General features: G+C 42.3%; 49 protein-coding genes, 1 tRNA gene and 2 pseudogenes (1 of these 52 cut by a window edge). 25 read left to right on the top strand and 27 right to left on the bottom strand.

Annotated elements, in window-relative coordinates:
• Positions 1-275: 275 nt before the first annotated feature.
• Positions 276-1,961, top strand: coding sequence for a potassium-transporting ATPase subunit KdpA (gene kdpA, locus V7K40_RS21130; RefSeq protein ID WP_334963100.1), 1,686 nt, complete (start codon positions 276-278; stop codon positions 1,959-1,961).
• Positions 1,962-1,973: 12 nt separating this feature from the next.
• On the opposite strand, the gene V7K40_RS21125 is transcribed toward kdpA, so the two are convergent.
• Entirely contained in the window at positions 1,974-2,201 is a 228-nt protein-coding gene (locus V7K40_RS21125) for a hypothetical protein (protein WP_334963098.1), read from the bottom strand.
• Between the two features lie 156 nt (positions 2,202-2,357).
• Between V7K40_RS21125 and kdpB the strand changes: the two genes are divergently transcribed.
• The 3 genes from kdpB to V7K40_RS21110 all read left to right on the top strand — a co-directional run bounded on the left by kdpB (position 2,358) and on the right by V7K40_RS21110 (position 6,764).
• Complete coding sequence (kdpB, locus tag V7K40_RS21120; RefSeq protein WP_334963482.1) at positions 2,358-4,463, top strand: potassium-transporting ATPase subunit KdpB; 2,106 nt, start codon at positions 2,358-2,360, stop codon at positions 4,461-4,463.
• A 445-nt stretch (positions 4,464-4,908) separates the two neighbouring features.
• Positions 4,909-5,511 (top strand): K(+)-transporting ATPase subunit C, encoded by a 603-nt coding sequence (kdpC, locus tag V7K40_RS21115; RefSeq protein WP_298905331.1) that lies wholly within the window; start codon positions 4,909-4,911, stop codon positions 5,509-5,511.
• A gap of 71 nt (positions 5,512-5,582) precedes the next feature.
• Positions 5,583-6,764: a universal stress protein gene (locus V7K40_RS21110; protein WP_334963096.1), complete on the top strand. Its 1,182-nt coding sequence runs from the start codon at positions 5,583-5,585 to the stop codon at positions 6,762-6,764.
• Positions 6,765-6,767: 3 nt separating this feature from the next.
• On the opposite strand, the gene V7K40_RS21105 is transcribed toward V7K40_RS21110, so the two are convergent.
• The 3 genes from V7K40_RS21105 to V7K40_RS21095 all read right to left on the bottom strand — a co-directional run bounded on the left by V7K40_RS21105 (position 6,768) and on the right by V7K40_RS21095 (position 11,237).
• Positions 6,768-8,267: a carotenoid oxygenase family protein gene (locus V7K40_RS21105; RefSeq protein WP_334963094.1), complete on the bottom strand. Its 1,500-nt coding sequence runs from the start codon at positions 8,265-8,267 to the stop codon at positions 6,768-6,770.
• Positions 8,268-8,364: 97 nt separating this feature from the next.
• Positions 8,365-9,780: a folate/biopterin family MFS transporter gene (locus tag V7K40_RS21100; protein WP_334963092.1), complete on the bottom strand. Its 1,416-nt coding sequence runs from the start codon at positions 9,778-9,780 to the stop codon at positions 8,365-8,367.
• A gap of 653 nt (positions 9,781-10,433) precedes the next feature.
• Positions 10,434-11,237: a hypothetical protein gene (locus V7K40_RS21095; protein ID WP_334963090.1), complete on the bottom strand. Its 804-nt coding sequence runs from the start codon at positions 11,235-11,237 to the stop codon at positions 10,434-10,436.
• A 719-nt stretch (positions 11,238-11,956) separates the two neighbouring features.
• Here V7K40_RS21095 and V7K40_RS21090 point away from each other — a divergent pair.
• From V7K40_RS21090 to V7K40_RS21075, 4 genes and pseudogenes are all read left to right on the top strand, one after another.
• A complete protein-coding gene (locus V7K40_RS21090; protein WP_334963089.1) occupies positions 11,957-13,258 on the top strand; it encodes an anhydro-N-acetylmuramic acid kinase in 1,302 nt (433 codons plus the stop codon).
• A gap of 120 nt (positions 13,259-13,378) precedes the next feature.
• Positions 13,379-13,824 (top strand): annotated as a pseudogene (locus V7K40_RS21085) (hypothetical protein).
• A 190-nt stretch (positions 13,825-14,014) separates the two neighbouring features.
• Positions 14,015-15,028 (top strand): glycosyltransferase family 2 protein, encoded by a 1,014-nt coding sequence (locus V7K40_RS21080; RefSeq protein WP_334963087.1) that lies wholly within the window; start codon positions 14,015-14,017, stop codon positions 15,026-15,028.
• 1,099 nt (positions 15,029-16,127) lie between these two features.
• Positions 16,128-17,678 carry a serine/threonine-protein kinase gene (locus V7K40_RS21075; protein ID WP_334963085.1) on the top strand — a complete coding sequence of 517 codons (1,551 nt, stop codon included), beginning with the start codon at positions 16,128-16,130 and terminating at the stop codon, positions 17,676-17,678.
• 466 nt (positions 17,679-18,144) lie between these two features.
• Here V7K40_RS21075 and V7K40_RS21070 read toward each other — a convergent pair whose 3' ends face one another.
• The 5 genes from V7K40_RS21070 to V7K40_RS21050 all read right to left on the bottom strand — a co-directional run bounded on the left by V7K40_RS21070 (position 18,145) and on the right by V7K40_RS21050 (position 22,349).
• Positions 18,145-18,342: an NblA/ycf18 family protein gene (locus V7K40_RS21070; protein WP_094348015.1), complete on the bottom strand. Its 198-nt coding sequence runs from the start codon at positions 18,340-18,342 to the stop codon at positions 18,145-18,147.
• Between the two features lie 660 nt (positions 18,343-19,002).
• The gene (locus V7K40_RS21065; protein ID WP_334963083.1) at positions 19,003-19,401 is read right to left on the bottom strand and encodes a hypothetical protein; all 399 of its coding nucleotides are present in this window, start codon (positions 19,399-19,401) and stop codon (positions 19,003-19,005) included.
• 35 nt (positions 19,402-19,436) lie between these two features.
• On the bottom strand, positions 19,437-20,162 hold the full coding sequence (locus tag V7K40_RS21060; protein WP_334963081.1) for a Stp1/IreP family PP2C-type Ser/Thr phosphatase: 726 nt from the start codon (positions 20,160-20,162) through the stop codon (positions 19,437-19,439).
• A gap of 16 nt (positions 20,163-20,178) precedes the next feature.
• Positions 20,179-21,864 (bottom strand): AarF/ABC1/UbiB kinase family protein, encoded by a 1,686-nt coding sequence (locus V7K40_RS21055; RefSeq protein ID WP_334963480.1) that lies wholly within the window; start codon positions 21,862-21,864, stop codon positions 20,179-20,181.
• 158 nt (positions 21,865-22,022) lie between these two features.
• The gene (locus tag V7K40_RS21050) at positions 22,023-22,349 is read right to left on the bottom strand and encodes a DUF6825 family protein (protein WP_273762648.1); all 327 of its coding nucleotides are present in this window, start codon (positions 22,347-22,349) and stop codon (positions 22,023-22,025) included.
• A 408-nt stretch (positions 22,350-22,757) separates the two neighbouring features.
• Here V7K40_RS21050 and V7K40_RS21045 point away from each other — a divergent pair, with 408 nt between their 5' ends.
• Positions 22,758-23,234 (top strand): protein kinase family protein, encoded by a 477-nt coding sequence (locus V7K40_RS21045; protein WP_334963080.1) that lies wholly within the window; start codon positions 22,758-22,760, stop codon positions 23,232-23,234.
• Between the two features lie 46 nt (positions 23,235-23,280).
• On the opposite strand, the gene V7K40_RS21040 is transcribed toward V7K40_RS21045, so the two are convergent.
• Positions 23,281-23,535, bottom strand: a complete 255-nt coding sequence (locus V7K40_RS21040; RefSeq protein ID WP_334963079.1) for a hypothetical protein — start codon at positions 23,533-23,535, stop codon at positions 23,281-23,283.
• 424 nt (positions 23,536-23,959) lie between these two features.
• Here V7K40_RS21040 and V7K40_RS21035 point away from each other — a divergent pair.
• Positions 23,960-24,661, top strand: a pseudogene (locus tag V7K40_RS21035) (Uma2 family endonuclease).
• A gap of 45 nt (positions 24,662-24,706) precedes the next feature.
• On the opposite strand, the gene V7K40_RS21030 reads toward V7K40_RS21035, so the two are convergent.
• Together V7K40_RS21030 and V7K40_RS21025 are read right to left on the bottom strand one after the other, a co-directional pair.
• On the bottom strand, positions 24,707-27,403 hold the full coding sequence (locus V7K40_RS21030) for a CBS domain-containing protein (protein WP_334963077.1): 2,697 nt from the start codon (positions 27,401-27,403) through the stop codon (positions 24,707-24,709).
• A gap of 254 nt (positions 27,404-27,657) precedes the next feature.
• The gene (locus tag V7K40_RS21025; protein ID WP_334963075.1) at positions 27,658-27,879 is read right to left on the bottom strand and encodes a hypothetical protein; all 222 of its coding nucleotides are present in this window, start codon (positions 27,877-27,879) and stop codon (positions 27,658-27,660) included.
• Positions 27,880-28,195: 316 nt separating this feature from the next.
• On the opposite strand from V7K40_RS21025, the gene psbZ reads away from it, so the two are divergent.
• The 7 genes from psbZ (at position 28,196) to V7K40_RS20990 (ending at position 35,831) form a co-directional block, all read left to right on the top strand.
• Positions 28,196-28,384 carry a photosystem II reaction center protein PsbZ gene (gene psbZ, locus V7K40_RS21020; RefSeq protein ID WP_298905268.1) on the top strand — a complete coding sequence of 63 codons (189 nt, stop codon included), beginning with the start codon at positions 28,196-28,198 and terminating at the stop codon, positions 28,382-28,384.
• A 191-nt stretch (positions 28,385-28,575) separates the two neighbouring features.
• Positions 28,576-29,154 (top strand): 6,7-dimethyl-8-ribityllumazine synthase, encoded by a 579-nt coding sequence (gene ribH, locus V7K40_RS21015; RefSeq protein ID WP_334963073.1) that lies wholly within the window; start codon positions 28,576-28,578, stop codon positions 29,152-29,154.
• A 401-nt stretch (positions 29,155-29,555) separates the two neighbouring features.
• Positions 29,556-29,627: transfer RNA gene (locus tag V7K40_RS21010), tRNA-Gly, on the top strand.
• Positions 29,628-30,607: 980 nt separating this feature from the next.
• Positions 30,608-31,015: a hypothetical protein gene (locus tag V7K40_RS21005; protein WP_094348002.1), complete on the top strand. Its 408-nt coding sequence runs from the start codon at positions 30,608-30,610 to the stop codon at positions 31,013-31,015.
• Between the two features lie 4 nt (positions 31,016-31,019).
• Positions 31,020-32,285: a glutamate-5-semialdehyde dehydrogenase gene (locus tag V7K40_RS21000; protein ID WP_334963071.1), complete on the top strand. Its 1,266-nt coding sequence runs from the start codon at positions 31,020-31,022 to the stop codon at positions 32,283-32,285.
• A gap of 393 nt (positions 32,286-32,678) precedes the next feature.
• On the top strand, positions 32,679-34,250 hold the full coding sequence (locus V7K40_RS20995) for an alkaline phosphatase (protein WP_334963478.1): 1,572 nt from the start codon (positions 32,679-32,681) through the stop codon (positions 34,248-34,250).
• A gap of 729 nt (positions 34,251-34,979) precedes the next feature.
• Positions 34,980-35,831, top strand: coding sequence for a universal stress protein (locus V7K40_RS20990; protein WP_334963069.1), 852 nt, complete (start codon positions 34,980-34,982; stop codon positions 35,829-35,831).
• Between the two features lie 107 nt (positions 35,832-35,938).
• Here V7K40_RS20990 and psbM read toward each other — a convergent pair whose 3' ends face one another.
• The 5 genes from psbM to V7K40_RS20965 form a co-directional block, all read right to left on the bottom strand.
• A complete protein-coding gene (psbM, locus tag V7K40_RS20985; protein WP_273762658.1) occupies positions 35,939-36,055 on the bottom strand; it encodes a photosystem II reaction center protein PsbM in 117 nt (38 codons plus the stop codon).
• A 172-nt stretch (positions 36,056-36,227) separates the two neighbouring features.
• Entirely contained in the window at positions 36,228-36,524 is a 297-nt protein-coding gene (locus tag V7K40_RS20980; protein ID WP_334963067.1) for a 2Fe-2S iron-sulfur cluster-binding protein, read from the bottom strand.
• Positions 36,525-36,709: 185 nt separating this feature from the next.
• Positions 36,710-36,847: a photosystem II reaction center protein K gene (locus V7K40_RS20975; protein ID WP_006195022.1), complete on the bottom strand. Its 138-nt coding sequence runs from the start codon at positions 36,845-36,847 to the stop codon at positions 36,710-36,712.
• A 78-nt stretch (positions 36,848-36,925) separates the two neighbouring features.
• Complete coding sequence (gene tgt, locus V7K40_RS20970; protein WP_334963064.1) at positions 36,926-38,074, bottom strand: tRNA guanosine(34) transglycosylase Tgt; 1,149 nt, start codon at positions 38,072-38,074, stop codon at positions 36,926-36,928.
• Between the two features lie 129 nt (positions 38,075-38,203).
• Positions 38,204-38,656, bottom strand: a complete 453-nt coding sequence (locus tag V7K40_RS20965) for a hypothetical protein (RefSeq protein WP_334963062.1) — start codon at positions 38,654-38,656, stop codon at positions 38,204-38,206.
• 377 nt (positions 38,657-39,033) lie between these two features.
• Here V7K40_RS20965 and cobS point away from each other — a divergent pair, with 377 nt between their 5' ends.
• Positions 39,034-39,813: an adenosylcobinamide-GDP ribazoletransferase gene (gene cobS / locus V7K40_RS20960; protein ID WP_334963060.1), complete on the top strand. Its 780-nt coding sequence runs from the start codon at positions 39,034-39,036 to the stop codon at positions 39,811-39,813.
• Positions 39,814-40,015: 202 nt separating this feature from the next.
• Here cobS and V7K40_RS20955 read toward each other — a convergent pair whose 3' ends face one another.
• The 3 genes from V7K40_RS20955 to V7K40_RS20945 all read right to left on the bottom strand — a co-directional run bounded on the left by V7K40_RS20955 (position 40,016) and on the right by V7K40_RS20945 (position 41,756).
• Positions 40,016-40,471 (bottom strand): PPC domain-containing protein, encoded by a 456-nt coding sequence (locus tag V7K40_RS20955; protein ID WP_334963058.1) that lies wholly within the window; start codon positions 40,469-40,471, stop codon positions 40,016-40,018.
• 87 nt (positions 40,472-40,558) lie between these two features.
• Positions 40,559-41,236 carry a ComF family protein gene (locus V7K40_RS20950; RefSeq protein ID WP_334963056.1) on the bottom strand — a complete coding sequence of 226 codons (678 nt, stop codon included), beginning with the start codon at positions 41,234-41,236 and terminating at the stop codon, positions 40,559-40,561.
• A gap of 31 nt (positions 41,237-41,267) precedes the next feature.
• Positions 41,268-41,756 (bottom strand): GNAT family N-acetyltransferase, encoded by a 489-nt coding sequence (locus V7K40_RS20945; RefSeq protein WP_334963054.1) that lies wholly within the window; start codon positions 41,754-41,756, stop codon positions 41,268-41,270.
• Between the two features lie 358 nt (positions 41,757-42,114).
• Here V7K40_RS20945 and V7K40_RS20940 point away from each other — a divergent pair, with 358 nt between their 5' ends.
• The 3 genes from V7K40_RS20940 to V7K40_RS20930 all read left to right on the top strand — a co-directional run bounded on the left by V7K40_RS20940 (position 42,115) and on the right by V7K40_RS20930 (position 46,690).
• Positions 42,115-43,053, top strand: coding sequence for an AraC family transcriptional regulator (locus tag V7K40_RS20940; protein WP_334963052.1), 939 nt, complete (start codon positions 42,115-42,117; stop codon positions 43,051-43,053).
• 128 nt (positions 43,054-43,181) lie between these two features.
• Positions 43,182-45,872 (top strand): TonB-dependent siderophore receptor, encoded by a 2,691-nt coding sequence (locus V7K40_RS20935; RefSeq protein ID WP_334963050.1) that lies wholly within the window; start codon positions 43,182-43,184, stop codon positions 45,870-45,872.
• A gap of 464 nt (positions 45,873-46,336) precedes the next feature.
• Positions 46,337-46,690 carry a hypothetical protein gene (locus V7K40_RS20930; RefSeq protein WP_190911530.1) on the top strand — a complete coding sequence of 118 codons (354 nt, stop codon included), beginning with the start codon at positions 46,337-46,339 and terminating at the stop codon, positions 46,688-46,690.
• A gap of 528 nt (positions 46,691-47,218) precedes the next feature.
• On the opposite strand, the gene V7K40_RS20925 is transcribed toward V7K40_RS20930, so the two are convergent.
• From V7K40_RS20925 to V7K40_RS20915, 3 genes are all read right to left on the bottom strand, one after another.
• A complete protein-coding gene (locus V7K40_RS20925; protein WP_273762671.1) occupies positions 47,219-47,455 on the bottom strand; it encodes a DUF4327 family protein in 237 nt (78 codons plus the stop codon).
• 1,033 nt (positions 47,456-48,488) lie between these two features.
• Positions 48,489-48,908, bottom strand: coding sequence for a 30S ribosome-binding factor RbfA (gene rbfA, locus V7K40_RS20920; RefSeq protein WP_334963047.1), 420 nt, complete (start codon positions 48,906-48,908; stop codon positions 48,489-48,491).
• Positions 48,909-49,031: 123 nt separating this feature from the next.
• Positions 49,032-49,238: a DUF751 family protein gene (locus V7K40_RS20915; protein ID WP_273762674.1), complete on the bottom strand. Its 207-nt coding sequence runs from the start codon at positions 49,236-49,238 to the stop codon at positions 49,032-49,034.
• Between the two features lie 165 nt (positions 49,239-49,403).
• Here V7K40_RS20915 and V7K40_RS20910 point away from each other — a divergent pair, with 165 nt between their 5' ends.
• Complete coding sequence (locus V7K40_RS20910) at positions 49,404-50,261, top strand: DNA adenine methylase (protein WP_334963045.1); 858 nt, start codon at positions 49,404-49,406, stop codon at positions 50,259-50,261.
• On the opposite strand, the gene V7K40_RS20905 is transcribed toward V7K40_RS20910, so the two are convergent.
• From V7K40_RS20905 to V7K40_RS20895, 3 genes are all read right to left on the bottom strand, one after another.
• Positions 50,233-50,709, bottom strand: a complete 477-nt coding sequence (locus tag V7K40_RS20905) for a PD-(D/E)XK nuclease superfamily protein (protein ID WP_334963476.1) — start codon at positions 50,707-50,709, stop codon at positions 50,233-50,235. The genes V7K40_RS20910 and V7K40_RS20905 overlap by 29 nt on opposite strands.
• Before the next feature lie 314 nt (positions 50,710-51,023).
• Positions 51,024-52,244, bottom strand: coding sequence for a HetZ-related protein (locus tag V7K40_RS20900; RefSeq protein ID WP_334963043.1), 1,221 nt, complete (start codon positions 52,242-52,244; stop codon positions 51,024-51,026).
• A gap of 396 nt (positions 52,245-52,640) precedes the next feature.
• Positions 52,641-53,300 (bottom strand): L-threonylcarbamoyladenylate synthase, encoded by a 660-nt coding sequence (locus V7K40_RS20895; RefSeq protein ID WP_334963041.1) that lies wholly within the window; start codon positions 53,298-53,300, stop codon positions 52,641-52,643.
• A gap of 58 nt (positions 53,301-53,358) precedes the next feature.
• Between V7K40_RS20895 and larC the strand changes: the two genes are divergently transcribed.
• From larC to V7K40_RS20880, 3 genes are all read left to right on the top strand, one after another.
• On the top strand, positions 53,359-54,672 hold the full coding sequence (larC, locus tag V7K40_RS20890; RefSeq protein WP_334963039.1) for a nickel pincer cofactor biosynthesis protein LarC: 1,314 nt from the start codon (positions 53,359-53,361) through the stop codon (positions 54,670-54,672).
• Positions 54,673-55,314: 642 nt separating this feature from the next.
• Positions 55,315-55,911 (top strand): hypothetical protein, encoded by a 597-nt coding sequence (locus V7K40_RS20885; RefSeq protein ID WP_334963037.1) that lies wholly within the window; start codon positions 55,315-55,317, stop codon positions 55,909-55,911.
• A 220-nt stretch (positions 55,912-56,131) separates the two neighbouring features.
• On the top strand, positions 56,132-56,746 hold the full coding sequence (locus V7K40_RS20880) for a hypothetical protein (RefSeq protein WP_334963035.1): 615 nt from the start codon (positions 56,132-56,134) through the stop codon (positions 56,744-56,746).
• 486 nt (positions 56,747-57,232) lie between these two features.
• On the opposite strand, the gene V7K40_RS20875 is transcribed toward V7K40_RS20880, so the two are convergent.
• Positions 57,233-57,671, bottom strand: the 3' portion of a protein-coding gene (locus tag V7K40_RS20875; RefSeq protein ID WP_334963033.1) for an NAD(P)H-hydrate dehydratase. Its footprint extends 1,124 nt past the window's final position; 439 of the gene's 1,563 nt are visible here — the last part of the coding sequence; its start codon lies beyond the right edge, outside the window; it ends in the stop codon at positions 57,233-57,235.

Genomic DNA, 57,671 nt, shown 5'->3' with positions numbered 1-57,671 from the left:
CAATCCCTAATCCCATTAATAAAAGCCAAGATAATTTTATATTCTTTGAAAGTAGCAAACTTGGAAAATGTATTGTATAAACAAATAGTCCTAATTAGTGAGATAAATAAATTAACAGGAAAATTTAAATAATCTTAACAAAAAGTTTAACAAGTATCTGGAAAAGAGTAAGAACCGAAAATAGTAAATCCCTCAAAATGAAATACCCCAACAGTTAATCTTTTATTTCTAAGAATTGGCTTGCTAGCACTTAAATTTAATTTAACGCGAAATATATGGGACAAGGTTTTTTGCAAATTGGCTTAACGCTGTGTATCGTCATCGCGATCACTCCGCTATTCGGTAGATACATAGCGCGTGTCTTTTTGGGAGAAAGAACACTGCTTGATTTTTTAATGAACCCGATAGAGCGAAGTATGTTCGTACTAGCGGGTGTCCGCAGGAAAGATGACATGACGGGTTGGCAGTATATCCGCGCTGTACTGTGCAGCAACCTGATTATGGGTATTTCAGTGTATTTGCTGATATATTTTCAGAGACTCTTGCCGTGGAATCCTAACGGCTTCGGTGCGCCCAATTGGGATATATTATTGCACACAACCATTTCCTTTGTGACGAATACCGACCAGCAACATTATGCTGGTGAGACAACCTTAAGTTATTTTAGCCAGGTAGCGGCTTTAGGCTTTTTGATGTTCACCTCCGCAGCCACCGGTTTATCTGTGGGAATTGCCTTTATTCGCGGGTTGACGGGTAGAAGACTAGGAAACTTTTACGTCGACCTCGTCCGTGGAATTACGCGAATATTGCTGCCGATTTCAATTATTGGAGCGATCGCCTTGCTTATAGCAGGTGTACCACAAACATTAGCTAAGACTCTGGATTTGAGAACCTTAGAAGGCGGGACGCAATATCTTGCCAGAGGCCCGGTGGCATCCTTTGAAATGATCAAACTTTTAGGCGAGAACGGCGGTGGCTTTTTTGGCGTAAACTCAGCCCATCCCTTTGAAAATCCCAATGGCGCTTCTAACTTAATAGAAATGCTCGCCATGATTTCTATACCAGCAGCCTTAATTTACACTTATGGTATATTTGCTAACAACATCAAACAAGCTTGGCTACTTTTTTGGATGGTGTTTGTGATTTTTGTAGTTCTGGTGGGAGTGACAGCCGTCGGAGAACTACAAGGTAATCCCCTTGTTAATAATGCCTTTGGATTAGAACAGCCCAATTTAGAGGGGAAAGAAGTTCGGTTTGGCTGGGCACAAACGGCATTCTGGGCAGTTATGACTACAGCTACTATGTCTGGTGCTGTGAACGGGATGCACGATTCTTTAATGCCGCAAGGAATATTTTCGATTCTCTTCAACTTGTTTATTCAGGTTATCTGGGGTGGTCAGGGAACTGGAACGGCTTACCTATTCATTTACTTAATTCTCACAGTGTTCCTAACTGGACTAATGGCAGGACGCACCCCAGAGTTTTTAGGACGCAAAATTGAAAAGCCAGAAATCGTCCTCGCCAGCGTAGTGCTGTTGATTCACCCAATTGTAGTTTTGATTCCCAGTGCGATCGCATTGGCTTATCCCATCTCCCTGTCTGGAATTAGCAATACTGGGTATCACGGCATTTCTCAAGTAGTTTATGAATACGCCTCAGCAGCAGCAAATAATGGCTCCGGCTTAGAGGGATTGAAAGATAATACCCTGTGGTGGAATTTGAGTACTTTAGTTAGCTTAATAGGAGGACGCTATATTCCGATGATTGCCATCTTGCTGTTAGCTGACAGGATGTCTCGCAAACAACAAGTACAAGAAACCCCTGCTACCCTGAGAACTGATTCTCTGGTATTTACTGGTATCACTGCTGGAGTAACATTGGTTTTGGGAGTGTTGACTTTCTTTCCCGTTCTGGCTTTAGGCCCCATAGCTGAGGGTTTGAAACTAGCATCTGGCAATTAGAAAATTTATGAGTTATAAGTTTGGAATTAAGAGAATACCAAAAAATAAATAAATTATCCGATTTCGTAGGAGAGCCAGTGCGTTGCGGTGAGTCCAGCGCTGTAGGCGAGTGGCTTTCCCGTTGGGAGGTTCCCGACGCAAGGGTAGCACAGCGTTAGCGACTGTGCGTAGCGTCTGACTCGCTAATGCTGCGCTATCTGTTGTAGCAACTGGTGTTGTGTTAGCGATGGCGTAACGCACCTTACAGGTTGGATCTGTTTTTTATTGAAAATTCCTAATAACTGCTAACTCCTAACTCCTGTACAGACGCGATTAATCGCGTCTCTCCTAACTCTTAACTCCTGTACAGACGCGATTAATCGCGTCTCTCCTAACTCTTAACTTCTAACTTTATTTATAAATCAAGTGGCAACTAACTTCAAAGCTAGACGCCCAAATTCGCGTGCTGGCGATCACCGCCAAGCACGTAAAAAGGCGAAGACAAATACTAAGTGGCTGTACTTAAGGGCAATTAAAGATGCTTTTGTCAAGCTCAACCCTAAGTATGCAATCAAAAACCCAGTGATGTTTGTGGTTTGGGTGGGGACAATCATCACCCTATTGCTAACAATTGATCCCAACCTATTTGGCCCAGCCCTGCAAAAAAACCCGCAACTTTTCAACGGCTTGTTGTCGGGGATTTTATTCTTTACAGTTTGGTTTGCCAATTTTGCCGAAGCCGTAGCTCAAGGACGGGGTAAAGCCCAAGCCGATGCTTTGCGATCAACAAAATCAGAGACGATCGCTAAAAAACTTGCTCCCGATGGCACACTTAGTGAAGTTCCATCCACCAGCCTGAAACAGGGCGATACCATCTACGTCGTTGCTGGCGATATCATTCCCGCCGATGGCGAAGTAATCATGGGTGTCGCCTCTGTGGATGAATCGGCAATCACTGGGGAATCGGCACCAGTATTGAAAGAATCAGGCTCCGACGTTACTAGTTCCGTTACTGGTGGGACGCGGATTATCTCAGATGAACTAATTATCCGCATCACATCTGACCCAGGCAAAGGCTTTATTGACCGGATGATTGCCTTGGTGGAAGGGGCAGAACGCAGCAAAACACCCAATGAAATTGCCTTGACAGTATTGCTGGCAGTTCTGAGCTTAGTATTTTTGTTAGTCGTGGTAACCTTGCCCGCACTTGCTTACTATGTCAACAGTCCAGTCAGCGTGCCAATTTTGATTGCTTTGTTAGTAGCATTAATTCCGACAACGATTGGCGGCTTACTAAGTACCATCGGCATTGCTGGTATGGATCGAGTTGCCCAATTTAACGTCATTGCCACTTCCGGACGAGCAGTCGAAGCCTGTGGAGATGTCACCACTTTAGTGCTGGATAAGACAGGTACAATTACCCTCGGCAACCGTTTGGCGGAAGATTTTATCCCAATTAACGGTCATTCAATGTCGGAAATTGCTAATGTTGCGTGGGCGGCTAGTGTCTTTGACAATACACCAGAAGGAAAATCGATTGTTCGATTGGCAGAAAAGCTAGGGGCACGGTTTGATTTTGACTCCAGTCAAGCAGAAGCAGTTGATTTTTCCGCCGAAACCCGCATGAGTGGCACCAACTTGCCTGGAGGGCATGAGGTCAGGAAGGGAGCAGTAGAAGCCATTAAAGGATTTGTCCGTTTCTACAACGAACGCGATAGCGCAGAACTGGATGCTACCTACGAACGAGTTTCTCGCCTGGGAGGTACACCCCTAGCAGTCAGCCTAGATAACGAAATCTATGGGGTTATTTATCTCAAAGATATAGTTAAACCTGGTATCCGCGATCGCTTTGAGCAACTGCGACGGATGGGAGTGCGTACCATCATGCTAACTGGAGACAACCGAATTATAGCTTCTGTGATTGCCAAAGAAGCTGGAGTAGATGACTTCATCGCCGAAGCTACACCAGAAGACAAAATCAGCGTCATTAAAAAGGAACAAGCAGCAGGCAAACTGGTTGCCATGACGGGAGATGGAACTAACGATGCTCCAGCATTAGCCCAAGCTAACGTTGGTGTTGCGATGAATACAGGAACACAAGCTGCAAAAGAAGCCGCCAACATGGTCGATTTGGATTCCGATCCCACAAAGCTGCTCGATATCATTAGCATTGGTAAACAATTGCTGATTACTCGCGGGGCATTGACTACATTTTCTATCGCTAATGATATTGCTAAATACTTTGCGATTATCCCAATGATATTTGTCGCTGCTAACCTGCAAAGCCTGAATATTATGAATTTGACTAGCCCTAAGTCTGCTGTACTATCAGCGCTGATTTACAACGCTTTGATTATTCCAGCTTTGATTCCCTTGGCATTGCAGGGTGTGCGGTTTAGACCCCTAACAGCTAATCAGCTAGTACAACGTAATATCTTAATTTATGGCTTAGGTGGGGTGATTGCGCCGTTTATCGCCATTAAGTTGATAGATATACTGATTACAATTGTGGGCTTGGCTTAAGGACAACAAAAGTAGAGATGTTCTCAAACAAGCGCATCTTACTAAGGTAAGATAATAAACATTTGACCTTTTTTATTTTTACTTTTACCTATTGAGAAGGGGAACAAAAAGAATATGAATAAACAGGTCGATGTTTGGGAGAAATTTCTGCCCATGAATCTAATACAGGCGATGTCCTTTGTTTGGTGGCAATGGCATAAACAACACTTACCAAAGAAGACGCAAAGAGTGGAGGACGCACTGATGCGGTGCTATAGGCTGATTCACCATGTCTATTTCTCTGCGTGTCTTCTCAACACTCGCTATTTTTATCCTGCTGTGTTTGAATGTGGTAATTGCCCCAATTGTTTATGCTGTTGCTGACAGCACCTTGGAACGTCCTTCTGCTTGGGTAAAAGAATTAAAAATTAAAAATAAAATATTAGCAGCAATTGGAAAACTTTTTATGGCTATTATTCGAGAAACTATCAGAGCAATTTTCATCACTCTAATGCTTTGGTTGTTGACTGCAATCATCTATCCTTTGGTAATCCTTGTAGTGGGTCAAGTTTTTTTGCCATATCAAGCGAATGGCAGCATTATGCGGAATCTAAATAATCAACCAATTGGTTCAGCTTTGATTGGTCAAGTCTTCACATCTGAGCGATATTTCCATCCTCGTCCCAGTACTGTTAGATATAGCCAAGGCAAAAAAGCCAAGCCAACTGGCATATCTGGAGCCAGTAATCTCGCTGCAAGCAATCCAGAGCTACTCAACCGGATTCTAGAACAGGCAAATCAATTGCGAGACGAAAATCTTCAACCAATTGCTGATATAATTTATACGTCTGCTTCTGGTTTAGATCCGCATATTTCATTAAAAGCAGCCCGGCAGCAATTGACGCGGGTTGCTGGTGCGCGGGGAGTAAAAGAAGATGAGATCCTCCGTTTAATTAATAAGTATAGTGATGGCAGATTTTTATGGATTTTTGGCGAACCGGGAGTCAATGTTCTGCGATTAAATTATGCTCTTGACTTGCAAGATATTAATCGTCAGCAAAATCAATAAATGGGCATTGGGCATGGGTAAAGGGCCGTTTTCTGATGAAATAGGATTGCCATACAGATACCAAGAATGAAATGTCAGATAATAGTAATACTACTTCGGCTGGCACTACACCTTTAAATACTGCAAGTTACTCTCTTTATCCGGCACGACGGCGGGGTAAGCATAAAATCTTTATTGGCATGGCTCCTGGGGTAGGCAAAACCTACCGGATGTTGGAAGAGGGACACGCACTCAAACAGCAAGGAATTGATGTTGTCATTGGGCTTTTGGAAACCCACGGACGCAAGGAGACAGCCCAAAAGGCAGAGGGACTGGAAATTATAGCCCGCAAGCAATATCCTCGGGGTGAGTTGACACTAACGGACATGGATACAGATGCTATTTTAAAGCGATCGCCCCAATTAGTCTTAATCGATGAACTTGCCCATACCAATGTCCCTGATTCTCCACGCGAAAAACGCTACGAAGATGTAGAAGTAGTTTTGGCAGCAGGTATTGATGTCTACTCCACAATGAATGTGCAACATTTAGAAAGTCTCAATGACTTAGTAGCCCGAATTACTGGCGTGGTAGTCCGTGAGCGTGTTCCTGACAGAATTCTGGATGAAGCAGATGAAGTTGTGTTAGTAGATGTCACACCGGAAACCCTGCAAGAACGGTTATTAGAAGGGAAGATTTACGCACCGCAAAAAATCCAACAATCCCTGGATAACTTTTTCCAACGTCGTAACCTGATTGCTTTGCGGGAGTTGGCTTTGCGGGAAGTAGCAGACAACGTGGAAGAAAATGCGATTGCGCTTCGCGCATGCTTCGCGAACGCTACTACCCCCAACGGGCAATTTTGTAATATTCACGAGCGGGTTTTGGTATGTGTATCCACGTATCCCAACTCAGTGCAACTGTTACGCCGGGGTGCGAGGCTGGCTAACTATATGAACGCGCCGCTTTATACCTTGTTTGTGGCTGATTCTGAGCGTTTCCTTACTAAAGAGGAAAGCTTACATATCCACACTTGTGAGAAACTTTGTAAAGAATTTGAAGGTACTTTTCTTCGTGTTACCAACAATAATGTAGCTAATGCGATCGCCCAAGTCGCCGAGAAATATCGGATTACCCAAATTGTAATTGGAGAGAGTCACCGATCGCGCTGGCAAATGCTCCTCAAAGGATCTTTGACGCAAAAATTGGTGCGCTTGCTCAAAAATATAGATTTGCATATCATTGCCAGCGAAAAAATGGTTTCACCCAAATAGGGATCAAATTTTTACAAAAACCTTAGAAGTAAAGCTTCCATGCAAACCATAGGGGATATGATGCTTGAGATGTAGCCGAGCAATTACTCCTTTATGGAAATCACTGGCATCTAAAATCACCACATCTGAGCGGTTATGGGTAGCATCATAAACCAAAGCTAATACCCAACCATCATCTTCCTTTTCAGAATCTGGGCGCGGCACAAAAATCGGTTCACCTACAAAACCACGGGGTGCAGCACTCCAAAATTGTCTTTCTCCAGACTCTAAATCAATTTTCAGCAATGCTTGTAAGGGAGCATTACCAGTCTCTGCATGAGCCGCACCTATATATAGATATCGATAAGGGCGTCCCACATTCGCCGGATGTATGTTGGCAAATTCACAACAACGGCCATCAATCAATTCCCGCCGGACTGTCCCATTCTTTAGATTCAGATAAAATCGCCAAAGTTGCCCAGGTGAAAGTGCCTCAAAATCAACTTGTCGAAAATCGCTTTCGGGTTCTACTTCTGGGAAAGATTGGTAGCAAATGGAGTCAATCAAAACTTCGTCTCCTACCTCAAAAGCATTAATGTGGTGGAAGACGAAACCCGACTGAGTTTCCAGAATTTTTATCTTTTCTTGCCCTTTTTTCGGGAAGCGGGGAATAATTAGAATTTGAGTTGGCTGATTTGGCTGAAATTTGATACATTCTACCGCCGCACGTATTCCCAAAGCGAAAGGTATGGGATTGAAGCTGACAGGATTTTGAAAGAAGATGCAGTAATTAGGAGTAATGACAAAATCGTGGATGAAACAAAAACCTGGAACACTATGAGCGTGGTGTCTGACAATTTTACCTGCTGAGTTTAGCTCGAAAATAGTAATTGTGGTAGATAATCCCGGCTTAATCGAGAAATTTACCAGACAAGGTGCGCCCCCATCTTGTTCGCAATTATTTTTCAAGCGGGGATGTGCAGCGAAAGCTTCATCGGCTGACAAAACACCATTAAAATATTCATTGCCCAAGGTTTTAAGAGTATAAGGATCAAGGCGATATGCTTCACCCCCTTCCCACAGCGCTAGTAGTTTCCCACCCCAATAAATAACATTTGTATTAGCGATATTTTTGAGTTTGAAGTCAAAGATATTAGCTAGCCAACCGCCGGCTTTTTGAGTACCAAAAGCACCGCGATAGAGAATTTTTCCGGCTTTTTGCTCTGCCAAATAGCCAGTTGTGTGGACAAAGCGGTTACGGAAATGAGCGCGACCACTGGTAAAGGTAATTTTGCTAATCATCCCATCCCCATCAAATGGGTGATGAAGAGGTTGCCCATTCACATCCAGCAAACCAGGGCCATTTCTAAACAGCGTACCTTGTAACTCTCTGGGAATTTGTCCTTCTATATCATCAATCCAATAATCAAACTCTTGGGTGAGAGATTGATATCCTCCTTGCCAGTCTGCACGAGTGTAGGATTTTTCTGTAACTGGGCTTTCTTGACTTTTAAAACTTTGCATGGACTTTAATTTTTATTGTTACTTTGCACGAGAATATATAGCCACTAAAAAGAATTTATTTGCGACTTTACTACGCCAGTGCGTGAGATTTATTACACTATTCTACTATTTCCGACTCTGGTTCTCTCAGTATCAACTCAGACATCAAATCTGGCAAAAACGGTTTTTCCCCATCTTTGGGTGTCTCAGTTTGATCTTCAGCAGCAGGTAGCCAGTTGATAAATGGTAGGGGTAATAGCGTGCTGAGGTTAGTAATTAACACCAACAACCAAAGTGACTCAAAGTTCGTTGCGGTGATCCCCAGCCAATACGTGATTAATGCCCCAAATGCCCGAGAAACCGTTCCAGCAGAATTAAACACCGACATTAACAAGGCAAATAATGTCGCTTCCACACCAGAGGGACAAAGCCTTGCTGCTAGAACCATCACTTGCATAAAGGCAATTTGACCCATCACAGAAAGAACAACACTATCACCCAAACTAAACCAGTGGTCATCTATACCCAACAGCCTGTTTGTGTGAGTCACTAACAACAGCATCGTCATCCCTAAAATTGACGAAAGGACGGTACTCCATGCAAAAATCACGCGAAAAGGGATGCTTTTGAGGAAACGTTGAAAAATCCAAACACCAGCTAGAGAAGCGAAACTTGTTACCAAGTGTACCCGCCCCAAAAATTCTGGTTCAAAGTGTAATTCGTTGGTGGAAAAGTAGAAAAAGGCTGAGTCAGCACTTGGCGTAGCTTGCCAGACGAAGATAAACGCCGTTGGTAGCCAAATTGTTTTTTGGGTAATGGCTTGGCGTAGCTGCTTCAGTTGATGTTTGATTGGTAAAGAGTTGGTGTGATCATTATCTTGAGAATCTTTGCTAACGGGGGACTCAGCAATTAACCAAGCTACCCCTGAAACGATGAGAGGAAACAAGGCGGTAATTCCAAAGACAGTTCGGGTAGTAAAGTATTGCAGCAGCAGACCGCTAAAGTATGCTGTTATCAAACCTCCGATCGCAGAAGCACCCCAGCACACAGATTGTAGTGAACCAGCTTTCGCTTGCGATTCGCCTCTGACTCGTTCAACAACCAGTGAGTCAACTATGACATCACTCATGGCGACAGAGAGAGAACTAAGAGCGATCGCTAACGTAGCTGCCCAGGTAGTATGAACTATTGTGGCCAGACTTACCCAGGAAGCAGTTCCCAGTATCCCGGATAAAATCAAGTAAGGACGCCTACGATAGCCAAATATAGGCAAGCCATCAGAGATAAAACCAAACACTGGCTTGATCATCCAAGGTAGCAAGACAATTCCGAATAGCGCCGACACCTGGACTGGACTCAGCAGCAGTTCATCTTTGAGGAAAAAGCTAACGGCTAAACGCGATAGCCCTAAAATTCCTTGGACAAAGTAAACGGTGAGAATTGCAATTAACTCCGCATTGGGTTCATTACCCAAGAAGATTTTTTGTGTTAATGAGTCTTTAACTTTGGACAAGCCAGATGATTGAAGCACCATTCGATAAATATTTTTTAAATTTTATCTACTTTTCTATCATATCGGTATCTTAAGACCTGGGCTTTATGATCAGTTCTTAAGCCTCTAAACTGGGTAATGCCGACATCTCCAAGCTAAAGCAGGAACTAATCCAGGCATTGTCTAACTTTCTCCAAGTGTTGTAAAGCGGCTGATGATAAAATAAATGACAAAAAAATTAAGGCGAACTTACCTAAGTAAGCTCGCCCTAGCTTGTATTTAATGTTAACTTTTCACTGGAACTTTTGAAATCCTGCTTATGGCACACTACGCCAACATGAAGTCTGGAAGTAGAGTATAGAGAAAATCAGGCAAATCTTACTGAGCTAGAATTAGTATCTTTTAAGAAATTGCTTTCCACTTTGCAACTTCTCGTCATTACGCTTGCAGAGAAACTTGATGATCCAACGCCGGAACGTCCAAGACTTAGACCAGCACCGCATAAGTCCAGCATCTCTGTAACACTTTTCCCAAAAACGACTGCGGTTAGTACACTAATTGTAAAGACAAACGGCGTAAAGACTGGAACAAAAAAACGGTGCTATTAACGTTGCGAGTCACATTCCCTTAATTATTAAAAGTGCAGAAGACCCTTAATGTGAGCCAGAAATCGTCTTGTTTGCAAATTGCAACAGTTATGACAATTGCAAAACTGACTTTTTATTGACTCGACGAGTCAGAACTGAAGTAGCACCCACCAAACCAATTACAAGAACTCCTAATACAGAAGAAGACTCAGGAACTGCTGCTGTAACGACATTACCAGTGATACTCTTGTAGCTAGTGGCGACTGTGTGATTATCTGATTCAAAACCAGTTCCGCCAACATTGGTGAATTGAACCTGATCAAAAGTTCCGCCAACTTCGTAGAAGTTGATGAACGCAAAGGGTTCTCCAGAATCCTGATTTTGGAATGTCGAATTAGGATTACCGTAGTAGCTGGCTTTATTTGGTAGCTTTCCGATATAACTAACGACATCAGCGGTGGTCAGACTTTGTACAACCTTACCCTGTGAAAGAAATGTAAGTACGTTATTACTATCTCCCGCAGACCACCAAAGTCCAAAGTAACTTTGTGGGGTTGTCAAATTTAAGGTAGAAACCGTTTGACCATTACCTGATCTACTGGTATCTACATCAAAATATTTGCCTGTTCCACCAGCACCACCATATTGATCTGCATTCACGATCAGAGTCTTCTGATAACTACCAATATTTGTTGTTCCCTCATTCCATTGAAAGCCTGTTGCACTGTAACCTTGTGTTTGTGCATCAAAATTTTGTATATGAGCATTAACAAGATTTGATAATTGTGCATTTTGCACGCCTGGGTTTTCTATTGATACCGTAAAAGACGCAGCCATTACAGGACGAGTAACAGTAGCTAAGGACAAAACAACACCAGAAGCGATCGCGGACTTAATTAAAAGACTTTTCATTGTCCAATCCTTTTCGTTTTTTTAATCTTTCGTGTTCATAGCCTCATTGTGCGATGTGCCTCAAAATTCCAACATCAGAAGGATTACTACTTTTTCTATTTGATTATACTTAGATAAAAATGTAAGCTTTTAGATATTATTTAGAGGAAAATCACTGATGTTATGTTCTATGATGCCTATCACTTTATGTAAAAAGCGTGAAGTTATCAGTGCAAAATCGTAAAGAAGCTTTATTTATAAGACGTACTATTTTGTGATTTGCAGGCAGTTTATATTTTTATGGTTCTAGATCAAGAAGGTATGAGGCATTGGACTATACCAATCCTTTGAAAACCTGTGTTTATCCCTTGGCTGAATAGTTTTTCAATTTCATGATCAAGATTACTTGGTTATTCTTTAAGGTAATTAGATAATCTAGATAATGCTAGAGTGATTAACTTCCCAATCTCTTTGTGACAACTGATTGCATCAATTTTCACAATATATATTTAGATAGTTTTAATACCTTTAATAACTCTGGAATTGTTGTAATTGGAAACGTAATTATTTTTTCTGCTTCAAGGGAATCCCACGTTCTTTGACAGGTAGCCGTCGGCTGCCTCTAACTCCTTTTCTCACAATTCGTCTTTTTCCGTCAACTATGGCACCTTAGTTTTTTTTGACATGGGTAGTAACATGAATTAAACTATTTCTTGCAATTAATAAAAGAATCTTTATCAATGCATCCGACTGAAGAAGCTGCTGTCCCTACTCGCGTTATAGGTTTAATTAGTGGCACATCCGTAGATGGCATAGACACTGTGTTGGTAGAGATTTCCGGTACAGAATTAGATATCAAAATTGAGTTGCTAGCTGAAGCAACATATCCTTATCCCGCCGAACTCAGAGAAAGAATATTGGCAGTTGGTGCAGGCGTTGCCATCTCAATGGCAGAATTGGCAGAAATAGATGATGCGATCGCTCAAGTCTTTGCCCAAGCTGCCCAAAATATTCAAATTGGTCATCAGCCAGCCACTCTCATTGGCTCCCACGGTCAGACGGTTTTTCATCGACCACCTGGGGGAGCAGGGGAACATACTTTGACTACGCTCAGTAACCAGGGGAGCAGGGGAGCAAGGGAAGCAGGGGAGCAGGGGAGGAGAGAAATCTTAATTTCTGACTTAGCAGGGGCTAAACAACAGCTATCCGCTAACAGCACTCCCTTGGGTTACAGCCTGCAACTAGGGCGCGGTGCATTAATTGCCAATCTTACAGGCATTACAACTGTGAGCAACTTCCGTGTTGCTGATATCGCTATTGGTGGTCATGGTGCGCCTCTCGTGCCCAGAGTAGATGCCTATTTGCTCAGTCATCCTGAAGAAGGGCGTTGTATTCAAAACATTGGTGGTATTGGTAATGTTGCTTATATTCCGCCTCAGCATGGCGACTGGCTCTCAAAAATTCGCGCTTGGGATACTGGTCCAGGAAATAGTCTGTTGGATCTGGGGGTGGAGCATTTAAGCGCTGGTGCTAAAACTTACGATGAAGATGGCAATTGGGCAGCGAGTGGTACTCCTTGTCATCCGTTGGTAGAACAATGGCTCAACCAAGACTATTTTCATCTGCCGCCACCCAAATCTACTGGTCGAGAGTTATTTGGTGTGGCTTACCTACATCAGTGTTTAAAAGATGCCCAAGCATACCAACTCAATGCTGCCGACGTACTGGCAACTCTCACAGAACTTACAGCTGCTTCAATTGTTCAGAGTTACCGCACTTTTTTACCGGAAATGCCACAACGGGTACTATTATGTGGCGGTGGTAGTCGCAACCTCTATTTGAAACAAAGATTACAGTTATTGTTGACATCAATACCAGTCTGGACTACAGATGAAGTCGGTTTGAGTGCAGATTATAAAGAAGCGATTGCCTTTGCGGTTTTAGCCTACTGGCGAAATTTGGGTATTCCTGGCAACCTACCTACTGCCACTGGGGCACCTCAAGAAGTGCTTTTGGGAGAAATTTACAAAGGTCAGTCCTGAGTCCTGAGACAGGAACAATAAATAAGATAAAAAAATTTCTTCATTCATTCAGCACTCACAACTCAACACTGCTATAACTGTAGTCTTGGCGACACTCGATCAAGGCAGGGAATATAGAATGTGGCTCATACTTTTTTATTGGAACCAGGACGCTGGGCAATGCAAGGAAATTGGCTGGAACGTAATGGTATGCCAATCAGCGTCAAGGGTATGACCTTGGTAGCTTGGAATCGAGATAACTGGTTCACTATGGCTACAAAGCTGATATTCCCAGGTAGCGATCGCTCCGAAATCTCTCTGCAATACAAGGGACGGCTGCATGATGGAGAGCGTCAGTATACTTTTTTACTACAACATAATATTTTGGGGCAGGTTGAAGGTGAAGGCTGGATTGGTCTAGATACTATTTGCAGCGTTACTGGGTACTAGGCGATCGTCAGCGTCGTAGTGGCTTTGAAACCCTTCACCGGATTTCGGAAGATACATATTACCTCAGTAGTGGCATCTTGGCTGGTCATTTTTTGACTAACACAATGGAAGCTAGCCTAGAGCGTCAGTCAACTTAAGCGCTGTATGTTTAGGCTGGAAGCCGACTGCTCAAAGAACTCTGGCAACGTTCAATGTCTCATATCTGACCTTAAGGAGTCATCGTTTATTTTCATCAACCTACTGAGTTGTATACTAAAAAAGTAGTTATCAAATTATCGTCAGGATTTTAGCATTTTTACCGAACCGTGTAGTCTGGAGTTGAGTTTCGTGAATCCTAAAGTATCTGTCATTATCCCTGCTTATAATACTGAAGCTTATATTGCCAAGGCAATAGAGTCAGCCTTAGAGCAAACGCTCACTGATATTGAAGTTATCGTGGTCGATGATGGTTCAAGTGATAAAACTGTAGAAGTCCTTAAAAGTTTTACTGACCAACGTCTCAAAGTAATAGTTAATCAACAAAACCTTGGGGTTTCTGCTGCGCGTAATCGTGCCCTCAGAGCAGCCCAAGGAGAATGGATTGCTGTTCTTGATTCAGATGACTGGTATGCTCCCGAAAGATTAGAAAAGCTTGTCTTGCTGGCAGAGGAAACAAATGCAGACATGATTGCTGACGATCCTTATTTAATCAAAGATGGTGCTACATCTCCTTGGAGTACATTGATTCAAGAAAGTGGAGAACATATAGATAAAATTCTCCAAATTGATCTCATTTATTTTGTGGAAACTGATATCTATGGAAAAGCAGGATTGCGTCTTGGTTTAAGCAAGCCTATATTCAAACGAGAATTTCTGGTTAAGCACGGCATTGAGTACGATGAAACCGTCAGCATAGCTGAGGACTTTTGGCTTGATCTGAAATGCTTAATCAATGGTGCTCGCTTTTTTATTGTGCCAGAACCCTATTATTTCTACCGCTCACGCCCTATTTCTCTTGTACGTCAAAGCATATTGTTACGTCTAAATCAATACTTAAGTGCTACTAATTCTTTCATGCAACAAGAAGTTGTGAAAAAAAATCCAGCTTTAATGCGTGCTCTGTCTTATAATCTTGCAGTTTATCAGAAAAATCTAGCTTACTTTCAAGTTGTAGTGCCTATAAAGCAAGGAAAATGGTTAACAGCATTAAGAAAAATGGGAGAAAACCCGTACTTTTTTCCTGATTTTCTTTCCCGATTTAACACTATTATCGAACGTCGAATTCAATACTATGTAAGGGGTAATAAATCAGTTTATGACATGTCTTATAACGTAAATAAAAAACGAAAAGCTACCAATTAGTATTATTACAGTTTTATCAAGAAATAATACATCCTTAGAGGATGGTTTAAAAGGGTCTTTTCCTCTCCTAGTTAGGATAGCAAAGTATCTCAGTATATAGCTAAAACCTTGATTTATCGTCAAAGTTAACCCAAGTGAGAATAGCAAAATTATACCTATTGGGACTTTTAAAACATTCTCTTACATAGTCAGAATCAGCCTTAAGGTTAAAAACTTGGTCAGGCAATAAGTATTTGTGATTATCCCTACTTACAAAACAAAGGCAGATGACAGTCTTACTGAAGGTAGGAGGAAAGTACTAATCAAGCAAAACTTTAGTTGTGGATCATTGCTCACTAAAATAACAGTTATAAATCCTAATAGACCAAAGCATTGTTTACAAGACATCAGGGCTTGGATCTGATATAAATCTGCCCAGCAGGGCTTCATATCATCCCCTCAGGCTTTATTTATATTCAAAACTCCGCACTCATTACTCAGTTATCAGAACTCTCTGGTGAGTGTGGTGCTCCCTAATTAAGCTTTTTGGCAGATACTATAGTTATCAATTGAGTCAAAATTGGGCAAACTAAAATTACACTACAATGAAAGTGCAAAATGGTACAAAGCGTAATTATAAGTAGGTAGGCACGAGTCAACCTAACTATGTAACAAAATGTAAAACCGTCAAAATCCTTGTGATTGCAACTCTTGGAGACGCTATGCGTAGCTTGCTTCTCCGTAGGAGTACGTTGCACTCCGTTTAAGTAGCAATGACATACTTATAAATTTCCCCCCCACCTATTTAAATCTACCCTTTCTGCTTGTTTGATCTGGCATGTTGCACTAGTTGTAATAACCGTCTCGATTGCAAACTGCCAGTTCATGGTTTCAATGTTCTAAAAAAGGACTGAAAAAAGCTAGTACAGCACCGCGTAAATAGACCAACGATTGGAAATAGCCCAAAAGTCTAGCCTATAAGCTTTTTGACTTTTGACTTCCATTTCTGCTTTGTGGTACGAGCTTAGAAAGTCATTTCTGGGCGCAATAATTCAAATCTCAGTTTGAATGCACTTTTCCTCCCAAATACTTACAACCTGCTTTTGGATTCAAATTCTCTATGTCAGACCCCAACATTGGTCGCTTACTCAGCAAACGCTACCAACTCCAGGAGTTAATCGGTACTGGAGCAATGGGTCGAGTTTATCGTGCTAAAGATACTTTGTTGGGAGGTGTACCTGTTGCAGTTAAGTTTCTGGCGCTATCAATCCAAAATGAAAAGATGCGATTGCAAGACCGCTTTGAGCGAGAAGCAAAAACCTGTGCTTTACTAGGGCAAAAAAGCATCCACATTGTCAGAGTCATGGACTATGGCGTAGACGACAATAATACCCCGTTCTACGTCATGGAATACCTACAAGGACAAAGCCTGAACAGTATTATTCGCAAGCAACGACTGCCTTTACCAAGATTCTTGAGTATGGCGCGTCAACTCAGCCTGGGGTTGCAGTGCGCTCATGATGGCATCCCAGTTGAGGGTACTATTTGCCCAATTATCCATCGGGATGTCAAGCCAAGCAATATACTGGTGATTCAAGATGCCAGTTTCGGAGAATTGGTCAAAGTTCTAGATTTTGGGATTGCAAAGTTATTACAGTCAGATGGCGACCATACAAAATTCTATTTGGGGACATTGGCTTATTCTTCTCCCGAACAGATGGAGGGTAAAGAATTAGACAACCGTGCTGATATTTATAGTTTAGGAATTATGATGTTTGAGATGCTCACAGGCAAAATGCCACTGTTAGTCCCATCTCATTCTTTTGGAGCATGGTATAAAACACATCACTATCAAAAACCACGTTCTTTTGCTGAGGTTGCGCCTGGATTAGAACTACCAAAAGAAATCGAAAATTTGGTTATGAGCTGTCTAGCTAAAGTAGCACGCGATCGCCCCCAAAGTATCACTGAAATCCTAAAAGTTTTAGCGTTTCTAGAAAAGCCTGAGCATACACGCGAAATTAAGCAAGATCATCTGCTAGTTCCTACTACTATAGTCAGCACTGAGCTTGAACAAAAGACAAAAGCCGATTTGCAGGTATCCTGGTCAAACGATGAAATCGCTCGTGCCATTTCCTGGCCTCAAAATAAACCAATTGCCGATATTGTCTTTCCCCAGCCCATTCATACCAATGGAGAGATTTTACCAGCCCTGTGGGTGATGCTACCGCAAGAAGAAATTCAAAAGCGCTTAGTGTGTACCCGCTATAACCAATTTCTGTTCATCTCTATTCCCCATCCGATGCTGCTATGGATTACTGTCATCTACAACCACAAACATAGTGCTAAATGGTTCCCTTATTACCTTGATCTCAAAACCAGCCTTGGTCAAGAAATTGCTCGATTACTACAGCACACAGGTTATTACCGCCTGTTATTCTTTGCACGAGAAACACCAAATAGCTGTACCCATATCTTACTTTCTAGCGTCGCTTCTGCCCAGCGCCAACGACTGCAAGAGTGGGTCGCTATGAGCAATACAATGATGTCCTCTGCCGACCCGCAAATTAGTAAAAGCTTACTCAAAAGCGAGTACGAAAAGATTAAGCCTCAAATTCTGGCAAAACTGGAAAGTATTGATACAGATTCTGCATACGACTTTTCCAGCTAGGAATAATTTCTTAATGTTACATCTTTATAGATGGAACTAAGGGTGCTCACTCACCGAATGTAAACTTTTATAAAGAAAATATATATAAAGATGTAAGTTCTAGTTATATGTATAAGGAGTGAAAACACTAGTTGCCAAATCACGGCTTTCTAAATTCTCTGTCAATCTTCCTGTATACATCATTCTGGGGAATTGTAAATTTACGCAAGTTAATCAGCACACTAGACCAACTAAAAAGAAGTCTGGCTCAAGCAAACAGTAGATTTGTCCTAGAAAATAAAAGTAAGTCTAGACTCTAGCAGATGTGTCCTAGAAAAGTTTACTCATTGTTAATTTTTTGAATTGGATTTTTATCCAAGCTTTGCACAAATTAGTTATCGAAGTTGACGCCCCGACATCCCCAGCTCTTTTCCTCCTTGGAACCAAGCAAGAGAAGGAGGTCGCCCACTGCGACAGTAGAACGACTCTATGCCATAGTGGAACCGGAATCTAAGCCCCACTGGTGCTTAAGAAGTTCTTGATAAGTTGCCTCGCGCACTACCATTTGCTCATAAAGCTTTACCAAAAAGTCTTTGGCTTGCTCATGGCTCATATTTTGCACTTGAGTAGAAAATGAGCAGATGCTGAATTGCTGTTCCAAGGATAGTTTCATTGGTTGATTCATAAGTTGACTCCGAAAAAACAAGGCGTAAAGATGATATCGCTCACAGAAGTCCAAATTGGATAATATTTGGACTTATAACTGTCCAACATTTGTTCCTCCGTATTAAGAAAGATAACAATTGTTTGACACATTGCCCACATCCTAAATGTGGACTTTTTCTGATCTGATATCTTGCACCTAATCCTACTGATATACCACCCAAGTCAGCCGAGCCATATTCCAGAAAATAGGCTGCGTTTGAACTCAGATAAATATAACTACCTCCCCGACTCCTAATTGCTTTGCATAACTCTCGTTTGCAAAGAAGTTCAGATGTTATCCTTAACCCTCAATAGTTTTCCTTAAACAGAAAAACTAAGATGCTTTCTCCCCAATATGAAGGAAGCTTTGGAGGGTAGGGATTTTAAGAAGGTTGGGGAATGAATGGTAATAAGCATGAATTATAATTGCTCTACCTTATTACGTGCAAGATGTCAATTTACCAAATTATGTAAATTCAGCCTCCTTAAATCACTTTGGAGGCTAAAAATATTTGTATCAAATTGTAAAAAGGAAAAATGCTCACGTTGAACAAATTGCTGAGTATATCTACCAAATAGGAGTCAGGAGTAAAAACTCATAACTTTGCAAATTCGGGATTTTAGATTTTAGATTTTTCCTTTAATCCCTGACGCAAGGGTAGCCCAGCGTCTCGTAGAGAGCATCTGACTCGCTAACGAGCGAACGCGAACAGCGTCTCACGCCACTTGACGCCAGTCCGCTCAAGTCGCCAGACCCTTTCGGCAGTTCCTCCTGGGGGAAACCCCCAAGACCGGACTGCCTCACCACACGGCTGGCTCCTCTACTTGGGGAAACCCCTCTGAGCGAGTGGCTCCCCTTCTCACATTGCCAGAGGCTAGCGCCTGCCGTAGTATGCCCGAACGTCAGAGCGTCTTTTTTAGGAGAAGGGCTGTAAGCACAATACTCGCTAACACCAGTCGCTTCTCCCAAGGGGAGACGCGCAAGGGACAAGTCGGGAAACCCGCTGTTAGCACCTGACTCACCGCCCTGCTTCACCAAAATTCAAAATCTAACATTGAATGACTCATAACTTTTTAGTCAAGTGAGACGATGACAACTGTTATGTTATCGTGCCCTCCATGCTCCTTAGCAGCCTCAACTAGAGAAATGGCGACCTTATCAAGCCAAGGACTGTTTTGGAGGCAGCTAGCAATCTTCTGTTCAACAAGTTCTTCGGTGAGACCATCACTACATAACAGCAAGCGATCGCCAGCTTTCACATCCAGTGGTTGCACATCAATCTGATGCAAGTCTTCACGCCCTAAACAGCGCGATAATACATGACGAAAAGGATGTAATCGTGCTTCATCTAAGGTGATGTCACCTATTTTGATTGCCCGTGCTACCCAAGTGTGGTCTTCTGTTATCTGTTCTAATTGCGACTCTCGGAAGCGATATAGCCGCGAATCACCAACATGAGCGCACCAAGGCGACTCTGGGGAGCGAAAAATTACCGCTACAACCGTTGTACCCATGTCGCCGCGTTCAGGATGATTTTGCTGATCCTGCAAAATCGCTTCATTGGCACCCCACAAAGCTTGCTCTAGCAATTCTTGAGAAGATTTAGAAGATTGCCAATTTGCCAGCAAATACGCCTGAATTTCTTTAGTGGCAATCCGACTTGCTTCCTCACCTCCGGCATGACCACCCATACCATCGGCAACAACGAAAAACCGTCCCTCTGGGTCGATATGGTAATTATCCTGATTATTAGAACGAATAAGTCCCGGATCGGTAAAACCCGTGAAATTAAGTTTCATAAATTTTTTGCAACAATTAATACATCCGATCGTAACGGTCTAGGCGTAAAAGTAGTCGGATCAGGATCACTGAAAGCCCTGCTGCAATTAAACCAGGCACTAGTGCCCACCATACATAATTAGTAACCACTAAAATCGTAGCTGAAAGTGTGAAACCACTGATTAACAGAGCATAGCTTATTGAAAGCTGAATACTGCTCTGCCGCCGCAACAGCCGTTCAGTTTCTATAGACCGAACGCGCAAGCGCATGTCTCCCCGTTCTAGCTTTTCTAGCGTATCCTCTAACCTACGTGGTAAACCCAACGCAGTACTACTTACCTGAGCTGCTTGGCGACTTAATTCGTTAAGAAAGCTATTCCCCTCAGAACCATTCATATCGGTTATAAGCTGCATTGCATATGGTTGGGCAACTTCCATAAAGTTAAACTCTGGATCTAAACCTTTGCCTACCCCTTCTAAGGTAGAAAAGGCTCGCATCACAAAAGTGAAGGTTGCTGGAAATCTAAATGGCTGATTATAAGCTATTTCGTAAAGGTCGTCGCTGATTGCCGCGACCGATTGATTTTCAAAGGGCTTATCCATGAAATGATCCAGCATGTACTGGACGGAACGCCGCACTGGGCCCATGTCATCCGTTGGGGCGATCGCGCCTAAATTTATCAGAGACTGAACAACGCGATCGCCATCTTTTTGGGCAATACCAAAAAGTGTTTCCATCAATCCTTGGCGGATGTTGGATTTAATCCGCCCCATCATGCCGAAATCGTAGAATATCAAAGCACCACTTGCACTAATGGCAATATTGCCTGGGTGGGGGTCAGCGTGGAAAAAGCCACTATTGAGTAACTGTAGTAAGTAAGCTTGAGCACCTTGACGAGCGATCGCTTTTCGATCCAAACCCGCTGCTTCTAAAGCTTCATACTGGCTAATTTTAATTCCAGGAAGATATTCCAAAGTCAGCACTCTGGAAGTAGCGTAACGCCAGTATATTCTTGGGACATTCACCCAATCGTAGCCGCGAAAGTTCCGGCGAAAAGTATCGGCGTTACGACCTTCGTTAAGATAATCAATTTCTTCCCAAAGAATGCGGCAACACTCTTCATAAATACCCAACCAATCTCGCCCCCGTCCCCATTTGGGATGGTTTTGAAAGTAGCGGGTAATTCCCTTGAGAATTTGTAAATCTATTTCAAATAACTTCTTTAGTCCAGGACGTTGCACCTTGACAACAACCGATTCCCCAGTATGCAGTACAGCTTTGTGTACTTGTCCCAAGCTAGCAGCAGCTAACGGAATAGGTTCAAAATTATGGAATAGTTCAGGAATTTTCTTGCCTAGTTCTTTCTCAATCGTCGCTTCTACTTGTTCATAGCTAAATGCCGGTACTTTGTCTTGTAACTTGGCTAGTTCTTCTACATATTCACCAGGGAATATATCAGCACGCGTAGAAAACAGTTGCCCAACTTTGATAAAGGTTGGCCCTAAATCTAGCAGGGTATTGCGAATCCAGACTGCTTGGGTTTTGCGTCTTGCAGCTTGCTTTGCCTCAGTCACACCACCTGGATAACTCCAAGATTTGTTGTATAGCCAAAGTTTGAACAATAAGGTCAAGACAAAAGACCAAATGTCCACAAAACGCCGTCTGCTAGAGTATTTTTCCCGATTCCAACGGTATGCTTTATCTGAATAACCTTGTTCCATATGCTGTGTGTACCGTTGGTTTGCAACCGAATCACTTAGAAGAAAAGACACTCTGATTCCTAAACTGTTTTTGATCAAGTGCCATTTGTGTTTTGTCCTTTGTCATTTGTGCATAATTTTTGGCCTAATGACTAATGACCAATGACCAACGACTAAATTTATGCAGAAGTTCGGCGATAATGTTGCAATTCTGTTCGTAACAGGGCAATTTCTGCTCGTAATTCATCAATATCTGCTTGCAAGTCACCTGAATCAGAATTAGCTTGCCCACTACCTGTGGTAGGTTGACCAGCATTAGCAACTTCTGCTGACCGATTTGCCCGCTCTAGGACTTCTTCTGTAAACTGGCGCAACTGCTCTCTAGCTTCCGCATCAAATTTGCCCAGATCACTCAAAGCATCGGTCAAGGCGACCTCTAAACGCTCATTAACTACTTCAGCTACTGCTCTGCCTACGAAAAAGGCTTGTACAAGGGGGTTACTCATAAATTTTTGTTACGTTGATCCGCAAGAGAATTATAACTTGCCTGTATGCTTTACGGCTTCTGCTGAGGAGTTAGAGATTTATGTGATGTGAGGCGCGACTTCAGCCCTGGCGATCGCTTTTTCTATTTCCCCATGTCCATTTTTCCTTACAAATAGTTAAATAACTATTGTAAAAAATATTGATTAATTGATGATGTGTCCCTGATAGTTTAAATGTATTTCCGTATTACAAAAACAAGACTGAACGACTGGAAGTCGCGGCTACACAGACTCTGGTCCGCCTGCGCGGACTAAATCTTCAGCTAGGGTCAGCAGACTTTGTACCCTACAGGAAGCAAGCTATGGGTAGCCGGGATTTTAATCGTCTGCTGCAAGATGTGAACATACCATATTTGTTGCCCTTGAACTATGAATAGCTATCCAGATTTCAGCAAACACGGCTATCAAGTTTTGCGAGAATTGGGACGTAATCGGGAAGGAGGAAGGATTACTTGGCTAGCATCAAAAGTTGATACACGGGAACAGATGGTAATAAAGCAGTTTTGCTTTGCTCAAGCTGGTTCGAGTTGGTCTGGATTTGAGGCTCATCAACGAGAAATTAGAGTGCTACAAGGACTTGCTCATCCTGGTATTCCCCGCTACATAAATTCTTTTGCTACGTCTGATGGCTTTTGTTTGGTGCAAGAATATATCAACGCCCAATCTTTGGCAGAACTCCTCGGTAAGTTTGAAATAGAGGAAGTTAAGCAAACTGCTGTCAAAGCCTTAGAAATTCTTGGATACCTGCAAAATCTCAATCCTCCGGTAATTCATCGGGATATCAAACCGGAAAACATTTTGGTAGATAAAGAACTCAATTTTTTTGGCTTACAATGCTGCCTTTGATTGCAAGTTGTGTTATAGGTGCTGTTGTGGGTTTTCTTGTGGGTTCTTATGACGTTGGTAATGTTGTATGTACTAGTATTCTTGTAGGTTCAATTATAAGTATACCCTTAGCTTTTGTAATATATTCTTTCAAAGAGCTTTTAGCTAGGGCTATAGATTTAACTAAAGACTCATTTACAACTGTACTAATACTACTAATATTAGGATTTGGAGCTAGTGTAGGAACTGGGATAATAGCGGGCTTTCTAAATCCATTTATTTTCTTAGCACTAACAGTAACCAGTTTACCTGCATTTTCCATGCTGCTTTATTCACCCCTAAAAAGACGTAGGTTGATTACTAAATATCGCCAGTCTGAGAAATCTTTAATCAAACCGTAATGAAACAGATTCCCAACTTATTTGATAGTTCGGGTATCTTGTTTTGTTTGTAAGGAAGATAAAATCGCACTCTATTTTTTTCTACCTAACTTAAGAATGCGATCGCCTTTTTTGGAAAGCGTTAATGTAATGCGGTAAGCGATAGCTATGCTGTCAGGCTTATCGCTAACTGCAACACTGCTATAGGACTCATATTTGATTGCGTGAAAAAAACTCAGTACACCTTTATTCCTTCTTCCCAGTCCCCAGTCCCCATTCCCTAGTAAAGAGTCTCTACGAGTAATTCAGGAATCAAATCGGATTGCTATAAAATAAATCCATAACTACTTGATCCGCATCCATTCTATGACCATAGCTCAAGAATTAGAATCTCAACAAGGCACCTGCAAAGATGTTATATTTCCCCCTGGTGATTTATTTAGTGATGAACCTCCCTTAGAAACAGAACTGCATCTACGACAAATAATCCTACTTTTAACATGTCTGGAATGGTTGTGGCGAGATAGAAATGATTTCTATGCGGCGGGAAATCTGACTATCTACTACAGTCCACACCAACGCAAATCAGAATACTTCCGAGGGCCAGACTTTTTTGTAGTGCTGGGAACTGAACGTAAAACCCGTAAAAGTTGGGTAGTGTGGGAAGAAAATGGCAAATATCCGAATGTAATTCTAGAAATTTTGTCTGACTCAACAGCTAATACTGATAAAAGTTTAAAAAAATAAATTTATCAAGATACTTTCCGCACGTTGGATTATTTTTGGTTCGACCCTTACACACAAGAATTTGCAGGATTTCATTTAGTAGATGGAGAATATCAACCTCTACAAGCAAGTGAACAAGGATATTTGTGGAGTCAGCAACTAGGATTATATTTGGGAGTTTATCAGGGATTATTGCGGTTTTTTACACGAGATGGTCAACTAGTACCAACACCTGAAGAAACGGCAGAACAGGCAGAACAAAAGGCAGAACAAGCAGAACAAAAGACAGAACGTTTGGCAGCAAAACTGCGCGAGTTAAATATCGATCCGGATACAATTTAGATTACTTTGATCGCTTATAAGATTCTATGCGATCGCCTCACTAATTCATTTAGGATAGTGTTGTGCTAAAAACTCCTCAGCCTCAGTCCTATCTTTAATCACACCATCCAAGGTAGCAGCAACTACATCATCTAATATTTGCCGATACTGCGGCCCTGGTTTGTAACCCAGTTTTTTTAAATCATTGCCATTCAATAGTGGCTGCACATTAGCCAAAACAGTTAAATATTCCCAAATCTGATGTCTAAGCGATCGCGGACTTGGCAAAGCAATTAAAATCAGCATTGGTAAGTCGTACTGTCGCAACAACTGCACTACTTGACTGGGACTTTGACACTTAGGCAAAGATTCCATTACCTCAGTTTGGGCAGAAGCTAAGTTTTGCAAGCGTTTAATGCTATCCTCTTGGAGTTGCAGATTTTTTGCTACTTTCGCCCGATATTGTGATGTTAGGTGGACGATTAATGTTTCTAAGCGCATTTCCCAATGAATGAGGGTTTGTTCAGCATCAAATCGCCGTAAACAGCGTTCTAGCAAACGTAATTGTCGCAGGAGTTCTGCGTCTAGCTTCAGGGTAAGATGGATACATTGCAATGCCCCTAAGTTATCGAGTAACTGCAAAGCCGATTTCCAGTAGGGGGCTTCTAGGATGTGTTTTAATTCTGTTTTCAGTCTAGTTTGCAGGGCTGGAGTTCTGCTATTCTCTTGAGCAGTGCGATCGTAAACGCCACTGTTGATCGCATAGCGGATAAACTCTTCAGTTTGCGGTTCTATCTGAAATCCAAAGCGCACCGCAAAGCGCACACCACGATAAATGCGGGTGGGGTCTTCGATAAAACTGTTGGCATGTAAAACCCGAATTTGCTTGGCTTCTAAATCCAGTAAACCGCCAAAGAAGTCAAGTAATTCACCTGAACGAGGGGTAGTAAGCCGCAAGGCGATCGCATTGATGGTAAAATCTCGACGATACAAGTCTTGACGAATAGAACTCGCCTCAACTTCTGGATTCGCTGCTGGGTAAGGATAAAATTCTGTCCTAGCCGTAGCAATATCTACCCATAGAGAATCTAATTCTGGGTCTTTGTGCCACAACAAAGCAGCAGTTTGAAAAGCCCCGTGGATTTCTAAGCGAGCCGCAGGGTAAAGTTGTTGGAGTGCTTTTGCTAGTTCTACACCAGCACCAACATCTGCTGATTTGTGAAAGCCATCAACTACGAGGTCAATATCTTTAATCATCAAGCTGCCTGCTGCGTCAGCTAACAGCAAGTCCCGCACCGCACCTCCGACAAGATAAAGATGCCAACCCCGTTTTTCTGCTTCTTGCGATGCTGTGGAGAGTAATTGCCATAACTGAGGAGCAAGTTTATTTTGCAATTGAGGGAGATTAATATTACTTTTCCCCCTCTTTGCCTTTCCCCCTCCTCCGTCTTCATCCCTTTGCTGATGTAATTCCCGCAAAACATCAGTACGAGTGACGATACCAACTAACTGCCCATTTTCCAATACTGGTAAGCGTCCGATATCGTAGGTCACCATCACTGACTCAATTTGTGGCAATGTCGTATCTGGTGTAATCGTTTTGAGATTCGTAGTCATGTAACCCTTGACTGGTGCATGACTAAATCCGTGATGCAAGGCGATATCGATATCCCGCCGCGAAATAATACCTACCAGTTGCCCTTGAGCATCGACTACAGATAAACCAGACTGTCCATAGCGTAATAAAATGCGCTGTGCTTCGGCAATTGTAGTTTCAGGCAGAATAGTGCGGACAGGAGAGGACATCAAATCCCTAGCGGTGGGGGGATGGGGAATTTGCGCTTTTACCCTGTCTAGGAGTTGTTTTAATATTGCCTGCGAATCGACCCCCCTTAGATTTAGCGATGCGGCTTGTGAATGACCACCGCCACCTAGAGGTTGGAATAATAGGTTAAGATTCGTTTTGGGAATTTGCGATCGCCCAATTACTGTTAAGCGGGAATCACTTTCACTCAAAGGATATTCATTGGCTAGTAGTATGGCATCAATTTCGGTTAATTCCACGAGTTCTGAAGCCAGACTGGATAGCCCCGGCACAAAACCATCTGTTTTCAGAGTTACCCAAGCAACCGTATATCCATGTAGACAGAGATATTCTAAATTTTCCAGCGATTCAGTTAATAGCTGCTGCAATTGCAAAGACAAGCCAGGGTCACGGTAGGTAGAAATTACTGATAAACTGGCATCTTGTTGCATCAACCAAGCCAAAGCCAAGGCATCCCGTGGTGTGGATTGGTCAAAGGTTAAGGAGCCAGTGTCAACATGGATACCCAAAGCCATCACAGTTGCTTCGGTAGGAGTTAGAGAAATTTGCTGTTGTTGCAATAGCTCCACAATTAAAGTTGTCGTGGCTCCTACTGAGGAAATATGCGATCGCCTGGCGGGAATATCTGATTCTTGTCCTAAGTGATGGTCATAAACTATAATCTCTGTTACATGCGGTAAATCTAACCACTCAGCAGCTTTACCCAAGCGATCGCGCTGTTGCGTATCCACCACAGTCAGAGAACGAATTTTTTCTGGATTCACCGAACGGCGTTCAATCAGCGAATATTCATCCCGATGCAATGCTAAAAAATCCCGTACAGTAGGGTCAGAACCGCCACTCAGGACAATCTTACTTCCCGGCACTAGCCGCGTTAACCCTACTGCTGCTCCTAGTGCGTCAAAATCTGCTGTAGTGTGGCAAAGAATTAAATCCATAGTTAAGAGTCATTAGTCATTGGTCATCGGTACTTAGACAAAGGACAAAGGACAAAGGACTAAAATGTTGCAATTTTTGCTAACTTAACAACAAGAAAAAAGTGTCAGTGTCGCCCTTTAGCTAAAATGAGCAGAAGCCTCACCCTTTACCCCTCAGAGTCAGCACCCTAATTGTCAAATATTCTGAAATAGATGATCACGGCGTTGTATGATTTAATTGGTTACTCGCCGTCACAGTCGTTGATATACCTCGCTTACTGCTCTCTGGGAAACCTACGTGAGGCAGCGCGGTCTTCTCCCATTCGTGAGATGCTAGCGCCTGCCGTAGGATGCCCGTTCGCCGCAAGGCGTCCCGTTAGGGAAGGGCTGTAGGGGGTTTCCACGCCACTTGACGGCAGTTGCTTCAAGTCGGGAAACCGCAAGGGCGCACTGCCTCCTTTATGCCGGGGAACCCGTCCACCGCAGTGGCTCCCCATGAGTGACTGCACCAAGCCGAAGGGTCAAAGGTTGGACAACGGGAAACGAGTAGACTTCCTTTCAAAGAATGCAAATTTACCATTGGTTGACACATCAGTGCAAAAGTCATAAACAATTCATCCTGTGTCGTAAAATTTGTGGGTTACGAAAGGAAGAAAAAATCAAACTGTTGGCCGTGGGGCATCAAAGGGACATAAAACCAGAGCTTTTGGAAATGTCCTATGCAATAGCAGGAGTCATACTCGTTGCCTACACTGTACAGCTTACTGTTAGTGTAGGACATATCACTATTTCGCTGTATTGGGAGAAGCAAAAATGACCATAATATTCCAGTTTGCCTTGATAGGTCTAGTCGTGTTGTCTTTTGTCCTGGTTGTGGGCGTCCCCGTTGCTTACGCCACTCCCCAAAATTGGGTTGAATCTAAAAAACTGCTCTGGCTTGGTTCTGGCGTCTGGATTGGTTTGGTATTTTTAGTTGGTTTGTTAAACTTTTTTGTCGTGTAGGCGACGGCTTCACTCTGGCGCAGGCACATAATATAAGAACTAGAGGGGCAGAAAAGCCAAGGTCAAATATTAAAGGAAAAAAGGAAAGATTTTTCCTATTTCCCTTCTTTTGACCATGCTTTCCTGCTCCTCTACATTTAAATAAGAAATGTATATTGACCGGAAAAAGTATAGTTGATTAAGAGGCAGTCATGGCAGTTTTCGAGGGAACTTTTACTCAAACGGAGCCTTTGCGGTTTGCAGTGGTGATTGGTCGATTCAATGACCTTGTTACCGGAAAGCTGCTAGAGGGATGTCAAGATTGCTTGAAACGCCACGGTGTAGACCCTAACCCCCACGGTAGTCAGGTGGACTATGTTTGGGTACCAGGAAGTTTTGAGGTACCTTTAGTAGCTCGCCAACTAGCACTTTCCCATCGTTATGATGCTGTAATTTGTTTAGGTGCAGTCATTCGAGGGCAAACACCCCATTTTGATTACGTATCCTCAGAAGTTTCTAAAGGTATTGCTGCCGCTAGCTTTCAAACTGGGGTGCCAGTAATTTTTGGCATTTTGACAGTAGACACTATGCAGCAAGCCTTAGAACGGGCAGGGATAAAAGGTAATCATGGCTGGGATTATGCCCTGAATGCCCTAGAAATGGCAAGTCTGATGCGGCAACTGCGTTCTAACCTGGCAGAGCCATATTCTCGTAATAACCAGTCTTTGCCGGCTTCTTTTCAAAGTGCCAGTGTCGGCAATTTAACTGTGGAGTCAGAAGAACTGGGCTAATTGACACTCTCAGGTATAAAGACAGGCTCGATTCTCCAAGCCAAGCAGGAAAGGGATAGTTAAATATCCCTCTAGATGCTCAAAACAACTATTAGGACGAGAAATATGTAATTACTTGCTCTTTTTGTGTTATGCCTCAATCTGCGTACTAAGTAGCCGAGATTTCTCTGGGCTAGGATGCTTCCAAACGTAGATAGTTATTCTTACACTGACTGCGACTAAAAGAGCAGGTGGCGTTCGCACGAGTCGTTTCCCTCTCAGCAGTAAAGTGAGTGAGTTTCTCAATTACTGCTTAATCGGATGAGTGCTGAATTATAAGTTAAAAAACTCGGCGCTCAAAACTAAATTAGGGGGTTGACAATTAGGGATAAATCTGAGAAACTAATATTTGGTTATTGATCGCGGGTATAGCTCAGTGGTAGAGCGTCACCTTGCCAAGGTGAATGTCGCGCGTTCGAATCGCGTTACCCGCTTCCAATTAAAACCTCTTGGAGTTAAAAATACCAAGAGGTTTAGTGTTTCTAGAGTGCGTTGAAGTGTTCGTCAATTCGCGCTGTACCTCTGTGAAATGATTCCAATGTGGGTAGATTGAACAAAGAAATCGTCTACTGTCCCAATTTGAATATCGTGCACTAAAATCATTCCTAAGAAATATAAAACCCAGCTTTAGACTAATCTAGATATGTATTAGCTTGGATACAATCTTTATAGGTGTAATCAATTCAGTTTCTGTAAGTAAATCAGTGAAAATAACTCAAACTATATTAACTACTGTAAAAAATAGTGAAATTAGTTTGTAGTCAGGGCTTTAGCCCTCAAAGTAGGGCTAAAGCCCTGACTACAAATCTTTCATTATTTACGCCGACTTACTTAGGGTGTATTACACTGGACAAAGGTGGCTGGTTAAATAATAGTGTTGTCAAGTGCAAAGGGTCTTTTAGCAGTGAAGTTAGCCACAATGCATTTGGGCAAAGAGTCACACACACGCTCTGGATGTTTTGGCAATTCCCGCTCTTGAAACGCTTGTGAACTAATCTCGATCTAACCTTGATAACTGGATAGTAATATATAGTGACCCAAAGGAAAATCTAGGGTTTATTGGTGTCTGTTGTTTATGAACGTAGCCTTCCCAAACGATTTATTTTAAGAGTGCTCGCCACGTAGGCTTAAAATTGTACCAGGTGTGCCAGCACAATAAATCCAAAAATGCAACCATATTACCTTGAAAGCGATAAATGAAGAGAAGGAAATTTATAAATAAGATTGCCAGTTCGGGGAAAGACTGCAAACAAAAAACCCCATACTGATATGGCAATTAGGATACTTAGAGTCTGCTGCATCTACTGTTTGCATCGCCTGTCCATCTTCATAAAGAGAAAAGCCTCTAAGGCATTTACTAAGGGATCATATTCTCGCAGTTTGTGTAAAACACGCTCAAGTTATTAGAACGCTTGTGCAATCTCAAAAACCCGAAAAAATAGACTTCAATACCGAATACCCCTGTCCCTGTCGTCGCCGGGGTCAATTAATTCCGATTACGCTGACAGAAGCATTTGGTTGCGATCGCTGTCAGCAAATCTTTGTAGTAGAAGATAATGGTCATGTGCTAGAACAGCTTTCTACCACCTATCCCTACAAGCGGGCTTGGCGTTGGATGGGAAATAGTTGGCATGTTGTTCATCCCCGCTTGGGAGAAAGCTATCTGCCTATAGCACTTGGCATTATTTTCGTGCTAGTGATTATATGGCTGCCGTTAGCACTGCGATTGGCAAATGGTTCCAGCATTATTGCTTGGGCAATGGTGGCGGTGCTATTGGCTATTCTGCCAGCATTAATGGTCTGGCTTACCTACAGACGTTAACTCAATGACTGTTGAAGTTTTGGATGATCACCCCGAACCGATTACTAGTGCCCAACGAGCCTATGAAGCCTCCCTAAAGTTGGGGATCACAAAGGGAGCAGACCGGAGTCGTGCAGTACTGGCGATGGCACAAGCCCTTGAGCGCTCATTTGACGACATTCTAGAAGCCAACACCTTGGATTTAGAAGCCAGTCGGGAAATGGCAGTGCCAGAGTTGATATTGGACTGGCTGAAGCTGACTCCCACAAGGCTAGAGATGACAGTAGACATTTTACAACGGTTGGGGGAATTATCAGATCCGCTGCGGCGCGTCAGAACTGCTGATTATCAACTGGAAGATTCCCAGAGTTACACCCAGTTAATGCCCTTGGGAGTGATTGGATTTATTTATGAGGCGTTCCCAGCTTTAGGGGCGATCGCAGCGGGTTTTTGTATCAAAACTGGCAATTGTTTAATTCTCAAAGGCAGTACTGAAGCTAGCCATTCCAACGCGGTGATTGCTGAGGTACTGCAAAATGCGATCGCCCAAGTTGGTCTACCTCCGGGCTGTCTAGAACTGATCACAGCAGAACATGGTGCTTCAATTCGGGATTTAGTTATCCAAGATCAGTACCTGAATTTAGTGATTCCCTACGGACGTTCTGGCTTAGTACAGCAGGTAGTAAGACAGTCAACTTGCCCAGTCTTAAAGTCAGCGATGGGTAATTGTTACCTCTACTGGTCGCTCAATAGCAACTTAGAAATGGTGCGCTGGATGATTCTTGATAGCCATCAGAGCGAACCAGACCAAGTTAATGCTATTGAAAAGGTACTAATTCATCGCCAAGCTTTGCGGTCTTCAATAGCCGTTCTGTGGAACAGTTTGAAGGAAAAAGGCTTTAAAATTAAAGGAGATGCGGAACTAGTAGAAGCCTTTCCCCAGTTGCAGTTGGCCAAAGAAGGCGAATGGGGAAACCCTTATTTAACTAGGACAGTAGCTTTTAAACTGGTAGATAGCTTAGAGCCTGCGATCGCCTGGATTAATGAATACAGCAGTGGTCATGCCGACTGCATCGTTACTGAATCCTACCAGGAAAGTCGGCAGTTTGCTTTAGGAGTTAACAGTGCCTCTACCTACATCAACACTTCGCCGCGTTTTTCCCGCAACCCCTCGCGGGGAGATTCAGTATTTCTCGGCATGTCTAACCAAAAAGGTCATCGTCGGGGATTTATCAGCCTGGAAACCTTGACCACTGTTAAGCACATTGTTCAGGGAAATGGCAGGTTTTAAATAATTCGTAATTTATACAGTAAGTAGAATTTTGAATTCAGAAGTAAAACAGTCTTTATGGCTGGCTTTGAGACTTAGGTTGTGTACTTTACTAAGTTGAAATCCGCTAAAATTCGTAATTCGTAAATTAGAAAAGAGTTTTACAAGAGTGCCTGTAACGGCAGTTCTATTTTAGTTGAGGTCTCAATCCCCACAAAATTCTCTTAATGCCCCATGCCCCAATTTAATTTTAAACTTAACAAAATCTTAATTTCTGCTTGATCCTGGGTTGCTAGGTTCCTTGTGTTTGGTTGAGCAGCAATTGGGAGACCAGTCAAATCAAGTCATTATTTGTGCTTTTCACAACTGACTCTCCTGAATGCCAACTGTATTTACATCTGGGTAGAGATGAATATGGAACTTATGGATGGCACGCGCCTGCTAGCAAATCGGTGCAGACGGCGGAGTTTTTTGTTGGGTGCAGGATTCTTAACGGGGTTGACAGTCGCTAGCCAATGGCATCCGGTATTGGCAAACTCAAGGTTTTCTGGCTATCCGTTCAGTCTTGGTGTTGCCTCTGGTGATCCTTTGCCGGATGGTGTTGTTATCTGGACACGACTGGCTCCAAATCCACTCTCTGGAGGTGGAATGCCATTCGTAAATGTCCCAGTGCGGTGGCAAGTCGCCCTTGATGAAAACATGAGACAGGTGGTACGGCGAGGAACAGTGCTGGCAACACCAGAGTTAGCACACTCAGTCCACGTTGATGTCCGTGGACTAAACCCTGACCGTTGGTACTGGTATCAATTTCAAGCAGGTAGGGAAGTTAGCCCCATTGGACGGACTCGCACAGCACCAGCATTTTATAGCTATATCCAACAACTGAATTTTGCTTTTGTCTCTTGTCAAGACTGGCAAAATGGCTACTATACGGCTTATCGGCATTTGGCTGATGAAAACCTCGACCTTGTGGTTCATCTGGGTGACTACATCTACGAATACGGGCCACAATCCGGTGGCCCCCGCCAGCACAACAGTCCAGAAATCATCACTCTTGCCGACTACCGCGATCGCTACGCCCTGTACAGAACAGATCAGAGTCTCCAAGCTGCTCATGCTGCTTTTCCCTGGATTGTCACTTGGGATGATCATGAAGTTGACAATAACTACGCCAACTTAATCCCTGAAGACAACCAAACCCAAGAGGCTTTTAAGAAACGGCGAGCTAATGCTTACCAAGCTTACTATGAACACATGCCCCTACGTCGGTCTTCACTGCCCAATGGCCCAGACGCACTGCTTTATCGGCGGTTGACTTTCGGTAATTTAGCTGAGTTCAATGTACTAGACACGAGGCAGTACCGCACTAATCAACCTTGTGATGATGGACTCAAACCTCGCTGCCCCCAAGCTTTTGATCCCAATGCTACCATGACTGGCTCAGAACAAGAGCAGTGGCTACGAAAAGGGTTAGACCAGTCGCGATCGCGCTGGAATGTGATTGCTCAACAAGTGATGTTTGCCGAGTACAATTTCAATAGTAGTCAAGGTCCAGGTGTCTTCAATATGGATCAGTGGGACGGCTACGTAGCTTTCCGGAATCGGCTCTTGAGTTTTCTAAACCAGCGTCAACCTTCTAATCCAGTGGTGATTAGCGGAGACATCCATTCTAGTTGGGTACACGACCTGAAGCTTGACTTTAATAACCCAAAATCACCGACGGTAGGCACTGAGTTTGTAGGAACTTCAATTACCTCTGACTTTCCTACCCAATTCATCGCTTCAGTTCAAGCTTCCTTACACAACAATCCTCATACTAAGTTTTTTGACGGTGCTTACCGGGGATACGTTCGCTGCAACCTTACCCCAGAACGCTGGCAAAGTGACTACCGCGTTGTATCAAGCATCGTTGACTTGAATGCCTCTGTCAAAACCCTAGCTTCGTTTGTAGTCCAAAACGGACAACCAGGAGCACATTTAAGTTAAGCAAATCTCACAAGTAATCAACCAAACCCCCCAAATATAATCTGGGGGGTTTCAATATAGTATGAAATATGACTTCGACTATTAGAATATCCGAATTAGGACGCTATTATCCCACATTCTTCTGGTGTTCGGATATAGCAATCCTATCTGAGTTACCAAAACTGCAATAAAGTTAAAACAAGGCGGAAAATAGGGAAAATTCAGAGGTAGTGTAGACTATTGAAGGCGGAAGCGATCGCCTGTTATAGGTTACACTGAATCAATTTTCCTGAAGAGTTATTTTGGCATTTCTTTGCAATACTTAACTAACTTCTAATTAAAAAAAGTGAGCATAGATTAAAAATGATAACTAACATCATAATTTATTAAGTTCTTCAGGCTAAGTTGAGAGTATGCTTAATAATTGAAGTCTAGTTGAGAATTTTAAGTAACTAGGTGCAAAGAAACTTAAACATTTGTTGAGTTTTTTCTACTTTGCCATTTATTTGAATGTTAAATACTAAAAAACAAAGTTTATTTGTCCCAACTTACTAACTAGTACAATATGACGCAAATAAACATACTATTTCAAATGGCGCAAGAGCTTGGAATACAATTGTTTTGACTTTTGGCTTTTGACTTTTGACTTCCGCCTTGCGGTGCTAGGTTGTCGAGCAAGGTGGTAAAAATCTGACCATAGCCAAGTACTAACAGCGAAAACAAAAGTAAACTTCACAAAAAATACGTAAGATGATCAGAAGAATTTTACTGGCTGTATCGGGATTGGGACACGCAGAAGAAATGCTCAAAACCCTGAAAGAAATCCCTTCAATTCAATCTGCAAAAGTTACAATTTTGCATGTTGTTCCTGCACAAAGTACTGCTACCACCATGACAGCTAAATGGGAAAATGGTGGTAAAATTCTGGCGAATGCAATTCAAACTTTGAATTTAGATCCTAGTCAGGTTTCTTCAATTTTGCGTGAAGGCGAACCCAAAGATGTAGTTTGCCAAGTAGCTGATGAAATCGACGCTGACTTGATTATTATGGGTTCACGCGGACTTAAACGTCTGCAATCGATTTTATCGAACTCAGTCAGTCAGTATGTTTTCCAACTATCTTCTCGCCCCATGTTGTTGGTAAAAGATGACATTTATGTCAAAAGAATTAAGCGGATTATGGTGGCAATAGACAACTCTGATTCTGCAAAAAATTGCTTAAAATTAGCACTGTTTTTACTGCGAGATATTCAGGGCGGCCAGTTAATCTTAGCAAATATTGCTACAGATTTAGGCGGTAAAAGATCGGAAATAACCGAGGTAAACCCAGAGAAAAATCCAGTTTTAGCAGCCGCAGTTGCCGAAGCTCAAAAACAGGGCATTCAATCTCGTTCTTATATCAGCAGTGGCAAACCTGGTGAAGAAATTTGTCGGTTGGCAGAGGAGTTGAATGTAGACTTATTATTACTCGGTTCCCCAGATCGTCGTCCATCGATCGCTAAGAGTTTTGTTGATATAGACCGACTCATCGGTTCTTCCTTGTCTGACTATGTTCGAGTTAATGCCACTTGTCCAGTACTGTTAGCGCGAACAATTGCTTAAGCTCAAGGGTGCTGAGTACTTTTTATTTGATTCAGCACTCAGTTAGCATGATAAATAAAAACCCCTACATTACTAGTATAGGGGTTATTTATTTTATACACAAACTCTTAACTATCTTTTCCACCTTGTCGGCTAGCAGTTTGGATGTACAGAATTAATAAAAACACAGCGGGAACCAGTACGAACAAAATGCTCGCTATGAACCCCAGGTCATTAACTTGCATGGCAAGAAAGCCTCTCTTAATTTTCCAGTCAACAAGATTAGGATAGCATCATAGATGACAGAGTTATACCAATTCAAAATTCAAAATTCAAAATTCAAAATCAGGAAACTCAATTTTGGTAAGTATTTTGACTACTGATTGGATAAAAATTGAAAATGGCAGATTTGAGAACTTAAGGTTTGGTGACTACACTGACTGAGCCATTCACTAAAGTTTGACAGGCAAGACGGTAATTTTCTGGCTTTTTTTTGAATTTTCGGTTCTCTACATCTGTGCGGGGGGAAAGATTTTCTAGTCCTTCGACTATCTCGACAATGCAAGTGCTACACTGACCATTACCACCGCAATTGGTCATCTTGCCAATCAATTTATATATATCAATGCCATTTTGCATTGCTTTTAGCCGGAGATTGGCACCATCCGCCGCTACTACTTCTTTATTTTCTTTAACGAATTTGATATTACCCATAACTGAATTTCTCCTTGGCTCTAAGCTTGGCTTTCAAGGCTTCATATTGACATGGCTTGATTCAAATCTTATTTATTATATTAATTCATTACAAAATATTAATAAATATTAACTTTAGAAAATATGATCCCACAAAAAAATAGGACAGGCATAACATCTGTCCTATAAATTTAAAATAGATTAACTTACCTAAATCCCACGGCTGCTTGCCAAACGAAAGCAAGCAACAAAAAGAATACGGGAATAACTGGGAGAACGTCCACCAAGGGATCGAAGATTTGGTAAGCTTCAGGCAGTTTTGCTAATAAAAGTGCTGCTTCCATGTTTGTTTAAATCCACCTATCCAACACAGCTTTCATAATTGAGAAGTATCTTAACATAGTTTGGGTCTTGGTCATTGGTCAATAGTTATTTGTCATTTCTTCCTCATCTGGTACTGATTCAGATGAGTTGAGCCAGTGACCAAATTCTATAGTGAAGCGATCGCTCAATATTGCTTCTCTAATATGCTGCGTAAAGCGAATTAGTTCAGTAATGTTGTGAATGCTCAACAAGGTGTAAGCTAAAATCTCCTGTGATCGCACTAAATGAGATACGTAAGCACGGCTAAAATTTTGACAAGTGTAGCAGGGGCAAGTTTCATCTAATGGTGTAAAATCTTCACGAAACTTAGCATTTTTTAAATTCCAGCGTCCGCCCTGGACTATTGCTGTACCATGTCTGGCCCAACGGGTGGGAATTACGCAATCAAATAAATCTACACCAGATGCGATCGCGATCGCCATTTCCCGATAAGTACCCACACCCATCAAGTAACGCGGCTTTTCCGGGGGTAGAAGCGGTGCTGTGACTTTTACAATCTCAGCCATCAATTCTGGTGGTTCTCCCACACTGACGCCACCAATGGCATATCCAGGCAAATCCAACTTAGCCAAAGCTTCAGCCGCACGGCAACGCAAATCCAAATATACGCCCCCTTGCACAATCCCAAACAAAGCCTGCTCACTGCTTTGATGAGCCGTTATGCAGCGTTCTAACCAGCGGTAAGTGCGCTCAGTTGCAGTTTCTACCTCTTGGCGAGTAGCTGGGTAGGGCGGACACTCATCAAAGGCCATAATCACATCTGCCCCCAAAGTATTTTGAATTTCAATCGAGCGCTCTGGTGTTAAGTTAATAATTTGTCCATCATGGGGTGAGCGAAAAGTGACGCCTTCTTCAGTAATTTTTCGCATCTCGCTTAAGCTGAACACCTGAAACCCACCCGAATCTGTGAGCATTGGACCGTTCCAACCCATAAATTTGTGCAACCCACCACCTCCAGCCACGATCGCTTCTCCTGGTTGTAGGTGAAGATGATAAGTATTGGATAAAATCATTTGCGCCCCAGTATCTCGTAGCTGAGATGGGGTGAGAGTCTTGACATTCGCCAGTGTTCCCACTGGCATAAATCTGGGGGTTTCTACAATACCGTGAGGAGTGAAAAACACTCCTGCTCTAGCTTTTGTCTGACTACAGCAAGCAAGACATTCAAAGGAAAAATTCGCACTCATGCCATTTTAGATTTTTGAAAATGCGCCCATAGGACTTAGGCAAAACATCCGAATGTAGGGACAATTCATAAATTGCCCCTACATAAATAAAGCGCAGCCTCAGATAAAATTGGTATAGTAGTCGTTATTTTAGAAAGAATCAGAACAGTCATCGTCAATTTCTGCATCCCATCTGGCTGAGAGGACTTGCTCCATCATCGCTTCTATGGCGCTGACATTTAAGTTTCGCTCTCGTCGCTCTTGTAAAGGGGTTGAGCGGGGAATCAACCGCAGACACACTCCTTCCTGCATCAAATCGAAGTGGGTTTCTTGTTCCGGTGACTGTTTTAGTTCCAGGTAATCAAAACTACAAACATTTAAGTATAGCGCATGGTTAGCCACTAAGGTAGACCTTTGTGGATTAGCAAAAACTTCCATCACATCCCCTTCACCCTCGCTCAGTACCTTATCTTCTTGGGTGTAGATGTAGTGGACTCGACCTAAATCTGCCAGCAATCGCCGGATGTCGAGTTTATTCACAATGATGCCCGTGTTAATAATGCACGGAGCTGGTATCCTGGTGTCGGGTAGATGGTGACTCATAGGAAAATAGCGATTGAGTTAAGGAGAGCGACAACATAGCTAAACTGTCATAATTGAATAGCTTGTTTACTCCCTACATTTAAAAAAATATCAATTTTGTGGGGCAATCGTCTAAATAATTTGGAGTAAGTTTTTAATTAACGAATACAAAATACAAATTTTGATTGCTGATGGAATTTTAATTTCCAGAATCTTATGTTTTTTGTATAAAAAATACTTACTATTATTTATCACTACTTAGACCAGCATAACAAAATTTTCAGTAATAATCTCTAATAGAAGTAAATCTTATTTAAAGCTTTAAAGTCTACTGATGTTGAATTGTACTAAAATTATCACTCTTATCCAGCAATTAACCTAATATTAATGTAATTAAGATGACAAAACAGCAACAGTGGTGGAAAAAGCTGCTGTTAAAGTTGGCAGCTAGTATAATATTTTATACTAGTATTCCTTTACCGGATTTGAACGGATTGGACTTTCGGGGAGTGGCACGGCTTGCTTCGCTTGTAGGGTTGCTAATTGGGGGAATTTTAGGGTTACTGGATACGGGGATGGATTATATTAGTATGCCCGTGCTAACTCGTAGTACTTTGGTAGTAAGTGTTTGGATTGCCATTACTGGAGGACTACACTTAGATGGGGCAATGGATACTGCTGATGGTTTGGCAGTGGGCGACCCAGATCGGCGACTGGAGGTAATGGCAGATAGTGCCACAGGTGCCTTTGGGGCAATGGCAGCGATCGCCTTGGTGGTACTGAAAATAACAGCCTTAACAGATATGCCAGAAAACCGTTGGTTATTGTTGATGGCTGCTTGTGGGTGGGGACGTTGGGGACAACAGGTGGCGATCGCGCGATATCCTTACCTGAAACCAACTGGCAAAGGTGCCTTTCACAAACAAGCTATTCGTTCTTATAAAGATTTGTTACCAGGATTGTTTTTGTTGTTTTGTTTAAGTGGTTTACTTGTGCTGATAGATAAACAGCAGCTATTTCTCGCAGTGACAATGATAATTGCTGGAAGTGCGATCGCCACTTTAACTGGTGCGTGGTTCAATCACAAATTAGGTGGACACACTGGAGATACCTACGGCGCAGTTGTCGAGTGGACTGAAGCCTTATTTCTCTGCGTGCTGACCACTGTAGGAAGTTAGGAGTGAGGAATGAAAAGTTAGGAGTTAAAAATCCAAACTCCTGTACAGACGCGATTAATCGCGTCTCTACTTCTAACTCCTAACTCCTAAGGGACTGACAAAAAATAAATTATCCAAAATTATTTGTACATTTGTAGGGGATCTTGACCTTGCGCCTTGGAGATGGGATGTTTTTTTAACTGGAAGTATCTAACTCCTAACTTTATTTAATCGGTTGCAGCTTTGTCACCTTGAGTTTAAAAACCCCAACCCCAGTTTCCCCAAAAGAGCGGACACGAATAACATAATTCCCTGTCTCTACGATGCGGGTAAATAGTAGGGAATTGCTACTACCATCAGGGCCATCATCATTTTCTGCCAGAGTCGATCCATCAGGTGCCAGCAGTGTGATGATGCTGTCAAAGTTTTCAGATGATAGGTCAACTGCTAAATTATCGCCCTTCTGTAACTTGACTGTGTAATCACGAGCAAACCCACCTTGACCTGTGGGAATGTCTTTATCTGAGAGGCTATCAGTAATTTCAGTACTGTTAGATAAAGGAATTGGACTATACAACTTATTTTGAGCAAAAGCAGCACTTGTACTGATGCCTATTGCCAGCAATGTGGCAGGAATGATGATGAGTTGTTTTAAACCTGCCGCAAAAACTTTATTCATACATTTCAAGCAATTTTTTCCACAAAAATAGGGTAATTCGGTCAATTTATGCACTTATATGTCAAAGCTTGCCCATTAATTCTGGATTTATCCGTCTTTGACGGTAGTGGCTACTGCTACTAATCCTAAGACCACAATTCCATACTGACGAAGTGTTTGCACAGCAGACCTGGCAGTAGCACCAGTAGTATAAATGTCATCCACTAACAGCACTGGGACATTTGGGGGACGATGGCGAAATTCTTGACCAACAGCAAAAGCTTTAGCCAAGTTTTTTTCTCTTTTAGATACCGATAAACCAAATTGCGCTTCAGTTTCTCGCACTCTTGCTAAACCGTTTAGTTTCAATTTTAATCCAGTTATTTCGCAGAAGCTTTGTGCGATCAGTGCGGCTTGATTGTATTTACGTTGCTTTTGCTTGCTAGGGTGCAGTGGAATGGGAACTACCACAGGTTGGCTATCTCGCCTCGGTGAATTTAACAACCATGCTTCTCCTAACCATTGACCAAAGGGACGAGCTATTTGGGGTTGATTTTCGTATTTCATCGCCGCGATCGCTCGTTTCACCGGGCCACCATATTCCCCCCAGCCAAATACTGGTATTGGTTCTTGCCACAGAGAAATCGGGTCTTTTCGTTGACATTTTTGCAGTTGTCTAGTGCAGTTTTGACAGAATTCTTCCGAGGTTGCACGTTGGCATAGAGGGCAATGGGATTGGAGAAAAAGATTGAGTAAGCCTGTGAGATTTTTAGTCCAAGTGTGCATTTTAAAAATTAGGAATTAGGAGTTAACTCCTTTAACTGTTGTGCAGTAACTTAATATACACGCGATCACAGCGTGTTGTTTCCACACCTGTTGCTGGAGTGTAGCCGTTGCTTTCATACAGCTTGACTGCTTCCACCAAAACGCTGGCGGTTTCAATCCAAATTTGCCCAAAACCACGATCTGCGATCGCTGCTTCTAGCTGTTGTAACAAATATTTCCCCAATCCCAAACCCCTGATGCTAGGCAAAAGATACATTTTGCGGATCTCTACAGCTTTTTCGCCACGATTTATGGGGTAATATGCCCCAGTACCCACTAACTGGCTTTGGTGTTCAATTACCCAAAACTCTCCCCCAGTAGCTAAATAATATTCCTCTACTCGCAGCACATCTCGGTCAGCACCGTTTGGTTCCCAACCCAGACCGTATTCTGATAATACATAACTGATGACTTCGGTGGCTCTAGTGCGATCGCTTTCTAGCCAATCACGAATTAAAAAATCTTGATAATAGTTTTTCATTACCATTTGCTGGTCAAGTTTACACAGAAAATTTTTCCGCATCTATATCCCAATTTACCTAGCAAATAGCAATTCTTGCAGAGTCGATTTCAGGCGCTACTATCAAGGCGTGAAATGCTTTGAGTAATGCGATCGCTCCATTTTGTTTGCATAATCTGCGAGCATTCTTCTGTATAAGGCTGTGATCGCTCTTGGCGGCTCTCCAAAGTCTTGCATTGCTCAAACGTTATCCAATTCTCATGAGAGCTTGCGCTAGTTACTGTAAAATTATTGCTAGTTATTAGCATTAATTTTATTATCAATCAGCCAGTAATGCTATTACCATGACAGCGCCAGAACAAAGAAACAGAAGCAGCAAATGAACAACCTGCAAAACCCAGAGCCAAATGAATTTATTTCTCAAATATCTAGTTGGGAAGGCAAAGGATATGAGCGAGAGATTGAAGTACATCCCAATCTTTGGCTTTCAATTTATGACATAGAATATTACTATGACTCTTTAGAAAAAACTGATGAATGGGATCATCCCGTGCAATTCCAAGTTCTCCTAGCAGGCAAAGGGTTTGAAGAGTTAGGAGGACAGATCGGGGAAGGATACACCCTTATCTCTGGTAGCGGCGTGCAACGAGCCATGTTGATGGGGAGTCTGAAAGGTCGGTACATGGGTGTGGACATCCATATGCCTCCTGAATTATTGAGAACCTTTTTCCCCGCAGAAGATGGAGATATTTCTCCCCAGTTGAAGTTTCTCACAAAGGGTAATGATTGGCAGACATTAATTTACCCGGAAACTACAACTGCTATCCAAGGAGTGGCACAGCAAATCGTCAACTGTCCCTACCGAGGGATGACAAAGCGGATGTATTTGCAGGGAAAGATCCAAGAATTAATGGCACTGCAACTTGCTCCGATTTTAGCACAGGAAGATGGACTGCAACCATCCCCACGACTAAAGACTCAAACCATTTCCCGTATTCACCACGCCAGGGATATTTTGCTTTCCCGTCTAGAGAATCCGCCAACATTGCTGGAATTGACGCAAATGGTGGGAATAAGCGATCGCACTTTGCGTTATGGGTTTCGAGAATTATTTGGCACAACGGTGTTTGGCTATCTCACCAATAAACGGATGCACAGAGCAGAACAACTACTACGCTCTGGGAAGTTAACTGTTACTCAGGTTGCCAATTTCGTAGGTTATGCCCAACAGGGACACTTTGCCATAGCTTTCAAGCGCAAGTTTGGCATTACGCCCAGTGAATGTTTGTCAGGTAAAAAGAATATATTAGGAGCATAATGCCGTTTTGCGACTGTAATGCCGTTTTGGATATAGACTAAACCACTAGCGCTTCTCTACACTAAGCTTCATTGCAATTAACAACTATACGCAATAAGTCTTTTAATCAAAACTGTGTGGGGAGCGTTATGAAAAGTTGGCAGCCCAATATCTATCTTACGCTAGCAGTAAGTATGGTAGGAATTATCAGCACCCTGGTGACTCAACCTGCTTCGGCAGAGGCGAAACTTGAGAAGAATGACCAAAAAGCCCTGCTTTTTCAGGGGAGCCACTCTCGTGCGTCGGTCACGAACGTTGAGAGAAGTGGCGTGGGTTGGGGGAATCGCAAAATCCGGCAGTTGAGCGAGTTTGAAACCCCCATCACCAGCGCTCAACAATTACTAGTGCAGTCGCCCACACCACAAACCACACCTGCGCCGACAATTATACAAATAACAGGGGTGAAAGCTAATCCCACAGACAAAGGTGTGGAAATAATTTTACAGACACCTCAAGGGACTCAACTGCAAGTCACAAATCGCAGTGCTGGCAGCAATTTTATTGCCGACATATCTGGTGGGCAATTGCGTTTAGCGTCGGGCGAGGCTTTTACATTTCGTTCGGAAAAACCGCTTGCGGGAATTACTGAAATAATAGTTACGAATATTGATGCAAATACTGTGCGAGTGACGGTGGTAGGTGAGAAGGCTTTGCCTACGGTTGAGTTATTTGATGATAATGCTGGGCTGGTTTTTGGTATAGCAACTGCTGTAACAGCGACACAGCCACCGCAGCAACCCCAAACACCGCAAACTCAAGAAAAGCCTGCTAGTGAGACACCACAAGAGCAACCAGCAGCACAGCAGGATGAGCCGATTGAGTTGGTAGTAACGGGGGAGCAGGATGGCTATAATGTGCCAAATGCGACGACAGCGACAAGAACCGACACCCCCTTGCGAGACATTCCCCAGTCAATTCAAGTCATTCCTAATCAGGTGATTAGAGATCAGGGTGTGAATCGACTGCAAGATGCGGTGCGAAATAATGCTCCAGGTGTCTCACAGTTTTTTGGTCAAAATCAAGCTTTTGTTATTCGCGGCTTTAGACAAGATTTCAACCTCAGAAATGGGTTTCGTACTAGCAGTGCCATCGCACCCTTCGATGTGGATCTTGCGAATATAGAACGCATTGAGGTGTTACGCGGACCGGCATCGGTTTTGTTTGGGCAATTGCAGCCCGGAGGCGTTATTAACACTGTGACGAAACAGCCTTTGAGTGAGCCTTATTATAGTGTCAACTTCACAGGGGGGCAGTTCAGCTTTTACCGTTCAGAGCTTGATCTTTCAGGACCCTTAACTGATGACGGCAATTTGCGGTATCGGCTTAATACAGCCTATCAAAACAATGGCAGTTTTCGAGACTTTGTGAGTGAGCAGCGCTTTTTTATAGCTCCTGTCCTGCAATGGAACATCAGCAAAAATACAACCTTAACGGTTGACTTCTCTTATACCTACAACGATCCAGTGGTTGATTTTGGTGTAGTAGCCCTGAGTGATGCTTCTCTGATACTGCCGATTAATCGAGCCTTATTCTATCCATCCCTAGACAGGTTTACTGAGGAACAGTATCAGGCGAGTTACCGATTTGAACATAAGTTCAGTGATAACTGGCAGCTTCGCAATGGCTTTTCTTTCTATAATACATATCAGTCCGGCGGCTCTACATACACAGATACTGACTTCCGTGACGATCGCTTTATTGACAAATCCTATACTGATGGTGTTTTTCTGCTCCAAGATTATGAAATGCAGACTGATCTAATTGGGAAATTTGCCACAGGTTCCATTAAACATCAGTTATTAGTCGGGTTTGATCTCAGTCGTGCGACCAGCTATCTTACGGCTGGTTATGCTCCATTACCGACAATCGATATCTTTAACCCAAATTACAATGTTACTCGACCAGATATCCAAATCGAGAACTATGGCACAACTTTCACAGACAGCTTGGGCATCTATATTCAGGATCAGATTGACATTACCGACAATTTGCACTTGCTAGTCGGTGGACGATTTGACTTCACCAAACAGTACGATAGTCTTGATACCTTTTCTCAGGGGGATCAAGCGTTCAGCCCTCGTGTTGGCATTGTCTATCAGCCTATTAAACCGATTTCTCTCTATGCCAGCTACAGTCAATCCTTTACGCCGGTGATTGGGCGATCGCGAACTCAAGAAACCTTTGAGCCTGAGCGCGGCAACCAATACGAAGTTGGCATCAAAGCAGACATTACCAATAAGCTGTCTGCCACGTTAGCTGCTTTTCAGATTACTAAGAGCAATGTGCTAACTAGTGATCCTGTTGATCCGATCAATTTCTCGATCCAAATCGGTGAGCAGCGCAGTCGAGGGGTTGAGTTCTCTATTGGGGGCGAAATCCTACCGGGATGGAATATCATTGCAGGCTATGCTTATACCGATGCGCGAGTCACCGAAGACAATGACATTCCAGTGGGTGAACTTTTGCAGAACGTTCCCAAAAATGCGGCGAACCTGTGGACAACCTACGAAATTCAAAGCGGTGACTACAAAGGATTAGGCTTTGGATTTGGGCTAGTCTTTGTGGGCGAACAGCAAGGCGAGTTTCCTAACAGCAACTTCCAAATTCCTAGTTACGTCCGTACTGATGCTGCCTTATTTTACCGCCGAGACAACTGGAGAGTTGGTATCAATGTGAATAATCTTTTTGATGTAGAATACTATGAGACTGCTACAAGACGAACCCTCGTCTATCCAGGCGCACCGTTTAATGTGCAGGCAACGATTTCCTACGAGTTCTAAATCAGGTGCTTCATTCAAAATGCAAGGAAGTGATTGATAATCTCATAAAGATGAGAGTTTTAACTCGCTTGCTTTGTTGGTCATCGGGGCTGAACAACTTGCCCCAGCACTCGTTTTGTGGACAACGCTTTAAATAGGAACTGCATTTTTTCTGTTAAGGCACTTACAAGTAATAAAATGCTATGAGCCTAGCTTTCGCCCTCCGGGCGAAAGCGCCAAAATCTCGTCGTTTTGGCAACAATATCCTTAAAACGGCTGGGTATTTTATTTTTTGGATCTCTCTTAATCTGTTGAGAGTTAATATTTGAAGTTTATAAACCCAAACAAAAGGTGTTTATGAAAATACCTTTGCCTCACTTTACTTAATCTATTGTTATTGAGCGTTTTGACATTCACACTTGCTTCAGCTTGTGCAATAATATTGACCACAGTGTTACTTATCAAAAAGTTTTAATAAAAAACATATGTCTTCAACTCCTCTAACCTTAAACCTAATTGAAGGTTCTGTCTCCTTCAGTTTTTCACCCCAAGCAGCACGAGAATTAAAGACAGCGACTGATCAACTGATGGAGCGCCTGAAAGCTGTCGCCGCTAAACCTACTCCTGGCGGCGGTAAAGTCACTCCCCAGCCTCCCTTGGAATATCGTTATACGGGTGAAGTATTTTTAGAAATTTTCTGCAATCCTAATATCTGGCCGACGCCCTTCGCAGCCAAAGTTTTGTTGACTGTCCGCAACGTCAACATCCGCTTGACTACTGAAGCTGAACTTACCCGCATCATTGAAGACATTAATCAGTATTTAGAGCAAGTAGGATAATACTTCCGATGATTTTTTATGCTTTTCGAGATTTTTAAGAAAGAATACTATACAAACTTTGGATTTTGCGAAGTTGAGCCAGCTGCTTGCAAAGGCTTTACGCTGCGCTATCTGTTGTATCAACTGGTGTCGGTTAGCCCAACTTAGCAAACTTTTCAGCACGGATTTTGGGTTTAAATAGCAAACTATCGCTCACTTGAGGGAAGCGATGTAATGAATTGCGAGTCAAAAGTGAAGTTCCTCCACTTTTATCAGATCAATGTAGGAACTTCACAGAATCTACACACCAGATTAAAGCTGTAGCACCAGATATACAGAACAAATGGTTCTGATACCTACTTCAACTTGAAAAATTGTATAAATTCAGACTCAAATGCTTCTGTGTTAATGAAAAACGCAAGATTCTATATGAGGCAATGCTCATCAAAAACCAGAGATTATTCCCCAGATTAAGCGTCGAATCGTTGATGGTGACATCCACACATCAAAAATAAAGTCCCAATTCCAAATCCGAAATTCAAACATTGATTAGTCGTTGTCCCACTGTTCACGACCAATTAGGTCGCCAATGCGATCGCGTAACAAAAAGTCACATTTCTCTAATTCACATTCAACACAAACCCACTCTCTCGCTGGAATGTATTGGCAGAGGGTATATATTGGCTGTTGTCTGCTAACCATTCCCTTTTGCACCAGTCGGCGTGCTTCGTCTTGAATCACATCTAGAGAGTAGTAATTGATAAAAGGCACCGTATTCACACTCATGGTTTTTACTCACAAATTAACACTTACGATAGTGTTCCCGTTAATAATTAGGAACAAACATTACAGAAATTAGACTTGTGGCTAGGATTTTGTAGTTTGCTATACGGAACTATTTTTATTTTGACGCTACATATCCGAAAAATATTTCAAGAAATATTAAGAAAGTCAACAAATCCTGACATTTATGGAAAAGCCGCTTTACAAAAAAAATTCCTTGTAGTTAACTTAACCTGCTAAGGTGGGTGGATGATTTTTATTCAACAAGTCTAAAAGTCTTGCCATCACTGTATTTAGGCAAGATTTGGTAGGTGGGAAGAATTCATATCGCGACGCGGAATAGCCCGCCGCAGGCATCGCTTACATATCAAATAATCACCTTAAAACCGGATCTAGAACTGCTGGTATTTATCTAACTGGAGTTTAGACTAAATTCTATTTTTCACGCTACAAACCTTGTGTAGCAAGCATTTTAGACTTCGGAATCAAAACAAGCCTAGAAATTACATAAGCCCGTCTGGATAAGGGTTTGACGGTCTTTTAAGCCAAACTAGTCTAAACTCCAATATCTAAGGGTAAACAACACAAGAATATTTGTCAGATACTAGGGTATAAACTGTTGCAAAACATAACGGTTAAAGTACACTACAAAAGCTTTTACTCTAGTATCTGTTAACAATTTCTTAAATAAAGCCGTAATTGCTTGGTTATTTTCAGCACTAATATCACACAGTTTTCTTTTGATAAACATCTGTAGAAGGATTGAGTAATACTAATTCATGATTAGGACACAGATAAAAATGTTTGAGAGAAGCAGTATTTATGCATTTGCACAGAAGCGTTAGTGTTCCTACTACCCTTTTGCACTAGAGTAAAGACGAAAGCCAAGGCACACGGAAAGCGTATACATGCAACTACCGATTCCTGAAGTAGGTTATGTTCACATTAAAACAGACGCGATCTAGTCACGTCTGTAAACTGTTTGGCGGATTTGCTGAGATTAATTGTTCTGAAGTTACATTGTTATTTAAGTTACTTATTCACTAGATGATTCATCATCTTGATCTGTGCTGTTTTCTACTGATACCAGATTTTCTGGCGGCCGCTCATGGTTAAGTTGGCTTAATAGTGCTAGTACCTTATTACCGCGTTCTATGGAGTGATCTTCGAGAAAGATGACTTCTGGTGTCCGACGTAGTCGTACCCGCGCCCCAAGTTCGCTGCGGACGTAACCCGTGGCCGACTTTAAGCCTGCCATTGTTTCTGCCTTAGCTTCGTCTGTACCATAGATACTGACGTAGATTTTGGCGTGTTGGAGATCGCCGGAAACATCAACATCAGTAACACTTACCATTCCTGTACCCACACGGTCATCCTTGATGCCGTTGAGCAGCATTTGGCTAACTTCCCGTTTGATCAATTCAGCAACGCGGGAAACCCGGCGATTTGTAGCCATAAAAATTTCGCCTCCTCACAGAGGTTGTACGATAGAAATAGATGTAAGTTGGGTAGACAGTACTTAGCGGGAGCAACGCCAAGAACAACCGTCCGTGGGACATAGCCCCGATATAGCGCTAATCTAGATTGTACTCAAGCCCAGCATTGCCCGTAGGGTGAAAGTAAGGAAGACTAGGCTGCCCACAAATAAACCCAAGATGGCGATCAAGGTGACTGGGCGCTTCAACAGTGGCACTAATGGCGCAAAGGTGTTCAGAAACAGGCCTAAGACGATAGTAATTAAGTACCGGGGGTAGCGAAAGACGTTATCCCAAAATCCGTCAAACATCTGAATGTAAACTGCCTTGTTATATACTTACGTTTGTTTTGATATGCTTTATCTACTCAATTGTAATCTATGCGGCTGGAAAATTAGCTAGTTAATATAAAATCTGGCTCGTCGGTTATATTGGCTTTATTTAGTCACGATTATTTTCAGTTAAATCGTAAGTAAATGGTAATTCAAATCCCCAAGGAAACTAGCCCGCGTCCATTTTTGAAGTGGGCAGGGGGTAAAAGTAGGTTAATACAGCAATATATTCCTTATTTTCCTAAAAGTTATAAAAATTACTATGAGCCATTCTTAGGTGGTGGTGCTGTTTTTTTCTATCTTCAACCAAGCGCAGCAATTTTAACTGATATTAACGACGAATTAATTAACACTTATTGTTGTGTTAGAGACAATGTTGAGGAGTTAATTTCTATATTGAAAGAGCATAAAAACCGACATAATAAAGATTATTACTATAGTGTCCGAAACAACTCTGGTGGTACTGATATAGAAAAAGCTGCTCGGATAATTTATCTTAATAAGACTTGTTTTAATGGTCTTTATCGAGTCAACTCACAGGGTAAATTTAATGTGCCTTTAGGCAGATATGAAAATCCCAACATTTGTCATGAAAATTTACTGCGAATAGCTTCTATAGCACTTTCTCATGCGGAGATTAAACAAGCAGATTTTACAGAAGTCCTAAATCATGCGACTAGCAGTGACGACTTTGTATTTTTTGACCCGCCCTATGATCCTATCAACAACACTAGCTATTTTACAGCTTATAGTCCAAATTCTTTTAGTAAAAAAGACCAAGAACTTTTGAGAGATACTTGTGCAGAGTTGGCTAGTCGCGGTGTTAAAGTTATGGTATGTAATTCTGATAGTGAATTTATTAGAAAAATTTATACTAATATCAATTTTGAAACTTACAGAATCAAAGCAGCCCGATCAATTAACTCAAATATAAAAAATAGAGGTATAATTTATGAACTATTAATTACATCTTTTAAAGATTTTTATTTGCCCAAGCAATGAATCTGTCTAAGCTATAAACTGCTAATAAATTATGGTTATCAATCACTCTTGCTTTCAGCCATTTACTTGCGCCTTCTCGCATACCTTCACCGCCTAAAATCACAATAGTTGGTGCAGGGTAATAGTGCTGAATATTCATGTTCAAATAAGGAAATTTTTCATCAACCGAACCAGGGCTTTCTTGCCATTTACACTCGAAGATTAAACCAGATGGCATTGTAGGTGAGCCAACAACATAAAAATCAACCTTTAGATCGGTATGATAAATTCCAGTTCCAACATAAACTTGTTTTCCATAACGTTTTGGTAATAAAGCAGCATTCAATATAAATTCTTTTGGGACATAGTTCCCTACTTGGAAATAATTATGCCCATTTAAGATTGCTTCTACATTTCCTTCTAAAATATTCCCAGACTTATTTGCCCGTCCGCCTTGAGTCAGAGCCATCATCAATCCCTCTGCCAAAAGTCCTGCTTATTATAGGATTTCACAGAAGTAGTAACAAATAATCAGTTGCTTAATATGAATTTTTGATTTTGACTAAACAAGGTTGGATTAATAAGCAAAAAATCCGAAAAATTTGGTATTTTTGTACTAGATGAATACAAATGTATTAATAATTGGGATCAAGAATGATTTGCTAATTCAGGAAGTATGAAAGAAATGGAATTTTCTTTTTCTCTTTGCCCCTTAACCTTTTTCCTAACCTCTCTAATAACTGGAATTGAGCTTGGATAAATTTTAGTGATTTCGCCTTAGCTTTAGCCTGTCTGGGCTTCAGTATGACCGTTGCGGATAGTCCATGCTAGTTCTAAGAGTTGAGTCCAGCGCTTTTGTAGCTGTTTGGGAGTGCATTTGATGGCTTTGGCGATCGCTTGGTCGTTTTGCCTTGCAGTTTTTAACTCTAATATTTGCTGTTGCTGTTCTGTGAGTTGATTTAAAAAGACTTCCCACTGCTGGGAAGATAAACCCAACTTTTGTTCTAAACCTGCACCTAACCATTGATGTACCAATTGCCAATGGTGTTGTTTGGCAAACTTTTCTACGTGGTATTTAAAGCGTTGTTGGAGATAATCGCGCTGACGGCTGGTTAAACCGAGAATTTGGTCAATTTCTGGGGCTGAAAGGTCTTGGAGTTTCAGGCTGAGGTAGTTCATACAGTCAGATTGTCCTTGAGAATCCAAGTATTTCATCAATTCAGTGATGACGCGATCGCGTTCTGACTCTTCTGATGGATCAAAATTAGTTTGAGCAATCATTTGCGATCGCAGCTGTTGCACCGCCGAGTTGCGCTGGTAAGATTCTGCTTCTTCACCCTTAGCAGACTCTACCGCCATTTCAATATCCACGGTAGTTTCTTGCGGCTGACGACGAGCAAAACCTTGGGCCCGCAAGATAATCAATTGCTGATTTGCACCACCAGGTAAATTGATCCGGCGTTTGGCATACTGTTCTGTAAACGCCATATATTCAGCTAATTGCAGCTGAGTACGCGGCGTATGATCATTAGGTAATTCGTTTTCTCTGCGGAAAGCTTTGATCGCTTCGATATAAAATGCTTGTAAAAAATCTTCAATTAGGCTGTAACGAGCCTCAAAGCCCAACTCAGAGCCAGATATAGTTACATGGCGGTAAACCATAGCACCCAAATTGCTATGTAATTCCACCCGCCCTTGTTTGGAACCTAGTTGGTAGTAACGTAAGCACTTTTGCATCCGATGCCTTCCTAACGTCATCTGCCAGGATTTGATTTGCCCAGATGTTTGGATACGGGAGCTTTTGTTGCAAATGCGTTCTACTTCTATAGCTATGCGATTTGCTAAAGCTTCTACGCATCTGGGTGCTGCTTTCACTTGTGCTTGCATTTCCTGACACAGCAATTCAATTAAGTTACTGCTGCTGCTGTCTGAAAATTCTTCGGTCGAAAGGTGATTATCAAAAATAGGTGTAGAGTTTGGTAGATTAACGACGTTAGCTTTCATGACTTTTCCAGGGAGTAGTATTGCACCGTAATTACAACGCAGACACAGCAATCAAGGCCAGTCTTGGCTGGAGAATCTTTGGGCATTCATCCATTAAGACTTGCCGCATGTAATGCTCACATCTAAAGCTCATATATAAAACTATAGGAAATACGAGAGAGTTACAGTTATGGCAATGTGTCGGTTTTTTCACAAGCCGCCACATTCACGCGGGGACATGAGTACCCGTCATTTTCTCAAAGTTGTCAAATCCCTTGCTGTAGCGACTGTTACCACCATCCTGTTATTGCATTTGTGCCCATCGAAGACATCGCCTTTAAATATGACAATTTCAAAACTGGAATCGCTTTAATCACAATTTCCGAAACGGAGAGGTGTGCCTGTGAATTTTAATTTTTATACCCATGCTGCTGCTGCTTCCCAACCTAAACCCCTCCGTATAATTACTGCTTCTTCTGCCGTCAGATCCAAAATGGTTGACACTTCGTATGTAGGTTCCTCGCCAGTATCTACAATTATGTCTACCAACTTGTCTAAACAGTCAAATAGCTCTACCCGCGACTGAACAGTTTCTGGATCTATCCGAATCATGCCATTATCTGCTTCATCTGGTGGCAGATGTGCTGAAGTTGAAATAATCGGATTGCCCAAGGCTGCCAGCAACTCCAAACACACAGTATGGTTTGGTACTCTAATTCCAGTAGTTTTCCGCTTGGGGCTTTGCACCAATCGCGGTACTAATTTAGTTGCTGGGAGCAAAAACGTGTATGGCCCTGGAATCAGGCGTTTCATAATCCGATAGGCTGTGTCACTTACGAAGGCATAAGTTGCCACATTTGAAAGCGAGGGAGATAAAAATGTCAGTGGTTTATCATTTGCTAGCTGTTTAATTTGCCGCACTCGTTCTACCGCCGACTTGGCATTCAAATCACAACCGATCGCATAGACTGTATCAGTAGGGTAAAGCATGACTGCGCCACTAGAAAGCGCCGACTTTATTTCCTCTATTCGGCGAATTTGAGGATTATCCGGATGAACTGGGAAAATTTTTGCCATAGAGGGATTGGGAATTGGGAATAGGGGAGAATAACTAATGACTAATGACTAATTTATTATGAATAAAATTGCTTATCTTCAATGTCCGACAGGGATTTCTGGTGATATGTGCCTGGGTGCTTTGGTAAGTTTGGGTGTTCCTGTGGAGTATTTAATTGAAAAACTCAATGAGTTGGGTATTGAACAGGAATATCAGTTAAGGGCGGAATTTGTCCAACGGAATGGTCAGCAGGCGACTAAAGTCCATGTGGATTTAGTAGACGATCACCACCACGACCACGAACACAGTCACCATTACACACGCCACTTGCCAGAAATAGAGGAGATGATTATCAAAGCGGGGTTGCCACCACGGGCAGAAGCTTGGAGTTTAGCGGTATTCCAACAGCTAGCTGTAGCAGAAGGAGCGGTGCATGGCATTTCCCCTGAAAAAGTTCATTTCCATGAGGTGGGTGCTGTAGATGCGATCGTAGATATTGTGGGTACTTGCCTGGGGTTAGATTGGTTGGGGATTGAGAGCAATGACGAAGGATTGCCCCTGCTTTATTGCTCGGCGTTCCCGACTGGTGGCGGCACTGTTCGGGCTGCACATGGTCAGATGGCGGTACCAGTACCAGCGGTATTAAAGCTGTGGGAAATGCGGGGTTGTCCAGTTTATAGTAATGGGATTGACAGAGAACTGGTGACACCTACAGGGGCCGCGATCGCCACTGCTTTGGCAACAGACTTTGGTTCACCACCCGCGATCGCTATTAAGCAGGTAGGACTGGGAGCAGGAACTATAAATTTACCCATTCCCAATATTCTACGCCTCTGGCTGGGTGAAAGCGTAAGTTTAAAGTCTAATTTTAGCGATTCTGAAGATACTATCGCAAATTTAGAAAATTTCAGCGATTCTGAAGATACTAGCTCAAATTTAGAAACGATATCAGTACTAGAAACCCAAATTGATGATTTAAATCCCCAAGCGATCAGCTATGTGTTTGAGGCATTGTTTGCGGCTGGTGCGGTGGATGTTTTTACCCAAGCGATCGGCATGAAAAAATCCCGTCCAGGGATTTTGGTGACTGTAATCTGTCATCCAGAAAATTTACTCAGTTGTGAAGCGGTTTTATTTAGCGAAACCACTACTTTGGGCATTCGGCGAACAACTCAGCAACGTGCCATTTTACAACGGGAAATTCAACAAGTGGAAATTGAATATGGCAAAGTGCGTGTCAAAGTAGCATGGAAGGGAGAATTATCAGAAAAAGTTATTGTTAATGTACAGCCAGAATATGAAGATTGTGCAGAGTTAGCTCGAAAACATAATATTCCCTGGCGTGAAATTCAACGGCTGGCGCTACAGCATTGGTATTTAGTCAATGACTGATACAAATTCCTCGTTCCTCGTTCCCAGTTGGAGACTGGGAATGCCATCCTAAAGGCTTCGCCTCTGCTCACACATCAATCGACTCTACTGTGTTTTGGCTTTACAAGCCTGCCATTGGGGTTCAGCCGGGATACGCGTAAAACAGGACACGTTGTAAATAAATGTTGCAGAGCGTGTTTTATTGATTTACCAACGTGCCCTATTTTGCAGCTATCCCGGCTGAACCCCTGATTGGAGCGGAGCGATCGCGCTTTTTGGTGCTGCTTCCTCTCTGGACTAAATGTCGTTTAACTACCATTAGCCAACATTTTTAGAGGTAAAACCCTGTTATATGGTAAATGGTGATATATGAATTTTTCTAGTTTAAGTAATGATGTTTTTCAAATAATTCGTACTAACTAGTCCAATTGGAGAATTGTCATACTCAAAATGATGAGAGTCGCTTACGTATTAAAGAATAAGTTTATCTACAACAACGCTTCGGATTACTTTTAAATAAAACTGATAAGCTATGCACTACCCACTATTTAATAGTTAGATTCAGGTACTGACACAATGTCTTCATCCATATCTTACTAAATTTTATATATTGTTAATTGTAAACAACGTTATAGCGTTGAAATTTCTAAGCATAAGTCAATAATGCCCCCTATCCAACTGATCTACACCAACGTGTCTAAGTTTCAGTTTAGTTTTTTAGTAGGCTTAATCAGCGCCCTTAGCATTTGTCTTAATCTACCAGCAGTAGCTTTACCAGGGCAAGACGCTGAGACAGTAATGCGATGGTCAGATGATCATCAGTTGATTGCTTTCCTCATGCCTAGCATCAAGTTACAAGCGGGAGAACCCGATTTGTTCTCTACATCTAAGTGCCTTGGCAAGGAGTTAAGTTTTGCCGTTTGGGCACCTAATGGCCTGGTGATCCGAGAAATGATCGATTATCGGTCTAGTGATACATCTTTCAACTTCGATCCAAACAATTCCGCCGGAATTAATCTGATTCGACAAGTGTACGATTCTGCGATCGCTCAAGATTTTGCATCTTCTACCCTGATATATAAGAGAAACGATAACACGCTCAGACCCAGTTTTTACCGAGGTAAGCGCTACGGATATATCACGGAACACTTTCTTGATCGCCGCTACCAAAATATAACTCAGCAACGCGGTGTGTCACAGCTAACATTAGTGCCTCTGGGCCAACTAGAAAACGAAATTCAACTTGATAAAAAAATCTAGGGTTATTTCCTCAACTTCGATAGTGTAAACTATTTCAACGTCAGATGGCGGCTGATTGCTGTGGAATTGGTCTATTCTTGCTTCTAGGTTGCGGCTGAGTCTAATGCATAAGCTAACTTCACTCATTCCTAACTAAACTAATGATGGCACGCATATACCCCGCTATCCTTGAACGGGGTTTCCTTACAAATACTGTTCATAGAAATAAACAAGCAAAATCATGAAACTTCTTAAATTAGTAAGCATGTTCCTGTTAACAGGAGCATTTGTAAGCGCTCAGACTATTATCAGCATAACTTTTTCACAGCCTGCTGCCTCACAGTCCACTAATCGCAGTAAAGCGATTGAAGTACCATTTAAAGTTTGCTATTCATCCGAAACATGGGTGCGTCCTACTAAAGCAGAACAAATAAACTTTCTGCTGTCTAAGAAAAGATATGGTGATGTGACTAAGGAACCTGAGCGTTATGAAAGATGGTTGAGCTATAATATTTATTCGTTTACAATTTTTGGTGGTAGTGCGTTTGCTGATTATCATTATCTTGCGGGTTTATGGACACCCATAGGTAATCCTGTATGGCAATGTGATAAATCATCAAGGCATAAAATTAACACTGGAGAGATAGCTGAAGTGTGGGTTTTGCTATACAGAGCAATAAGTATCAAGTGGGTAGGCAATCACTATCTTATGGTAGTTAAGCCTACACAAAAAGGTTTTCAATATATTCAATTATCTAGACGAGAGCATCAGGATTCACTTCCATTAAAAGTCATTACTGAAGACGGTAGTGAGATAAAAGTCTTACCCTTCTCACCCAACAATTTGTCTTATTAGGACTTAGGCATCGTACATAAGTACTATACGCAATTTAAGAGACCTCTTGCATAAATGCTTAAATTGTCATATTGAGCGGAGTGATACATCTAGCGAGATTCTTCTCTCCAGTGCGTTCTACTCAGAATGACATACCTGATTTTGGGACTTTTGCAAGAGGTCTAAGTGTTTCAGCTATGTTTAGCATCTAGCGATGTCTACGACGGGCTACGCCTACGCAAATAAGCGAATAAATAAGGGTTATGCGAAGCGCCCGAAACGAACAAATACCGTTAAACATATTATGGCTAATTTGTACAGTGCGTAAGTTTTAGTTATATGATTACGGAGTCAAAAAATGCCATTTCAAAGCACAGATGGACAAAGAAAAAGGGAGCGTTTATATCCGACTAGATGACCAAGCATTGTTACTTTGGCAGACTACCAATGGTTGCCTATAATTTTTCTTTTTAGGTCTGGAGTTTTAGAGTCATAGTTAGAAGCCATTTAATTACTTAGAACTTTTATCAAATATTGTGTCAATGTAAAGGCATCTACACCCAATTCACTACGCTCTTGAGCTGCTAAAACACCGGCTTGCGAATGCCACCAAGCGGCAGTTGCCACAATATCTTCTACGGGAATCTGTTTAGTTGCTGCTTGCGCCAATAATCCACCTAGTAGCCCAGTTAACACGTCGCCGCTACCACCACGTGCTAAGGCGGGTGTGCTTTCAGGAACAATCCAAACAGCACCTTGAGGATTTGCGATCGCAGTTCTCGCCCCTTTCAACAACACTATCGCCTCACTTTGCGCGGCTGCTTCCCGTACTGCTTTCACCCTGTCATGCTTGGCATCGGTGACATCAGGAAATAATCGCTCAAATTCGCCAGTGTGGGGTGTGAGTACGGTTACTGCTTGGCGTTTTATTAGTGTGGCGATCGCT

The sequence above is a fragment of the Nostoc sp. genome (assembly GCF_036917195.1).
Taxonomy (GTDB): domain Bacteria; phylum Cyanobacteriota; class Cyanobacteriia; order Cyanobacteriales; family Nostocaceae; genus Nostoc.
The sequence above is the reverse complement of the archived record's forward strand: the minus strand, read 5'-3'. Positions and strand labels throughout refer to the sequence as shown.

Coding starts and splice junctions, on each gene's coding strand:
- kdpA (WP_334963100.1), top strand. CDS start 276: ATGGGACAAGGTTTTTTGCAAATTGGCTTAACGCTGTGTATCGTCATC.
- kdpC (WP_298905331.1), top strand. CDS start 4,909: ATGGCTATTATTCGAGAAACTATCAGAGCAATTTTCATCACTCTAATG.
- V7K40_RS21110 (WP_334963096.1), top strand. CDS start 5,583: ATGTCAGATAATAGTAATACTACTTCGGCTGGCACTACACCTTTAAAT.
- V7K40_RS21105 (WP_334963094.1), bottom strand. CDS start 8,267: ATGCAAAGTTTTAAAAGTCAAGAAAGCCCAGTTACAGAAAAATCCTAC.
- V7K40_RS21100 (WP_334963092.1), bottom strand. CDS start 9,780: ATGGTGCTTCAATCATCTGGCTTGTCCAAAGTTAAAGACTCATTAACA.
- V7K40_RS21095 (WP_334963090.1), bottom strand. CDS start 11,237: ATGAAAAGTCTTTTAATTAAGTCCGCGATCGCTTCTGGTGTTGTTTTG.
- V7K40_RS21090 (WP_334963089.1), top strand. CDS start 11,957: ATGCATCCGACTGAAGAAGCTGCTGTCCCTACTCGCGTTATAGGTTTA.
- V7K40_RS21075 (WP_334963085.1), top strand. CDS start 16,128: ATGTCAGACCCCAACATTGGTCGCTTACTCAGCAAACGCTACCAACTC.
- V7K40_RS21070 (WP_094348015.1), bottom strand. CDS start 18,342: ATGAATCAACCAATGAAACTATCCTTGGAACAGCAATTCAGCATCTGC.
- V7K40_RS21060 (WP_334963081.1), bottom strand. CDS start 20,162: ATGAAACTTAATTTCACGGGTTTTACCGATCCGGGACTTATTCGTTCT.
- V7K40_RS21055 (WP_334963480.1), bottom strand. CDS start 21,864: ATGGAACAAGGTTATTCAGATAAAGCATACCGTTGGAATCGGGAAAAA.
- V7K40_RS21050 (WP_273762648.1), bottom strand. CDS start 22,349: ATGAGTAACCCCCTTGTACAAGCCTTTTTCGTAGGCAGAGCAGTAGCT.
- V7K40_RS21045 (WP_334963080.1), top strand. CDS start 22,758: ATGAATAGCTATCCAGATTTCAGCAAACACGGCTATCAAGTTTTGCGA.
- V7K40_RS21040 (WP_334963079.1), bottom strand. CDS start 23,535: ATGGAAAATGCAGGTAAACTGGTTACTGTTAGTGCTAAGAAAATAAAT.
- V7K40_RS21030 (WP_334963077.1), bottom strand. CDS start 27,403: ATGGATTTAATTCTTTGCCACACTACAGCAGATTTTGACGCACTAGGA.
- V7K40_RS21025 (WP_334963075.1), bottom strand. CDS start 27,879: ATGGGGAGCCACTGCGGTGGACGGGTTCCCCGGCATAAAGGAGGCAGT.
- psbZ (WP_298905268.1), top strand. CDS start 28,196: ATGACCATAATATTCCAGTTTGCCTTGATAGGTCTAGTCGTGTTGTCT.
- ribH (WP_334963073.1), top strand. CDS start 28,576: ATGGCAGTTTTCGAGGGAACTTTTACTCAAACGGAGCCTTTGCGGTTT.
- V7K40_RS21000 (WP_334963071.1), top strand. CDS start 31,020: ATGACTGTTGAAGTTTTGGATGATCACCCCGAACCGATTACTAGTGCC.
- V7K40_RS20995 (WP_334963478.1), top strand. CDS start 32,679: ATGGAACTTATGGATGGCACGCGCCTGCTAGCAAATCGGTGCAGACGG.
- V7K40_RS20990 (WP_334963069.1), top strand. CDS start 34,980: ATGATCAGAAGAATTTTACTGGCTGTATCGGGATTGGGACACGCAGAA.
- psbM (WP_273762658.1), bottom strand. CDS start 36,055: ATGCAAGTTAATGACCTGGGGTTCATAGCGAGCATTTTGTTCGTACTG.
- V7K40_RS20980 (WP_334963067.1), bottom strand. CDS start 36,524: ATGGGTAATATCAAATTCGTTAAAGAAAATAAAGAAGTAGTAGCGGCG.
- V7K40_RS20975 (WP_006195022.1), bottom strand. CDS start 36,847: ATGGAAGCAGCACTTTTATTAGCAAAACTGCCTGAAGCTTACCAAATC.
- tgt (WP_334963064.1), bottom strand. CDS start 38,074: ATGAGTGCGAATTTTTCCTTTGAATGTCTTGCTTGCTGTAGTCAGACA.
- V7K40_RS20965 (WP_334963062.1), bottom strand. CDS start 38,656: ATGAGTCACCATCTACCCGACACCAGGATACCAGCTCCGTGCATTATT.
- cobS (WP_334963060.1), top strand. CDS start 39,034: ATGACAAAACAGCAACAGTGGTGGAAAAAGCTGCTGTTAAAGTTGGCA.
- V7K40_RS20955 (WP_334963058.1), bottom strand. CDS start 40,471: ATGAATAAAGTTTTTGCGGCAGGTTTAAAACAACTCATCATCATTCCT.
- V7K40_RS20950 (WP_334963056.1), bottom strand. CDS start 41,236: ATGCACACTTGGACTAAAAATCTCACAGGCTTACTCAATCTTTTTCTC.
- V7K40_RS20945 (WP_334963054.1), bottom strand. CDS start 41,756: ATGAAAAACTATTATCAAGATTTTTTAATTCGTGATTGGCTAGAAAGC.
- V7K40_RS20940 (WP_334963052.1), top strand. CDS start 42,115: ATGAACAACCTGCAAAACCCAGAGCCAAATGAATTTATTTCTCAAATA.
- V7K40_RS20935 (WP_334963050.1), top strand. CDS start 43,182: ATGAAAAGTTGGCAGCCCAATATCTATCTTACGCTAGCAGTAAGTATG.
- V7K40_RS20930 (WP_190911530.1), top strand. CDS start 46,337: ATGTCTTCAACTCCTCTAACCTTAAACCTAATTGAAGGTTCTGTCTCC.
- V7K40_RS20925 (WP_273762671.1), bottom strand. CDS start 47,455: ATGAGTGTGAATACGGTGCCTTTTATCAATTACTACTCTCTAGATGTG.
- rbfA (WP_334963047.1), bottom strand. CDS start 48,908: ATGGCTACAAATCGCCGGGTTTCCCGCGTTGCTGAATTGATCAAACGG.
- V7K40_RS20915 (WP_273762674.1), bottom strand. CDS start 49,238: ATGTTTGACGGATTTTGGGATAACGTCTTTCGCTACCCCCGGTACTTA.
- V7K40_RS20910 (WP_334963045.1), top strand. CDS start 49,404: ATGGTAATTCAAATCCCCAAGGAAACTAGCCCGCGTCCATTTTTGAAG.
- V7K40_RS20905 (WP_334963476.1), bottom strand. CDS start 50,709: ATGGCTCTGACTCAAGGCGGACGGGCAAATAAGTCTGGGAATATTTTA.
- V7K40_RS20900 (WP_334963043.1), bottom strand. CDS start 52,244: ATGAAAGCTAACGTCGTTAATCTACCAAACTCTACACCTATTTTTGAT.
- V7K40_RS20895 (WP_334963041.1), bottom strand. CDS start 53,300: ATGGCAAAAATTTTCCCAGTTCATCCGGATAATCCTCAAATTCGCCGA.
- larC (WP_334963039.1), top strand. CDS start 53,359: ATGAATAAAATTGCTTATCTTCAATGTCCGACAGGGATTTCTGGTGAT.
- V7K40_RS20885 (WP_334963037.1), top strand. CDS start 55,315: ATGCCCCCTATCCAACTGATCTACACCAACGTGTCTAAGTTTCAGTTT.
- V7K40_RS20880 (WP_334963035.1), top strand. CDS start 56,132: ATGAAACTTCTTAAATTAGTAAGCATGTTCCTGTTAACAGGAGCATTT.